The organism is Alloalcanivorax xenomutans (genome assembly GCF_900217905.1).
Classification (GTDB): Bacteria; Pseudomonadota; Gammaproteobacteria; order Pseudomonadales; family Alcanivoracaceae; genus Alloalcanivorax; species Alloalcanivorax xenomutans.
Genome location: NZ_OBMO01000024.1, coordinates 1 through 54,459, shown reverse-complemented (window position 1 = coordinate 54,459; position 54,459 = coordinate 1). Strand labels below are relative to the sequence as shown.

At 60.3% G+C, this 54,459-nt stretch carries 61 protein-coding genes (1 of these 61 only partly in view); 39 read left to right on the top strand and 22 right to left on the bottom strand.

The window, feature by feature from the left end:
- Positions 1-568: the 5' portion of an MFS transporter gene (locus tag CRO06_RS17315; protein ID WP_244902854.1), read on the bottom strand. It extends 515 nt beyond the left edge of the window; 568 of the gene's 1,083 nt are visible here — the first part of the coding sequence; its start codon is at positions 566-568; the stop codon falls past the left edge of the window.
- 202 nt (positions 569-770) lie between these two features.
- The gene (locus CRO06_RS17310; RefSeq protein ID WP_218839896.1) at positions 771-1,202 is read right to left on the bottom strand and encodes a PadR family transcriptional regulator; all 432 of its coding nucleotides are present in this window, start codon (positions 1,200-1,202) and stop codon (positions 771-773) included.
- Positions 1,203-1,402: 200 nt separating this feature from the next.
- On the opposite strand from CRO06_RS17310, the gene CRO06_RS17305 reads away from it, so the two are divergent.
- Positions 1,403-3,229, top strand: a complete 1,827-nt coding sequence (locus CRO06_RS17305) for a hypothetical protein (protein WP_097058983.1) — start codon at positions 1,403-1,405, stop codon at positions 3,227-3,229.
- Between the two features lie 51 nt (positions 3,230-3,280).
- Here CRO06_RS17305 and CRO06_RS17300 read toward each other — a convergent pair whose 3' ends face one another.
- Positions 3,281-3,724: a winged helix-turn-helix transcriptional regulator gene (locus CRO06_RS17300; protein WP_097058982.1), complete on the bottom strand. Its 444-nt coding sequence runs from the start codon at positions 3,722-3,724 to the stop codon at positions 3,281-3,283.
- 99 nt (positions 3,725-3,823) lie between these two features.
- Here CRO06_RS17300 and CRO06_RS17295 point away from each other — a divergent pair, with 99 nt between their 5' ends.
- Positions 3,824-5,047, top strand: a complete 1,224-nt coding sequence (locus CRO06_RS17295; protein ID WP_097058981.1) for an MFS transporter — start codon at positions 3,824-3,826, stop codon at positions 5,045-5,047.
- 115 nt (positions 5,048-5,162) lie between these two features.
- On the opposite strand, the gene CRO06_RS17290 is transcribed toward CRO06_RS17295, so the two are convergent.
- On the bottom strand, positions 5,163-7,190 hold the full coding sequence (locus tag CRO06_RS17290) for a carboxylesterase/lipase family protein (RefSeq protein ID WP_097058980.1): 2,028 nt from the start codon (positions 7,188-7,190) through the stop codon (positions 5,163-5,165).
- Between the two features lie 36 nt (positions 7,191-7,226).
- On the bottom strand, positions 7,227-9,227 hold the full coding sequence (locus CRO06_RS17285; RefSeq protein ID WP_097058979.1) for a carboxylesterase/lipase family protein: 2,001 nt from the start codon (positions 9,225-9,227) through the stop codon (positions 7,227-7,229).
- Positions 9,228-9,502: 275 nt separating this feature from the next.
- On the opposite strand from CRO06_RS17285, the gene CRO06_RS17280 reads away from it, so the two are divergent.
- Together CRO06_RS17280 and CRO06_RS20300 are read left to right on the top strand one after the other, a co-directional pair.
- Positions 9,503-10,321 carry a helix-turn-helix domain-containing protein gene (locus CRO06_RS17280; protein WP_097058978.1) on the top strand — a complete coding sequence of 273 codons (819 nt, stop codon included), beginning with the start codon at positions 9,503-9,505 and terminating at the stop codon, positions 10,319-10,321.
- 240 nt (positions 10,322-10,561) lie between these two features.
- Entirely contained in the window at positions 10,562-12,682 is a 2,121-nt protein-coding gene (locus tag CRO06_RS20300; protein WP_097058977.1) for a phosphatase PAP2 family protein, read from the top strand.
- Positions 12,683-12,753: 71 nt separating this feature from the next.
- Here the strand turns inward: CRO06_RS20300 and CRO06_RS17270 are convergent, their stop codons facing one another.
- The gene (locus CRO06_RS17270) at positions 12,754-13,995 is read right to left on the bottom strand and encodes an NAD(P)/FAD-dependent oxidoreductase (RefSeq protein WP_097058976.1); all 1,242 of its coding nucleotides are present in this window, start codon (positions 13,993-13,995) and stop codon (positions 12,754-12,756) included.
- A 207-nt stretch (positions 13,996-14,202) separates the two neighbouring features.
- Here CRO06_RS17270 and CRO06_RS17265 point away from each other — a divergent pair, with 207 nt between their 5' ends.
- Complete coding sequence (locus tag CRO06_RS17265) at positions 14,203-14,778, top strand: hypothetical protein (RefSeq protein ID WP_097058975.1); 576 nt, start codon at positions 14,203-14,205, stop codon at positions 14,776-14,778.
- Positions 14,779-14,825: 47 nt separating this feature from the next.
- Here the strand turns inward: CRO06_RS17265 and CRO06_RS17260 are convergent, their stop codons facing one another.
- Positions 14,826-15,413, bottom strand: a complete 588-nt coding sequence (locus tag CRO06_RS17260) for a TetR/AcrR family transcriptional regulator (protein ID WP_179746634.1) — start codon at positions 15,411-15,413, stop codon at positions 14,826-14,828.
- Positions 15,414-15,548: 135 nt separating this feature from the next.
- On the opposite strand from CRO06_RS17260, the gene CRO06_RS17255 reads away from it, so the two are divergent.
- Together CRO06_RS17255 and CRO06_RS17250 are read left to right on the top strand one after the other, a co-directional pair.
- On the top strand, positions 15,549-15,944 hold the full coding sequence (locus tag CRO06_RS17255; protein WP_097058973.1) for a RidA family protein: 396 nt from the start codon (positions 15,549-15,551) through the stop codon (positions 15,942-15,944).
- A 60-nt stretch (positions 15,945-16,004) separates the two neighbouring features.
- Positions 16,005-16,355, top strand: a complete 351-nt coding sequence (locus tag CRO06_RS17250) for a VOC family protein (RefSeq protein WP_097058972.1) — start codon at positions 16,005-16,007, stop codon at positions 16,353-16,355.
- Between the two features lie 12 nt (positions 16,356-16,367).
- On the opposite strand, the gene CRO06_RS17245 is transcribed toward CRO06_RS17250, so the two are convergent.
- Together CRO06_RS17245 and CRO06_RS17240 are read right to left on the bottom strand one after the other, a co-directional pair.
- Entirely contained in the window at positions 16,368-18,185 is a 1,818-nt protein-coding gene (locus tag CRO06_RS17245; protein ID WP_097058971.1) for a hypothetical protein, read from the bottom strand.
- 224 nt (positions 18,186-18,409) lie between these two features.
- Positions 18,410-18,856: a putative quinol monooxygenase gene (locus CRO06_RS17240; RefSeq protein WP_097058970.1), complete on the bottom strand. Its 447-nt coding sequence runs from the start codon at positions 18,854-18,856 to the stop codon at positions 18,410-18,412.
- Between the two features lie 126 nt (positions 18,857-18,982).
- Between CRO06_RS17240 and CRO06_RS17235 the strand changes: the two genes are divergently transcribed.
- From CRO06_RS17235 to CRO06_RS17225, 3 genes are all read left to right on the top strand, one after another.
- Positions 18,983-19,852, top strand: a complete 870-nt coding sequence (locus tag CRO06_RS17235) for an AraC family transcriptional regulator (protein WP_097058969.1) — start codon at positions 18,983-18,985, stop codon at positions 19,850-19,852.
- Between the two features lie 172 nt (positions 19,853-20,024).
- A complete protein-coding gene (locus CRO06_RS17230; protein WP_244902855.1) occupies positions 20,025-20,918 on the top strand; it encodes an acyl-CoA desaturase in 894 nt (297 codons plus the stop codon).
- A 59-nt stretch (positions 20,919-20,977) separates the two neighbouring features.
- Positions 20,978-21,388 carry a VOC family protein gene (locus CRO06_RS17225; protein WP_097058968.1) on the top strand — a complete coding sequence of 137 codons (411 nt, stop codon included), beginning with the start codon at positions 20,978-20,980 and terminating at the stop codon, positions 21,386-21,388.
- Here CRO06_RS17225 and CRO06_RS17220 read toward each other — a convergent pair.
- Positions 21,385-21,747, bottom strand: coding sequence for a helix-turn-helix domain-containing protein (locus CRO06_RS17220; protein ID WP_097058967.1), 363 nt, complete (start codon positions 21,745-21,747; stop codon positions 21,385-21,387). The two genes, CRO06_RS17225 and CRO06_RS17220, sit on opposite strands and share 4 nt — an antisense overlap.
- A gap of 263 nt (positions 21,748-22,010) precedes the next feature.
- Here CRO06_RS17220 and CRO06_RS17215 point away from each other — a divergent pair, with 263 nt between their 5' ends.
- Both CRO06_RS17215 and CRO06_RS17210 read left to right on the top strand, forming a co-directional pair.
- Complete coding sequence (locus CRO06_RS17215) at positions 22,011-22,268, top strand: hypothetical protein (RefSeq protein WP_097058966.1); 258 nt, start codon at positions 22,011-22,013, stop codon at positions 22,266-22,268.
- 110 nt (positions 22,269-22,378) lie between these two features.
- Positions 22,379-22,720 (top strand): hypothetical protein, encoded by a 342-nt coding sequence (locus tag CRO06_RS17210; RefSeq protein WP_097058965.1) that lies wholly within the window; start codon positions 22,379-22,381, stop codon positions 22,718-22,720.
- Positions 22,721-22,752: 32 nt separating this feature from the next.
- On the opposite strand, the gene CRO06_RS17205 is transcribed toward CRO06_RS17210, so the two are convergent.
- A complete protein-coding gene (locus CRO06_RS17205) occupies positions 22,753-23,757 on the bottom strand; it encodes an AraC family transcriptional regulator (protein ID WP_097058964.1) in 1,005 nt (334 codons plus the stop codon).
- An 85-nt stretch (positions 23,758-23,842) separates the two neighbouring features.
- On the opposite strand from CRO06_RS17205, the gene CRO06_RS17200 reads away from it, so the two are divergent.
- The 10 genes from CRO06_RS17200 (at position 23,843) to CRO06_RS17155 (ending at position 30,613) form a co-directional block, all read left to right on the top strand.
- Positions 23,843-25,045 carry an MFS transporter gene (locus tag CRO06_RS17200; RefSeq protein WP_097058963.1) on the top strand — a complete coding sequence of 401 codons (1,203 nt, stop codon included), beginning with the start codon at positions 23,843-23,845 and terminating at the stop codon, positions 25,043-25,045.
- A gap of 52 nt (positions 25,046-25,097) precedes the next feature.
- Positions 25,098-25,298, top strand: coding sequence for a DUF2695 domain-containing protein (locus tag CRO06_RS20245; protein ID WP_051414422.1), 201 nt, complete (start codon positions 25,098-25,100; stop codon positions 25,296-25,298).
- A 76-nt stretch (positions 25,299-25,374) separates the two neighbouring features.
- Positions 25,375-26,034 carry an alpha/beta hydrolase gene (locus tag CRO06_RS17190; protein ID WP_097058962.1) on the top strand — a complete coding sequence of 220 codons (660 nt, stop codon included), beginning with the start codon at positions 25,375-25,377 and terminating at the stop codon, positions 26,032-26,034.
- Between the two features lie 197 nt (positions 26,035-26,231).
- Positions 26,232-27,008: a nucleotidyltransferase domain-containing protein gene (locus CRO06_RS17185; RefSeq protein WP_097058961.1), complete on the top strand. Its 777-nt coding sequence runs from the start codon at positions 26,232-26,234 to the stop codon at positions 27,006-27,008.
- A 46-nt stretch (positions 27,009-27,054) separates the two neighbouring features.
- Positions 27,055-27,687, top strand: coding sequence for an immunity protein Imm33 domain-containing protein (locus tag CRO06_RS17180; RefSeq protein ID WP_022995411.1), 633 nt, complete (start codon positions 27,055-27,057; stop codon positions 27,685-27,687).
- On the top strand, positions 27,684-28,079 hold the full coding sequence (locus tag CRO06_RS20100) for a hypothetical protein (protein ID WP_179746632.1): 396 nt from the start codon (positions 27,684-27,686) through the stop codon (positions 28,077-28,079). Before CRO06_RS17180 ends, CRO06_RS20100 begins: the two co-directional genes overlap by 4 nt.
- A 38-nt stretch (positions 28,080-28,117) precedes the next feature.
- Positions 28,118-28,747 (top strand): SDR family oxidoreductase, encoded by a 630-nt coding sequence (locus tag CRO06_RS17170; protein ID WP_097058959.1) that lies wholly within the window; start codon positions 28,118-28,120, stop codon positions 28,745-28,747.
- 22 nt (positions 28,748-28,769) lie between these two features.
- Positions 28,770-29,402 (top strand): LysE family translocator, encoded by a 633-nt coding sequence (locus CRO06_RS17165; protein ID WP_097058958.1) that lies wholly within the window; start codon positions 28,770-28,772, stop codon positions 29,400-29,402.
- A gap of 21 nt (positions 29,403-29,423) precedes the next feature.
- Complete coding sequence (locus tag CRO06_RS17160) at positions 29,424-30,041, top strand: glutathione S-transferase family protein (RefSeq protein WP_097058957.1); 618 nt, start codon at positions 29,424-29,426, stop codon at positions 30,039-30,041.
- Positions 30,042-30,136: 95 nt separating this feature from the next.
- Complete coding sequence (locus CRO06_RS17155) at positions 30,137-30,613, top strand: anthrone oxygenase family protein (RefSeq protein WP_063141816.1); 477 nt, start codon at positions 30,137-30,139, stop codon at positions 30,611-30,613.
- Positions 30,614-30,629: 16 nt separating this feature from the next.
- Here the strand turns inward: CRO06_RS17155 and CRO06_RS17150 are convergent, their stop codons facing one another.
- From CRO06_RS17150 to CRO06_RS17135, 4 genes are all read right to left on the bottom strand, one after another.
- Complete coding sequence (locus CRO06_RS17150; RefSeq protein ID WP_022995417.1) at positions 30,630-31,007, bottom strand: DUF427 domain-containing protein; 378 nt, start codon at positions 31,005-31,007, stop codon at positions 30,630-30,632.
- A 27-nt stretch (positions 31,008-31,034) separates the two neighbouring features.
- Positions 31,035-31,415, bottom strand: coding sequence for a ribbon-helix-helix domain-containing protein (locus CRO06_RS17145; protein WP_022995418.1), 381 nt, complete (start codon positions 31,413-31,415; stop codon positions 31,035-31,037).
- Positions 31,416-31,471: 56 nt separating this feature from the next.
- Complete coding sequence (locus CRO06_RS17140) at positions 31,472-32,041, bottom strand: DJ-1/PfpI family protein (protein WP_055099065.1); 570 nt, start codon at positions 32,039-32,041, stop codon at positions 31,472-31,474.
- 66 nt (positions 32,042-32,107) lie between these two features.
- Positions 32,108-33,271: an aromatic ring-hydroxylating oxygenase subunit alpha gene (locus CRO06_RS17135; protein ID WP_097058997.1), complete on the bottom strand. Its 1,164-nt coding sequence runs from the start codon at positions 33,269-33,271 to the stop codon at positions 32,108-32,110.
- A 236-nt stretch (positions 33,272-33,507) separates the two neighbouring features.
- Here CRO06_RS17135 and CRO06_RS17130 point away from each other — a divergent pair, with 236 nt between their 5' ends.
- The 3 genes from CRO06_RS17130 (at position 33,508) to CRO06_RS17120 (ending at position 35,431) form a co-directional block, all read left to right on the top strand.
- Complete coding sequence (locus tag CRO06_RS17130) at positions 33,508-33,903, top strand: hypothetical protein (protein ID WP_097058956.1); 396 nt, start codon at positions 33,508-33,510, stop codon at positions 33,901-33,903.
- 118 nt (positions 33,904-34,021) lie between these two features.
- A complete protein-coding gene (locus CRO06_RS17125; RefSeq protein WP_097058955.1) occupies positions 34,022-35,002 on the top strand; it encodes an aldo/keto reductase in 981 nt (326 codons plus the stop codon).
- Between the two features lie 171 nt (positions 35,003-35,173).
- On the top strand, positions 35,174-35,431 hold the full coding sequence (locus CRO06_RS17120; protein ID WP_143247751.1) for a hypothetical protein: 258 nt from the start codon (positions 35,174-35,176) through the stop codon (positions 35,429-35,431).
- A 1-nt stretch (position 35,432) separates the two neighbouring features.
- Here CRO06_RS17120 and CRO06_RS17115 read toward each other — a convergent pair whose 3' ends face one another.
- On the bottom strand, positions 35,433-36,224 hold the full coding sequence (locus CRO06_RS17115; protein ID WP_055099069.1) for a sulfite exporter TauE/SafE family protein: 792 nt from the start codon (positions 36,222-36,224) through the stop codon (positions 35,433-35,435).
- Between the two features lie 146 nt (positions 36,225-36,370).
- Between CRO06_RS17115 and CRO06_RS17110 the strand changes: the two genes are divergently transcribed.
- Entirely contained in the window at positions 36,371-37,156 is a 786-nt protein-coding gene (locus CRO06_RS17110) for an AraC family transcriptional regulator (protein WP_097058953.1), read from the top strand.
- A 10-nt stretch (positions 37,157-37,166) separates the two neighbouring features.
- On the opposite strand, the gene CRO06_RS17105 is transcribed toward CRO06_RS17110, so the two are convergent.
- Positions 37,167-37,859, bottom strand: a complete 693-nt coding sequence (locus CRO06_RS17105; RefSeq protein ID WP_035451126.1) for a DJ-1/PfpI family protein — start codon at positions 37,857-37,859, stop codon at positions 37,167-37,169.
- A gap of 79 nt (positions 37,860-37,938) precedes the next feature.
- On the opposite strand from CRO06_RS17105, the gene CRO06_RS17100 reads away from it, so the two are divergent.
- The 9 genes from CRO06_RS17100 to CRO06_RS17060 all read left to right on the top strand — a co-directional run bounded on the left by CRO06_RS17100 (position 37,939) and on the right by CRO06_RS17060 (position 44,145).
- A complete protein-coding gene (locus tag CRO06_RS17100) occupies positions 37,939-38,895 on the top strand; it encodes a GlxA family transcriptional regulator (protein WP_097058952.1) in 957 nt (318 codons plus the stop codon).
- 216 nt (positions 38,896-39,111) lie between these two features.
- Positions 39,112-40,107: a copper-containing nitrite reductase gene (gene nirK, locus CRO06_RS17095; protein ID WP_233917004.1), complete on the top strand. Its 996-nt coding sequence runs from the start codon at positions 39,112-39,114 to the stop codon at positions 40,105-40,107.
- A 3-nt stretch (positions 40,108-40,110) separates the two neighbouring features.
- On the top strand, positions 40,111-40,869 hold the full coding sequence (locus CRO06_RS17090) for a formylglycine-generating enzyme family protein (RefSeq protein ID WP_063141804.1): 759 nt from the start codon (positions 40,111-40,113) through the stop codon (positions 40,867-40,869).
- Positions 40,866-41,525, top strand: coding sequence for an SCO family protein (locus tag CRO06_RS17085; RefSeq protein WP_097058951.1), 660 nt, complete (start codon positions 40,866-40,868; stop codon positions 41,523-41,525). The genes CRO06_RS17090 and CRO06_RS17085 overlap by 4 nt, the downstream gene beginning before the upstream one ends.
- Positions 41,525-41,980 carry an azurin gene (gene azu / locus CRO06_RS17080; RefSeq protein ID WP_026949350.1) on the top strand — a complete coding sequence of 152 codons (456 nt, stop codon included), beginning with the start codon at positions 41,525-41,527 and terminating at the stop codon, positions 41,978-41,980. Before CRO06_RS17085 ends, azu begins: the two co-directional genes overlap by 1 nt.
- Positions 41,981-42,158: 178 nt before the next feature.
- Positions 42,159-42,524 carry a hypothetical protein gene (locus CRO06_RS17075; protein ID WP_055099074.1) on the top strand — a complete coding sequence of 122 codons (366 nt, stop codon included), beginning with the start codon at positions 42,159-42,161 and terminating at the stop codon, positions 42,522-42,524.
- A gap of 1 nt (position 42,525) precedes the next feature.
- Positions 42,526-42,846, top strand: coding sequence for a hypothetical protein (locus tag CRO06_RS17070; protein WP_022995433.1), 321 nt, complete (start codon positions 42,526-42,528; stop codon positions 42,844-42,846).
- Positions 42,847-43,083: 237 nt separating this feature from the next.
- On the top strand, positions 43,084-43,677 hold the full coding sequence (locus tag CRO06_RS17065; protein ID WP_244902852.1) for a transglutaminase-like domain-containing protein: 594 nt from the start codon (positions 43,084-43,086) through the stop codon (positions 43,675-43,677).
- 21 nt (positions 43,678-43,698) lie between these two features.
- Positions 43,699-44,145: a hypothetical protein gene (locus tag CRO06_RS17060; RefSeq protein WP_097058950.1), complete on the top strand. Its 447-nt coding sequence runs from the start codon at positions 43,699-43,701 to the stop codon at positions 44,143-44,145.
- A gap of 21 nt (positions 44,146-44,166) precedes the next feature.
- Here CRO06_RS17060 and CRO06_RS17055 read toward each other — a convergent pair whose 3' ends face one another.
- The gene (locus tag CRO06_RS17055; RefSeq protein WP_097058949.1) at positions 44,167-44,562 is read right to left on the bottom strand and encodes a hypothetical protein; all 396 of its coding nucleotides are present in this window, start codon (positions 44,560-44,562) and stop codon (positions 44,167-44,169) included.
- 214 nt (positions 44,563-44,776) lie between these two features.
- Between CRO06_RS17055 and CRO06_RS17050 the strand changes: the two genes are divergently transcribed.
- Positions 44,777-45,424: a DUF2238 domain-containing protein gene (locus tag CRO06_RS17050; protein WP_097058948.1), complete on the top strand. Its 648-nt coding sequence runs from the start codon at positions 44,777-44,779 to the stop codon at positions 45,422-45,424.
- On the opposite strand, the gene CRO06_RS17045 is transcribed toward CRO06_RS17050, so the two are convergent.
- Positions 45,421-47,787: a membrane-bound PQQ-dependent dehydrogenase, glucose/quinate/shikimate family gene (locus CRO06_RS17045; protein ID WP_097058947.1), complete on the bottom strand. Its 2,367-nt coding sequence runs from the start codon at positions 47,785-47,787 to the stop codon at positions 45,421-45,423. The genes CRO06_RS17050 and CRO06_RS17045 overlap by 4 nt on opposite strands.
- A gap of 132 nt (positions 47,788-47,919) precedes the next feature.
- On the opposite strand from CRO06_RS17045, the gene CRO06_RS17040 reads away from it, so the two are divergent.
- A complete protein-coding gene (locus CRO06_RS17040) occupies positions 47,920-48,417 on the top strand; it encodes a VOC family protein (RefSeq protein WP_097058946.1) in 498 nt (165 codons plus the stop codon).
- 30 nt (positions 48,418-48,447) lie between these two features.
- On the opposite strand, the gene CRO06_RS17035 is transcribed toward CRO06_RS17040, so the two are convergent.
- From CRO06_RS17035 to CRO06_RS17025, 3 genes are all read right to left on the bottom strand, one after another.
- Complete coding sequence (locus CRO06_RS17035; protein WP_097058945.1) at positions 48,448-50,010, bottom strand: MFS transporter; 1,563 nt, start codon at positions 50,008-50,010, stop codon at positions 48,448-48,450.
- Between the two features lie 217 nt (positions 50,011-50,227).
- Positions 50,228-50,575 (bottom strand): GFA family protein, encoded by a 348-nt coding sequence (locus tag CRO06_RS17030; RefSeq protein WP_022995445.1) that lies wholly within the window; start codon positions 50,573-50,575, stop codon positions 50,228-50,230.
- Positions 50,576-50,732: 157 nt separating this feature from the next.
- Positions 50,733-51,662 (bottom strand): LysR family transcriptional regulator, encoded by a 930-nt coding sequence (locus tag CRO06_RS17025; protein ID WP_097058944.1) that lies wholly within the window; start codon positions 51,660-51,662, stop codon positions 50,733-50,735.
- Positions 51,663-51,842: 180 nt separating this feature from the next.
- Between CRO06_RS17025 and CRO06_RS17020 the strand changes: the two genes are divergently transcribed.
- Together CRO06_RS17020 and CRO06_RS17015 are read left to right on the top strand one after the other, a co-directional pair.
- The gene (locus tag CRO06_RS17020) at positions 51,843-53,027 is read left to right on the top strand and encodes an acyl-CoA dehydrogenase (RefSeq protein ID WP_022995447.1); all 1,185 of its coding nucleotides are present in this window, start codon (positions 51,843-51,845) and stop codon (positions 53,025-53,027) included.
- A gap of 9 nt (positions 53,028-53,036) precedes the next feature.
- Positions 53,037-54,269 carry a CaiB/BaiF CoA transferase family protein gene (locus CRO06_RS17015; protein WP_022995448.1) on the top strand — a complete coding sequence of 411 codons (1,233 nt, stop codon included), beginning with the start codon at positions 53,037-53,039 and terminating at the stop codon, positions 54,267-54,269.
- Positions 54,270-54,459 lie beyond the last annotated feature (190 nt).

Genomic DNA, 54,459 nt, shown 5'->3' with positions numbered 1-54,459 from the left:
TCAAAACCCAGGTGATGGCGAAGACCAGCGCCAGCAATGGCATGGCAAAACGGTTCGTTGTTGGCCTGGGGAGTGCAGGGTCGCTGTAATGGCTGTGGCCTTGAAAGCGCGCGGGCAGCAACAGGCAATTCAGAGGTAAACCGACAAACAAGTGCGCGGCAGCCCAGGTAAAGCAAGCCACCCGCCAGCCGAACTCGACATCCAGCCAACCAGTGACCGGCCAACATACCGTGCTGGCGAAACCCGCCATCAAAGTGATGCCAGTGATAGGGCCGCGCGCCTTTTGCCCGTAAAGACTGGTCAGGGTGGCGAAGGCGGCTTCGTACAGCCCGATCGCCATGCCAATGCCAATGATCGCCCAGGCGAGCCAGAGCGTGGCGGGGCCCTGGGCCAGACCCAGGGCGAATAGCCCCGCGGCGAACAGTACATTGGATGTGGCAAGCAGGCTTCGCCCACCGTGGCGATCAATACGATGGCCCGCCGTGGGGCCAAGAAACGCAGTCAGGATTAGAGCCATCGAGAAGGCACCAAAAACCGTTCCTGTGGAAATCCCCAGTTCTGTTGCCATGGGCTCCGCCAGGATGGCGGGCAGATAGTAGGTGGAACCCCAAGCCAGGGTTTGCGTTATCCCCAACACCAGAACGACTCGTCGCTGCCCGTTCATGGCTGGACTCTCCGAGGCATTGGAACCGTTGATGCAACGATGCATTGATCATGGAGGTCTCCATGGTCAATGCATCGATCATCGATGTATATGAGCAAAAAAAAGGTCATACCTTTTGCCGTCCTTTTTTTTCTGTGTTTTCCTTTGCGGTGCTTTCCGCCGCCAGCTTGCTGGCGACGATGCAGTCGGTGGCATCCAGCCAGGCATCAACCGCCACCTGAAAGGCTTCCCGGCCCTTGTCCGTCAACTCGTACACTTTGCGGGAGCGGCCTTGCACCACCTGTGCCGAAGAGGACAAGAAGCCACCCGCTTCGAACTCATTGAGCATTGGGTATACGGTGCCCTCGGAGGGGCTGCAGCAACCATTGGTGCTTTTCTCTACCGCCTGCATTACTTCGTAACCATGCATGGGTTTGCGGTGCAGCACGCTGAGCACGAAGAACTTGGACAACGACATCTTGATCGTGCCGTGCCAGTAGCTGGGGTCGCCGTAGTCCGGTGCTTGCCGAACCCGGGACGATCTGGTTGCTGAATTCATGACTACGGACTTTATACCTCGATGATCGATGTGTAAAGAGGAGGGCAGCCCTCATCAGCGTTCGGGTGGGCTGTCTCCTCGGCGTCCGAGCGGGTATCCGCACGAGGGTAACGTCCTTGTAGGGTAGGATAATGACCAATCGGAGAGTTCGCAGGTGATATTGGCCGCGATAGGGATGTTTGCCATTGCCGGGGTTGTTTATGCGCAGAGTGACGTTGTTGTTTTTTGTGTTGCCGTTTCTTGCGGTGTTATCGGCAGGGTGCTCAGAGAAAACCCTCGAAGAGCAAAGACGGGAACTGGAAGAACAGAAGGCGGAGTATCAGGCACGGATCGAAGCCCTGGCCGATCAGGACGTCAAACAAGCATTGGCGTCGATGGCCGATGTCATGTTCTGGATACGGGAAGGGGACCTGGAGCGCCGGGAGCCGCCAGAGGAGGTGCAATATAGCACCTCGCCCTACGCGATCCTGGATGATTATAAAGACACGAAGGACATGGCCGATCAGTTGGCCGCCGGCGTGCTGCTGACCCATGATCCGCGCTACCGCCCCGAGGAGGCGCGACTCGAGCTCCCGTTCGCGTATCCCTTTGACCTCAAGGTCAACTGGGAGCAGGTGGTGTTGGCGGATGGCACCGAACTGCCGGTGGTGGAGCGGGACCCGTTCACCGATCAAAGCAATCTGATTCCGGTGGCGTTGTGGAATACCTCATATAAGCGTTTCACCACCCAGGTGAAAAAACACGAAAACCTGCCCATTGGTCAGGTGCCGCCACCACCGTCACCGATAGCACGGGCACGTGGCGAGATGATCCTGACCGTGCCGGAAACACTGCCGGAAGTCGATTTCTCAGTCTCCGACGTGGGTGACCATCAGGAGGTGTCCGGGTGGCGCATCACCTTGGAAGAAGTCGAAGGGCATCGGGTTCGGTTGCTGTTCAAGGTGCCCGAAGATATGGCGCTTGCCGAGGCGGAGGACAGGTTCAATCAGATTGAAGTGGAGGCCAGTGACAGCACTGGCCGTTTGTTGTCGAGCAGCAACACAGGGAAAGGGCCGGCCGGCGGCGATACCCTGATCATCGAGATGCTGGACCAGCTGATCGACGCGGCGGAATCCGGCGAACTGAAGGACAAGGAGGCCATGGAGCAGCGCATGCAGGCGCAGCGGAAGGCCATGTTTGAGGGTGTGGATAGGCAGTTGTTTGTGGAGGTGGCGTTCAGTGGCACGGTGAAGCAGGTGAAAGTGCTGCTACCAGGGCTTTCCGGTGAGACAACGCTGACCGTGCCGCTGGATCTGACATCGGTACAGTTTGATGTGCCGGACAACCAGGCCGAGCCACGTTCCTTTGGTGTGCGGGCCCGGGTGTATGATCACACCGCCAGCGATTGGGAACTGGACCAGCCGCTGGAAGCCGACCCCGCCTTACTGGATGAACTGATCCAGGTGGAATTCAAAAAGGGGGTGAACCCGGGGCTATCGGATCCGATAGCCGACAAACTGTACTTTCATTTTCCGGAGCAAATGAGCAACCGCCTGGTGTCCGACTTTGATCGCTTCGATCATGTCGAGGAACTGGTTTTCCTGGATAAAGATGGCGAACCGGTTTACCGGTTTGATCCGGAGGATCGGAAGGGCCCGGTGAGATTCACCGTCAATCGGATCGAGTATCATCCGGATCGCTTCGAGCGGCCCCCAGTGCGCGCCCGTGGAGAACTGGATGTTTTGCTGCTGCCAGACATCAAGGTACGCTGGGTTGCCATCGATGATTTACCCGAAGGCTATGAAATGCATGGGAAACAGGTGCTTTTTGGTCCGGCGGCGGCGGATAATCATATCCCTGATTTGGTGCTTGCCCGGGACGCGCAGGGCCGTTATCTGAAAAAAATCGCCGAAGTTCGTCATTCATTCGACGAGGGGTGGCCCCGGCGCGCTTACCACTTCTATGATGAGCCGGTGGGTTTTCTGTTTATCGAAAAAGGCCCGGGCTCCCACGCCAGCTATTCGTTCGATATTCCCCTTCAGGATTGAATCCTGCCGGGCGGGGAGGAGACGGTGCCTGCTCCTCGCCTGTGCTTCTCTTTACGTCAGCTTCCTCACTTCCGACTGATCCGGGGGCAGCATATGGCCATCCTCATCCCGAGGGGTCATGAAGGGCACCGGCTTGCCGGTGTTCTTGTCGATCAGTAACGAATGGCGTTCGCCGCGGGCAAACAGGTGATGCTCACCCCATTGACGTAGCGCGACAACGACGGGAAACAGGCTTTCTCCCTTGGCGGTCAGCACATACTCCTGATAGGCGGTGCCGTCGGAAGCCGGCCGGGTGTCCAGCACACCCGCATCCACCAGGCGGCGCAGGCGGTCGGTGAGAATATTGCGGGCCATGCCGAGATTACGCTGGAAGTCCCGGAAGCGACATACGCCGTCGAAGGCATCCCGCAGGATCAGCAGGCACCAGCGATCGCCGATCACATCGACGGCGCGGGCCACCGGGCAGGTACTGTCAGAACTGGGGCGGCGGGGCATGGCGTCTCCGGTGATATCAGGTAGCGGACATTGTGGTTGCATTTTAAAACTGGAATGCATAGCATCCAACCAGTTTCTATTTGCAACTGGTTGGATGCTATGACGACGTCCCCCGTTTCCTGTTCATCAACGGCGCGTGCTGTATTACCGCGTGCTCTGGTTCTGTTGTTCGCCGCCGCCAGCGGCTTGAGTGTGGCCAATGTCTATTACGCACAACCGTTACTGGATGCGCTGGCGCTGGATTTCGGTATCAGTCATGCGGCCGTGGGTGGCGTGGTTACCGCTACCCAGGTGGGATGCGCCCTGGCTCTGTTACTACTGGTACCGTTGGGGGATCGGCTGGATCGTCGCCGGTTGATGGCGGGGCAGTTGCTGGCGCTGGTGGCAGCGTTGATCGCGGTGGCCCTGGCGCGCTCAACGCCGGTGTTGCTGGCGGGCATGCTTGCCGTGGGTTTACTGGGTACCGCCATGACCCAGGGGCTGATCGCCTACGCCGCCAGTGCCGCGGCGCCCCATGAACAGGGCCGGGTGGTGGGCGCGGCCCAGGGCGGTGTGTTCGTGGGGTTGTTACTGGCCCGGGTTTTTGCCGGCGGTGTCAGCGATGTGGCCGGGTGGCGCGGCGTCTATTTCTGCTCGGCGGCAATGATGTTGGCACTGGCCTGGCCGTTGTGGCGAAGGTTACCGGTTCTGGTGGTGCTTTCGGATAGCATGAGCTACCCGCGTTTATTGCGTTCCATGCTCACGCTTCTGAGAACAGAGCGGGTATTGCAAGTGCGCGGTGTATTGGCGTTGCTGATGTTCGCCGCTTTCAATATTTTCTGGAGTGCACTGGTGCTGCCGTTGAGCGCTCCTCCCTATGAGTTCTCGCACTCCCTGATCGGCGCCTTCGGGCTGGTGGGGGCGGCCGGAGCCCTGGCTGCCGCCCGTGCCGGCTACTGGGCCGACCGGGGTTACGGTCAATACACCAGTGCCGCCGCTTTGGTATTACTGTTGTTATCGTGGATTCCGCTATCGTTGATGGCATGGTCGCTGTGGGCGCTGTTGATTGGCATCGTGTTGCTGGATCTCGGTGGCCAGGCGCTGCACGTTACCAACCAGAGCATGATTTTTCGCACGCACCCGGAAGCGCACAGTCGCCTGGTGGGTCTTTATATGCTGTTCTACTCGGTGGGCAGCGGTCTTGGTGCCATCAGTACCACGGTGGCTTACGCGTACTCAGGCTGGGTGGGCGTCTGTGCCCTGGGAGCGGTGGTGAGTTTGTTGGCGTTGGTGTTCTGGGCACTGACCCGAAAGCTAAAGCCCGGGGTGGGGTTTGAGGCTTGAGCGGAATGATGTTAGTGGCTTGAGAACAGGAGGTCTGGTCTTCTCTTTGAGCCCAAGACAAGACCAGACCTCACTTTGCGCCAATTTTCGATTGGCTCTCAGTTTCTGTTTAGGGTTACTCCAACCCCATGGCCTCCGCAACGCCGGTTTCCACCGAGGCTTCGGTATCCTGCCTGATTTCCAGGAAGCTGCCGTTGTCCTCGGTGTAGGCGGGCCACTGCAGATGGGCCGGGCTGGGATCGCCGGTTTTGGCGAAGTTGGTCCACATGGTCATCATCAGCTCCACCACGGTTTCATCGTCCTGGCCGTAGCTCATGGAAGCGAAGACATCCGCTACGTCGCCGTCCGTGCCGTCGATGCCGTTTCCGTTCAGATCACCGATTGCCGGTTTCTCGCCGTCCACCGTGTTGACCAGCCCAAGTTGATAGTTCTGCACCAGACCGGCCGGATGGTTGAACAGGTAGGGTAATTCGCACCCGTGGCAGCTCATGATGTCCCGGCTCAGCCAACCCGATGGGACCCGGCTGAACTTATAAACGTACTGGTCGGACTGATAATGCGAGGAACGCTGGCTCAGCCATACAGGCAGGGCCGCGCGCAAATGGGGATAGTCACCGGCGGTGACACCGGCCATCAGGGGGACGTCGCTGGGCATGCCGTCGATGACGTTTTGATAGTAGGTCTTGGGCTGATAGTAGTAATCCACATTGGGCCGGTAGGTTTGGCGTGGGATGCCGTGTTGCGCGTCGGCATCGGTGAACGCGGTCCAAGGTAACTGCCGGGCTTGCTCCAGGGTATCGACGCCGGCCCGGTCGAACAGGGCGGTGCCCACGAGTTCGGATTCTGCCAGTGAATCCCCTGGCGCGCCTCCCGTTTCCAGAGGCGCGAAGCCGCTCATCACGATGGCCTTGTGAAACAAACCAGCGGCCTGGGGGGAATTCATCAGTGAATAGGTTTTTCCGCCGCCGCCGGATTGACCGAATAGAGTGACGTTGCCGGCGTCTCCGCCAAAGGCGGCGATATTGTCCCGCACCCACTCTAGTGCCATTACCAGATCCATCTGCCCATAGTTGCCGGAGCCTCCGTAGCCGCTTTCCTCGCTGAGTTCGGGGTGGGCGATATAGCCGAACGGTCCCAGGCGATGGTTGACCGTTACCAGTACTACTCCCTTGCTGGTGAGGCTGTCCGGGTTGTTGTACTGCCTGGAGTTGGCGGAAAGAATGGCGAAGGCACCGCCGTGGAACCAGACCATTACCGGCAGGTTGTCGGCGTTTTTCGGAGCGGAGATGTTGAGGTACAAGGAATCCTCGCTCATGCCGCCTTCATTGACGCTTTCCAGAGCCGTGGCCTGGGCGGATTGGTCGGCCCAGGCCACGGCGTCGCGGATGCCTTCCCAGGGTTCGGGCTTCACCGGCGGCCGCCAGCGCAGTTCGCCGAGGGGTGGTTTAGCGTAGGGGATGCCGAGAAATTGCCAGGTGTTCTCGTTTGCTTCGAAGCCACGCAGGTCACCGCCGGTGGTGGCGACGACGATCCGCCGGCTGATGGAGCGGGTGAAATGCTCCACTGCTTCGTCAAGGTAGCGGACACGTCGTGAGCGTGGATCGGTATCCGAGAAGGCTTGGTTGTTTTCCAGATCGGTGAGGATCGATTGCAGAGCCTCCCGGAACTGGTCGGGCGACTGGTTAAAATTGATGATCTCCGCGTTGTCGGAAACCTGTGAGCGAATCATATCGGTGATTTGAATGCCATTGTTCAAATCGCCATCCTGGTCCAGTGACTGCAGCAGAATGAGTTTGTTGCTCACGCGTTCGTCTTCAGCGGAGGTGGCGTCCTCGGTGATGTTCAGCGGGGTGAGCTGGGGCGCCCCTTCCGCGCTGCCCAGTTTCAATTCACCAATGGAGAAAGTGATCTGCTCTCCGCTTTGATAGTGGAACTGACCGGCCTGGTCGGTGATACCCGCCACGGTTTCGGTCCCGACGTAATCGATCCCGGCCACCGGGCTGTCGATAAAGGTACCTGTCTGGGTATCAGGGCTGGAGGGGCCGCCGTGATTGTCGCTATCGCTGCCGCAGCCCGCGAGGATCAGGGGCGCCACGGCAATGAGATGTATCCGCCGTGAGCCTTGCCTTTGTTCTTTTTGCATGGTGATCTCCTTGATTCCAGTCACCGTTATCTGCCTTCAGTCACTCAGCACACTGCCGAGGCCGGTCTTCGCTTCGCTGTTGGCGCCTATTTCCACATAGCTTTCACTGGCCGCGTCATAAAGCGGATAGTCGATGTCACCCTCAATGCTCGGATCGCCGGTTTTTGCGAAGTTGGTCCAGATGGTGAGCATGCGATCGATTACCGCCTGGTCGGTCTGATCGAAACCGGCGGAGGCAAGAATATCGGCGGGATCGCCTTGGGATCCGGACACGCCGTTGCCGTTGAGATCATCAATGACCAACGAATTGCCGGTTGCCGGATCGATGACCAGGCCCAGCAGGTAGTGGGTGATGACGCTCTCTGGCATGTTGAACACATAGGCCAGTTCGGCGGCGTGGTAGGCTTCCACGCCCCGGGCTTTCCAGCCAGCGGGCTGGTGAGTGAAATAGGTGGCGTAGTGATTGGCCGAACACAGTGGCGCCATCCAGGGAAACACCTCAATGGCGGTATTGGTGGGGTCCGGGGTATCGTTGGCGTTGATACTGAACATAAACGGCACGTCGTTCTGATTGCCGGATTCGAAAGCGACGCGTTCGGCGTAGGGTAGATAGTGGTTGTCAATGTTGGTGTAGGGTGCCAGCGTCGCCGCGGCAGCCGCTACTTCCTGCCAGCTCTTCTGGCGCATCTCAGCCAGAGACGAAGCGTCCAGTTCAGTTTGCAGTTGGCTACCGACGGCCTCGGCGGCCGCCAGGGTACGGGTATCCGGATAGAGCGTGCCACTCTGGCTGATCGCCCGATGGAACAGGCCGGCGGCGCGGGGAGAGGCCATCAACGACAGCACTTTGCGGCCGCCACCGGATTCTCCGAATATGGTGACGTTACCGGGATCTCCACCAAAGGCTTCAATGTTGTCACGCACCCACTCCAAGGCCGCGATCAGGTCCATTTGTCCGTAGTTGCCTGAGCCGTTATAACCGCTCTCCGCACTCAACTCGGGGTGTGCGATATAGCCGAACGGCCCCAGCCGGTGGTTAACCGAGACCTGTACCACGCCTTTGCTCGCCACTGCCTGCGGGTTATTGAACGGCTTGGTGTTACTGGTCAACGCGGTGAAGCCTCCGCCATGAAACCAGACCATCACCGGCAGGCCATCGGCGTTCTTCGGTGCCGTCACATTGAGATAAAGCGAATCTTCACTCATGCCGCCCTCACCGAACCGTTCCAGGGCGGTGTTTTGCGCGGCCTGATCGCTCCAGGCAACGGCGTGGCGGATGCCGGACCACGGCTCGGGATCCACCGGCGGGCGCCAGCGCAGTTCGCCCAATGGCGGTTTCGCATAGGGGATGCCAAGAAACTGCCAGGTATTTTCATCGGCTTGGAAGCCACTGAGCTGACCGCCGTTGGTTTCAACCAACCGGCGGGGGGAGACGGCACGTTGGAAGTTCTCCTCCGCATCATCGGGCGTGGTCAGCCGACGGGCTCTGGAATCGGTATCGGAGAAGGCGCCGGCACTTTCCAGATCATCCACTACACTTTGCAGGGCGGCGTTGAAATCGGGGGTGGGCTGATCCAAAGTCAGGCTGCCGGCCTGCTCGGAAACCCGTTCCCGGATCCGTGGTGTAATCTGAATACCATTATGAAGGCTGCCGTCGGCATCCAGGGTTTGCAGCAGCACCAGGGTATTGATCATCGCCGGCGTCTCCGCCGGTGTGGCAGCGGGCGATAGATTGGCGACGGTGAGTGCTTTTGCTCCGGAGGTGCTTCCCAGGGTCAGATCGCCGAGGGCGAAGGTGAGTGTCTCATCCCCGGTATAGTGGAATTGACCCAACTCGCCGGTAGTTCGCCATGGCGCGTCACCCTGCCGGTAGCTGACGCCGGATATTGGAAGGGCGCCGAACAGACCGGAAAGTGGCTCTCTGTCGGAATCCGATGACGATGAGCCACCGCACCCGGACATCAAGAGCAATAACGAGGATAGAAAGGCGATCACGGCGGTGGAGTACCGCTGACGCCGGTGGGGGACCTGCTTGAGCATGGTACAGTTCTCCTGACCCTTGTTGTTGTGATTTGGGCGAGCCGTCGTGATTTGGATGGAAATGCAATTATTTGATTTTTGGGCGCGCTCGCCGCGTCTGTTCTGATTGAGCTGACAAACACCAGGATGGATTAAAGCGGGTCGTCAAGAATTGAACGGTTTTGCCCTGTTACCGCAAAAACGTACAAGTCTCCAGGATCGTGCTTTCGGCTATGATGGAGTGAGCGGGGCAGCAGCTGGCCGTGGAAGACTAGGCCGCGCGGAGGAGAGATTCCATGGCGGTGAAACACTCGGAACGGGACAGTTCGGGGTTCGGTATCCTGTCCCACGAGGTGAAGGATAACGTCTACATGATGGGTCGGTCCGGCTTTATCTATACCGCGCCGTGGATCGATACCCGTGACACCCGGCCGCCGTCGGCGGCGGTCCTTCTTTCCGTTGGCGAGGGCCGGTTTACCGTGTCCGCTGGCGGACAGGAATGGCGCGGCCGCGCCATCCTGGTGCCTCCATTCGTTCCCCGCAGTTTGTTGGCGGCCAATGTGCCCCTGGTTTGTTTCCACGTGATGCCGGCTTCCCCCCATTATGATGCCCTCAATGGGTTGGCCAAGGGGCGGATATCGCTGCTGGGTCGGGGGCAGTTCGGCCATCTGGAACAAGAGTTGGAAGCGCTGTTCCGGGGCGGATTACCGGCCTGCGAAGCTGAAGAGGTCTATCAAGAGGTGTTGCGGGTGCCCTTCCGGCACATGCCGGTACCGCCTCGGGTGGATCCCAGGGCGGGACGTCTTCGTACACTCCTGGAAGCTCAGCCAGAAGTTTCTCTGGCTCAACTGGCCGAACAATTGGGCGTATCCTATTTTTGGGCGTCGCGGGTGATCAGTGACGTATTCGGTATGTCTCTGCGTGACTACAAGGCGTGGAGAAAGCTGCAACGGGTATTTGAGCTGCTCCATTCGGACCGAAGCATCACCGAGATCGCCCATGCCGCCGGTTTCACTGATTCCGCGCATTTGTCACGTACCTACCAACGCTGGTTCGGGCAGCCGCCTTCATACAGCCGCAATCGGCGTTATGTGCGTATCTTACGCTGCTGGTAGCTGAGTTGGTATCGGGAATAACAGTATGGACCATTTCGAAAGAGCGGCGCTGAACCTGGCGTTGTCTTCTGACATCTTCAAGTGCTGATCATTCAGAGCAGTATGTAACGGAAAGGTCATGTTTGATGACTAGGATGGAGCGCTTTGAAAAAGGCGGTGACGTTTGTATAGGCGATCACCGTCTTCCTTTCTTGTGACAAGAAACTCAATCCGATTCCATCTTCGATAAGTGAGCCGTCCATGACTTTCCATTCGTTGCCAGGAGAGCGTTCCAGTTCTCTGATTCTGGCTGCCGTGGCTGCACTGGCCTTGTCCGGCTGCGGTGGCAGCTCAAGCGATAGTGACTCCCCTTCCGATATCGATAAGCCTAATAAGCCCGCGGGTACCGGCAGTGAACTGACGGTGGCAGCACCGTCGGTCACTTACCCCCTGCCTGCCAGCCGGTACGCCGAAAACAATGCGGATGACACTTTACGTTGGGTCATTGGTGACAACCCTGTTGCCAGGCTTCTCAGCGGTATCAATGACATTTGGAAGGGAACGTCGGACAGCTATCAGAGCGCGGCGTCAGGCAGCGGTCCGGACAGCTATCTGGCGAATCCGATCATCAATGCCGAGGTCTGGGCCGCCAACATGCGGTATGTCATCAATGTGACTCATGAGCGCTCCGACGAGCAGGCGATCCTGGCGTTTCTTGACGATAGCCGAAGCAAGAACTACAGCGTGATCGATGGCTACGGGCCGCTCACCGAGACTTATGTGGAGAACTCCGGGGCTTATGTGGATATCCCCGTTCCGACCATCACCCAGGTGCTGGAGGACGAGCACTATCAGCCGGGCTCCAATGACAACATCGTCTTTGCCGGGGATCAGAGCTCCACGCTGGGAGAAGTCGTCACTTTGGTGGATGCTTTCCGTCAGCGCTCGCCGGCATCCACTAACGCGTCCAAGTACATCTTCTCCACGCCGCGTCCCTGGCGGATGACCGACAATGGCGAGATCGATTTCCTGGGTACCGTCAAGGATTACACCTGCGTGGACAGCGCCGGCAATAGTGAGGTGCGAACGGTGGACAGCTATACCACCAGTGTGAAAGTGGTGCCGGGTCTGATGTGCGCCCGCCGTGCTCACAGTAGCGGTGATCATGACAAAGGGCTGTACACCGAGGACACCGAGAACCGTCGCAAGGATGGTGGCTATCCCAGTGGTCATACCAACGCCGGTTATCTTGCCGCCATGGCCTATGCCTATGCGCTGCCGCAGCGCTATTCAGAGATGTTGACCCGGGCTTCGCAACTGGGTGAGAGCCGGATCATGGCGGGCATGCATTCTCCGCTTGATGTGATCGGAGGGCGTGTGCAATCCATGATCGTCGCCAGCTACGCGCTCAATCAGCCAGCTATCCTGGATCAGGCGACCGCAGCGTACCAGCGTACCCAGCAGTTCTTCGGTGACCTGGCCGAGGCCGAGGGGATGGATTTGTACCAATACGCCCATCGTCCGGTAACCGACCAGGCGGGACTTATTGACGGAGCCAATGTTCGCACCGAAGTCTACGACAACAATTTGTATGACGATCACGAGGCCAACAAGGAAGCGTACCGCTTCCGCATGACCTACGGTTTGCCGCGGGACCCGGGTAAGGCCGGCCAGGACCCGATCGTACCGGAAGGCGCGGAAGCCCTGTTGGCCACGCGCTTGCCGTACCTTACCGACGAGCAGCGCAGGGCGGTGCTTTATACCACCTCCATTGACTCCGGGTACCCAGTCCTGGATGCCACCAATGGCTGGGGCCGCCTGGATCTGGTGACCGCCGCGGATGGCTATGGCGCCTTCCTCGGCGATGTCTCCGTGACCATGGATGCCGGTCTTGGTGGGTTCAACGCACGGGACGCCTGGCGGAACGATATTTCCGGTGCGGGCCGTCTGCGCAAGGATGGTGATGGCTATCTGGCGCTGACCGGCGAAAACACCTACTCCGGCGGAACCCTGGTGGAGGATGGCACTCTGGCGGCGCTCTCCCCGTCCGCGTTCGGCGTCGGCGATGTGTATGTGGAGGAAGGCATGGTCTTGGTGGACGTGGATGGGGCTTTGGCCATCAGTGGTAATCTGACAGTGGACGGTGGCGGGCTGACGTTACGAATGGATGACGATGAAAGTCAGCTTACTGTGGGGAAAACCATTTATGTTGATGGCGGAAATCTGGTGCTGGATTTCCAGGCGCTCGCCCCGCAAAGCGGTGAGACGTTTACGTTGTTGAGTGGCGCGGCCGTGGCGGGAACGTTCGACGCCGTTGATGCCGGCGATGTCGCGGTGGAGTTGGTCTATACTCCCACCAGTGTGGTTGCCACCATCCAGTAAACCACAAGGAGATAAGGGCCCGTCGTCGACGGGCTCTTTCATTGTCAGGCCGCCTCGCTGCTATCCGGAGATCAAAACCGGTCTACCCGATAAGGCCCCATGTCCACATCGGTGGGCTCGCCGTCCATCATTTGTCCGAGTAACTTCCCTGTGATGGGGCCCAGAGTGAACCCCTGATGGCCGTGGCCGAAGGCCAGCCATAGTCCGGATAAACCAGGCGCCGGGCCGATAATCGGCTTCATGTCCGGGGTACAGGGGCGCGCGCCCATCCAGGGTTGAGGGTCGAGGCGTTGGCCCAGAGGAAACAACTGGCGGGCGGTGGCTTCGGCGGCGGCCAGCTGTTGGTAGTGGGGTGTGGCGTCGTGGCGGGCCAGCTCGGCACCGGTGGTGAGACGTATACCGGCGCGCATGGGGGCGAGCAGGTAGCCGATCTCGGCGTCCATCACCCAGTGCCGCAGGCGGGCTCCGCCACGGGCGCCGTAATGCATGTGATAGCCGCGTTTGACGAACAAGGGCACGGAAAGACCTTGTTGTGACAGCCAGTGTTTGGACCAGGGCCCCAATGCCAGTACGACCTGTTGGGCCGATCGAATCTCGTCGCCGATCTCCGCCCGCCAGGCGTTGCCGTCATGGCCCAGTTTTCGCAGTGCGCCCTGAATAAACTGTCCGCCTTTCTCCTGAAACGCTTTGGCGTAGGCGGCGACCAGAGCGCCCGGATCCGTGACGGTCCAGGGCTGGCTCCAGTGAATGGCACCGGCGATGCCGGCGGCGAGATCCGGTTCCATCTCGGCCAGCGCCGCGCTGTTCAGAACGCGATGGGTAACGCCATAGTGTTGCGCATCGGCTTGTGCCAGCCGGCATTCTTGCTCCAAAGCCTCGGTGCTGCGAAACACTTCGAGGTATCCTTCACGGCGAATCAGCGCTTCGGCGCCGGCCGCATTGATCATCGGCGCATGAGCGTCCAAAGCATGGCGGATGAGAGCGGCGTACTCGGGCACGATGCGGGCGTAGCGCTCGGGCTCGGAGTTACGCCAATACTGAAACAGCGGGCCGGCCGCCTGAACCATACCAGAGGGTTGGTAGCGGATGTCGATTTGCCGGTTGGGCAACACCCGCATCAGCGTGGCCAGGTCCCGAGGGAAACGGTAGGGGCGAACGGCTTCGCGTTGGATGATACCGGCGTTGCCGAAGGAGGTTTCCCGGCCTGGCTCGTTACGGTCGACCAGGGTTACCCGGTGACCGCGTTCAAGCAGATGCCAGGCGGCGGATACACCGACCATGCCGGCTCCCAGTACCAGAATGTCGCGCGACATTATTACTTCTCCCTCTCTGCCGGCGTCTGTCCGCCGGGTTGTCCTGTCTCGCCTTTCCCTCACCGTATCCGTGTGGGATGGGATACTGGGAGCGTGCGTTTGATCGGCGCAAAAGGCAAGATGATGGGTTCATGGCATCTTTCTGGATCTGCACGGGTAACCCCGGGGCAGACTCCGGGGTGCTGGATCAAAAGAGAGAACACCGTAATGAGTGACAACTGCACCCACATCGTGCCGGTTCATAAAGGGGACTACCCCGACGATCATGCCAGGGTGAAGGAGATCCTTTACTGGTTCCAGAAAAGAGGCATGGTGGAAAATGCGTTGTCCGACTGCACCCTGGGTGACCCGGGCTACCGGTTTCTGCCGGAGATATCACGGATCTTCGATGAAGAACCACGACCGGACAGTTCGGAACATACGCTGCTGACCCATGGTCTGGAGCTGCATCATGGCAGCCGCCGGGTTTTCCATCCCATGGAGGGTGCCGACCTCCATTTTGCTTGCCCGGAGTGTAATCACGACATGGGCTGGGACGCGGCGGATGGCATCAGCGCCTGGTACGAAAGAGAAGACGATTATCCGCAATGCCGGAATTGCGCGAAGACATTTCATATTACTGAATATCGGACCGATCACGGCGGCAAGGAACCGCCCTGGGCATTCAGTAATGTGGCCATCACCCTTTGGAACGCCTTTGGCGAGGCGTTTGCTCCCTGGTTCCTGGACGAAATGAAGACGCTCTACGGAACCGATATTCTGGTGGTGGAAGTTCGTATTTAGATGTTGTGGAAGGGCGGCCACGCAGCCTGTCCTTTCAATACCGGACGTTATCGTCGCAATCCCGTTGCCAGCTCCAGAAACGCGTCGACCGCTTTTTTCAGGACCGCCCGCGGATCGTCAGCGGCGGCGATCCACAGCGCCGCATTCAGAGCGGCGCCGTTGAGGAGGCGGGCGGCGGCTTCGGCATCCACCGGTTTCAAGGTGCCGTCATCGATCAGCTCGCGCACAATGGATTCCGTGCGGCGCAGGCAGGCGGTCTGGTTGGGCCATTGCGAGGGGTCGCCCAGTACCGCCGGTCCATCCAACAGCATGATGCGTTGGATTTCCGGCTCCAGTGCCATCTCGATATAGGCGACGCTTTCCTGTAACAGCCCTTCCCATGGATTGGCGGCGTGTTCCTGGGCGATGCGCATGCGCTCAAGCATTTCGCCGTCGATCTGGTCGATCACTGCTTGCAGCAATCCCTTCTTGTCACCGAAGTTATGGTAAAGCGCCCCCCTGGTGAGGCCGACGGCGGCGGTCAGATCATCCATGGAGGAGGCGGAATAGCCTTTACTGGAAAACGCTTCCCGGGCCGCTCGAATCAACTTGGCCCGGGTTTCCTCCACCATCTGTGCGCGTCGTTTGGCTGCCACGGTTCACTCCTGTCTATCTCATGTCCCATGAACATACGCTTCGTATGCTTGATGGCATGCGGGGCGTATGTTTAGAATGCCGTTTACATACGAGGCGTATCTTAGCACCGAGTAACCTTGAATAGGAGTAGAACCATGGCCAAACGCGATGCGGTTTTCCCTGCCGGCCGGCAGGCCCTGTATGATATCAACCGCTATTCGGCGGCGATCCGCTCGGGTGACTTTCTGTTTGTCTCCGGGCAGGTGGGCAGCCGCGAGGACGGCTCCCCGGAGCCGGATTTCAAACGGCAGGTTCAGCTCGCCTTCGATAACCTGGCCGCGGTGCTGGATGCCGCCGGCTGCGGCTTCGACGACATCGTTGATGTCACCACTTTCCATACGAATCCGGAAGCACAGTGGGAAGCGATCAGTGAGGTTCGATTGAAGGCGATCGGAGAGCCGCCTTACCCGAACTGGACCGCGGTGGGTGTGAATTGGCTGGCGGGTTTTGATTTTGAAATCAAGGTCATCGCGCGCCTTCCCCGGGGTTAGTGAGCGATTCGTGGGGAGCCAGGCTATCATCCGGCTGGTAACGCGCAGTTGAGGTGGACTATGGAAGTCAAACGCATAATGGCCAACATCGAGACATCGGATCCCGAGAAGGCCGCGTTCTTTTATGGCGAACTACTGGGTCTTGACCTGTTGATGGATCATGGCTGGCTGCGGACCCATGGCTCGGCCGAGACCATGCGGGTTCAGGTCAGTTTTGCCTCGGAGGGCGGTTCGGGGACCCCGGTGCCTGATCTCTCCATCGAGGTTGATGATGTCGAGGCGGCGCTGGCGCGCTTCAAGGCAGCGGAGATCCCGGTGGAGTATGGCCCTGTCAGCGAACCCTGGGGAGTGCGGCGGTTCTATGTCCGTGATCCTTTTGGGAAGCTGATCAACATTCTCCAACATGAGTGATGGCGGGGCCGGCTACTCCAGTGGGGCCGGCTCCTCCAAATCCAGATTCACCTGATACTCCACGACCTTCTTGTCGCCTCGATACCAGATCTCAAACACCTCCGGCAGGCCGTTGTAGTAGGTGACGTCAACACCGGGGCCTTCGGTTCTTGGATAGTGAAGGTCCGTGACCTTGCTCAGATAGCGCTGGTCGGCGCTCTTGGCGAAAAACAGATAGGTCTTCTCGAAGCGGTCGTTGGTGCTTTCGGGCTTAAAGTCGGCATGGTCGATAACGATCATATTATCCACAATGCGAACGCCATCGGGCAGGCTGTTCTTCTTGTAGCCTTTCTTGGTCAGATTCGGCGTGGTCACCACGGGCACGGTGGCGGAGAGGCGCACCGGTTTTTCCGGAAAGCGATCCGGGTTGTACTCGATGCGGCTAACCATGAACTGGTAATAATCCGGGTTGTCGGTGGGTACGTCGATGGGAGCGCCATCGGCATTGAAAAAGACAATCTGCCCGGGTGCCGGGTTGTCATAGCGATCGAACGCATCAACGAAGCGATCGCTTTGTACTCGCGGGTAGTAGAGCTTTACCTTGGCGCTGTACTTCCGGTCCGCCGACACTTCATTTTGCCGGATACCGATCTCTTTCTTCATCTCCTCAGCGGTGAGATCGACCTTTTCCTTAATCGAGTAATTATAGACCGGGTGGAAAGTGGGGATGCGCTCCAGCTGATCCAGATCCACGCTCCGCGCCGGCTGACGCCTGGCCAGGTTGCGGATGGGCAAGTCGAGCTTCCGCTTGAAAGGGGCTTGCTTCGCGTCCCTGACAGGCAGGGTGATGCGGGCGATTTTCACGGAACCGCTGAAGAAGAAATGCTTGTGGAATCTGCCCCCATGCTTGTCATTCAATTCGCTCTGCATGTCATCGAAACGCTGATCTATCTGAGCCTCCGTCAGCGTGCCGTCAAGAGCCTGATCTATCAGATCATCGACGATAAGGTCGGAAACTTCATAGAGTTCAGGGCGTCCGGCGCGAGTACCGGTGCGAGAGAGGTAGCGCCCGGTTTTGTCGAGCGCTTCGCCGATCATGTCCTTGCTGTCCAACGTCAGGGGGGCTCCGTCGGCGGAGGACACTTCGACGGCGTAAGAGAAGTCATTGGCTTCCACCAGGGTCACCGTATATCCGTCTTTGGATTGGGGCTGGTCGATGTTTGACGGGTTGAAATCAAACTGGACGAGTTTTTGGGGAAGCCGAGCCGAGAACTCTCCGACCAATGACACGGGAGCCGGATCGTCGGGATCAAGGGACTTGCGATAGCAAAACGCGTTCCGGGCGCCGCTGTATTCTATTTCGGCATTGCGTGAAATACCCGAAACATGGCTGGGTAACGCCGTGGTCTCGCCATTGTCCAGACGGATGGCGCTCCAGGTCAACTGGTGCTGGAAAGGGTAAGTGAACGGTTGACGTGGCCAAATACAGCTTCTGTCCCGGTAGGTGGTGCCGGCGATCTGGTTGGCCAGGAACACTTCCGTCAATTCATCAATGCTGGAATAGTCGTCCAGACGGGTGAGTTTGGCGCGCGTATAAGCGGTATTTCGTGGCGGTACCTGGAAGTCCAGTTCCATCCCATCGGTAAACATGGCGTCGTATACCAGATTGGCGAGGGACTTCTGGACGGCCTTGTCCTTAACGGATTCCAATCGGGTGAGCCTGGCGTCCTTCTTTTCCAGCATCGCATCCGTCAGCGCCTGAATGTCCGGGGATTCGTCACTGGGGATCAGCAGGAAAGTGAAAATGGCGGCTACTGTTGAAATAGAAAGTACGATGAGGGCTTTCTTCATGATGGGATCGGGACTCCTGTCAAACCGGCTCCTGTGTACTGTTCCGTCCCCCCTGGTCGATGCCCGTGAACCACGGAAGATGGAGGAACGGGAAGCGCATGGCGCGGCATTGTCGCATAAACGGGAAGCGGACGCAGGCCAGCTGAAGTGAAGTTCGGTCAGGCGGGGGAGAGTACGCCGCCGCAAGCACGCGGCCGTCGGCGGCGGTTTTTTGGCGGCAGGCCTTAACCTCGGGCAAACACTTCCTTGCCCATTAGTACATCCAACCTGTGGACATGGGCGGGGTAGGCGAGTATCGCATTCATCCGCTCGACATCCCGAAAGATATCGCCGCCGCCCCCTTCCACGTGCGCCCGCCGACCGGCCAGATCCGGAAACACCTCGAAGATGCCGAATGTGGTTTTCGAATATCGTACCGCGTACCAGGGGCCGGTGGCGGGCTCCTCCCGCACACAGCCGAGAATATCTTCAAGCATGCGGATAACCTGATCTTCCTTGCCGGGTAGGGCCTCGATGTGAATATAGAAGGCCTTCGGCCCTTCCTCGCCATCCTGCCCCGAAACACGGACACCACGATGAGGGTGTTCACCATGCGACTGCGCGGTTTCGGGGGTGGGTCCAGGTGCGGTAGGGGTTGTAGTGGGGACTGATCTTGTTTCGTCTGTCATCATTCACCTCCATTGCGGAGGCTTCACGATAGAACGGTGCGGTTCCCCGATGATGCCTGAACCTCGCGCTCTTTTGCCTGATTGTCCATTTCGCTTTACGTGGTCGAAGCCGGTGGGCAAGAATAAATCATGTCTGATGCTCTGCGTGACGCGGTCCTGCGTTATACCCAAAAGTACGCCGCTACGGATGGTGTCGCCGCCACTCCGGTGCCTGGCTTGTTCCTGGTGTGTGGTACCTCGCCTGGTGAACTGGAACACGCTATCGCCAGCCCGCTGGTGTGTTTGGTGCTGCAAGGGCGTAAACGAGTCACCATCGGCGACAGGGATTTCACCTTCGCCGCCGGCGACTCGATGATCGTTACCGCCAATGTGCCAACCGTGAGCCGGATTAGTGAGGCGGCCATCACCGCCCCGTATCTGGCGATCGCCCTGGACCTGGACCCGGCGGTGATTACCGATCTGGATGTGGCCATGAGCACGGAAAGTTCGTCCCAGGAGCTTGTGGGTATGAACATCGACGAAGAATTCGGGGATGCGCTGTTCCGACTGATACGGCTATTGGAGCGGCCACGGTCGCTGGCCGTTCTGCACAAGCAACTGATCAGAGAGATACATTACTGGTTGCTGCTTGGTGGCCAGGGGCGGGCGATCCGCCGCCTGGGTTTGCCGGACAGCCAGGTGCGGCGCATTGCCCGTGCCGTGGCCATACTGCGGAGGGAGTATACGCGGCCGTTGCCGGTTGAACGCCTGGCGGCGGCGGCGGGTATGAGCCGGTCTGCTTTCCATAAGCATTTTCGCACGGTCACCTCGCTGTCACCGTTGCAGTTCCAGAAGCAGTTGCGACTGATCGAAGCCCGGCGATTGATGTTATCGAAGGGAAAGACCTCGAGCAGGGTGGCATTCGAGGTCGGCTACGCCAGTGTGTCTCAATTTACCCGGGAGTACGCGCGCATGTACGGGCGTCCGCCGGTCCGGGACCGTAACACCTCGGTAACCTAGGCTGATAAGCACCGGTGTTCACCCCATCGGCACGGCGTTTGTGGCGGCAACGGGATCCGATTAGGATGAAAATCCAAGCCTTCCACGGCCACGCTCAGAGTGCAGTATGGATACTCACACTCATACACCGAGAATCCTGGCGTCTCCGGGCACGAGTCCAGTCTTGGGCCGGGTGTATTGGGCGCCGGTCAAGTCGCTGTGGTATCTGGCGCATGTGTCGATAGCGATTGTCGCCGGTTATCTGACGTTTTCGCTGTCGTCTTTCCTTGTCTTTATCGGCTCCACGGCGATCACCTTGTGCCTTGGGCATTCCTTGGGGATGCACCGCCGGCTGATCCATAACGCCTATGAATGTCCGCTCTGGTTGGAATACATCTTCGTGCATTTAGGCGTACTGGTTGGCATGGCCGGCCCGCTGGGGATGATGCATCAGCATGATCTGCGTGATTGGGCGCAACGACAGACGGACTGCCACCCTTATCTACGGCATGGACCAGGGTTCTGGAAAGATGGCTGGTGGCAACTCCATTGCGATCTGGTGCTGGAACAGCCGCCGGAGTTCCGGGCGGAGCCGCGCGTTGCTGGTGACCGGGTCCTCATCTTCATGGAACGCACCTGGATGTGGCAGCAGCTTCCCTGGGCGGTATTGCTGTTCTGGCTGGGGGGATTGCCCTGGGTGGTCTGGGGGATCTCCGCGCGGATCGCCGTTTCGGTGACCGGGCATTGGTTGGTTGGGTATTTCGCCCATAACCGTGGAGAGCGGGACTGGCACGTTGATGGGGCGGCGGTTCAGGGATTCAACATTCCCGCCGCGGCTTATCTGACCATGGGCGAGAGCTGGCACAACAATCATCATGCTTATCCCGGCTCGGCATTGCTGGGCTTGCATGAGAATCAACCGGACCCGGGGTGGTGGGTGTTGACGCGCCTGCATGATCTCGGGCTGGTGTGGTCGATCCGGTTGCCGGAGAACCTGCCTCAACGGTCGGAGCTCAAGGCGTTGCCGGGGGCTGAGGGCAAGGAAACATCCCACCGGACGTTCAGGGGGGGGCGTTGGTCGCCCTGATGCCTGAGAGGCCGGATGCGTTGAAACGGCGTGGCGCGCGCCGGGCAGGAGTGGCAGCCATGAAAGTAGTGGTCAATATCGATGTGCCGGAACTCGGTCGGGCGATCGAGTTTTACTGCGCGGCTCTGGGACTCAGGCACAGCCGTACCCTGGATAACGACGTGGCGGAACTGACCGGGGCATCCTCGGTGATCTATCTTTTGCAAAAGCCTTCCGGCTCAAAGGCGGCGGAGACATTGCTGGAGCCGCGCTGTTATGCCAGACACTGGACGCCGGTCCACATCGACTTCGTGGTCGATGATATTGAGCAGGCCGCCGGCCGGGCCCTTCGCGCCGGGGCGGTTCGCGAAAGTGAAGGTACTGAATGGCGGGCCTCGAAGTGCATTACGTTCTCGGATCCCTTCGGGCACGGGTTCTGTCTCATTGAATTCGCCGGAGAGACATACAGCGATACCGCCGCTCCGGACTAGGTCGAGTCGGCCTCGCCGCCGCCGTTGGCGCCCCGGCGTTGGGCCAACTGGTTGCGAGCGAAGGACAACACTTCCCTGAGTACCGGTTCCGGGGCTTCCTTGGCGATGGCAACCAGAGCCTCGCGCATCTGACTTTCCGTTTCCACCGAAGGAAACAGAAAGAACTCCTGTAACTCCACGCCCAGTACCTCGGCCATCGTCACCAGAGTGTCGAGGGAAGGAAAGTATTTGCCTGTTTCCAGCCGCGAGATGTGGCGGCCATCCACACCAACCCCTTCCGCGAGATCATTCTGGGTCAGATGCCGGGCTCGGCGTAACGTGCTGATGCGCTGGCCGATGAGTTGTTTGGGGTTCTTCATGGTTGCTCCTCTCCTGCCGGGCAGTTCAGCAGATAGCGGAGCCTTCAAGAACGACGTTATATGGTGTTTATTGTAATTTTTATGATGTTGAATGTCCTATTTATCCATGTAGAATGTAGATAAATGAAAAAATATAGGCATATAGCGCCTATTTGGGTGCTTTTTGAAGGCTGTTCCCGTGCGCCGGTTACCCGCCCTCGGCTGACGCTTGGTGGACCTGCCGGTCAGAGCGACCGGGACACGGGGGGATAGGGCATGTTGAAATGGAAATGGCCGTGAGTAATGGTGGGATGGCATTGGCGGCGTTCTTGATCGGCGTCGTGTTGGTGGTATCGGGCTATATTCTGCTCTGGAGCATGGAATGGCTGGAGGACCTTTACCTGATACGTCGGGAAAGCCGCTCTCAAACGCCATTGGCGGGAAGGGACGACGCACCAACTGTCCCGCCGGAAGACACCGCCGTGGTTGAGGGCGGGAGCGAAGTCGCGGATAAAGCGGAAAGCAAGGTCACCGATGGATGACATGAATCAGAGAGCCTTTCATGGGCTGTGGGAACGGACACTAGCAGCTTCCTCCATGTGGAACTGAGAGGCTGGTTTTATTTTCATGACCCAATTGGAAAGGTGACGTTATGGGCCTGTGGTGGCGTCCAGGCAAGGTGGTACTCCGGGAAAGCCGTGATCAGAGCGGCTACCGCTATCTTGCCGCTGAATTTCAGGACAACGGCGACCTGGTCTTCGTGGGACAGGATCTGGGAGCCGGGGTGAATGAGGCCTTCGGTTGCCTGGAATACGAATGGCTGTGGACCATAAAAGCTGTGGACGTGCCCAAGCTGAGGGCGGCGCTGCAAAGCCGGCGCCCGGTTCTGGCGGCGCTCAAGCGGCGTTTCAGTGGCGAGGAGGCGATGCGTCTGTACGCGTTTCTCAGTGCCAGTGGTGTGCCGTTTGAAACCTATAGCCGGATCGGCGACTGAGGCCCAGGCCGCGCTGGTATCGCGATCCTCTTTCAATAATCCTTGGACCGGAACGCGCTGGCGGCTCGATAACCGCCGGGGGAATGGCCGGTGGCGCGTTTGAAGGCGCGGCTGAAAGCGGCTTGGGAACCGTATCCGAGTCGCTGCGCGACATCCTCCACCGGCAGACGTTCACGAGCCAGCCACTGACTGGCAAGGCGCATACGCAGTTCGGTGACGTAGCGCAGCGGCGTGATGCCGGTCACCGCAAGGAAGCGTTCGGCGAACACCGAGCGGGATACGCCCATCTCCCGCGCCATGGATTCCACCGTCCAATGCCGGCCAGGTTCCCGATGCAGTGCGGCGATCACTCCGCCCAGGCGTGGGTCGCGCAATGCTTCCACCCAGCCGCTGGCATCTCCGCAGCCGCATTCCACCCAGCTTCGTATGATGGCGGCGGCGACCACTTCCGCCAGCCGGGTGAGGATGCTGGCGAAGCCCGCCCGCTGCCCGCAGACCTCCTGTTCCATGGCTTCCAGAATGGGGAGCAATTCCGACTGCCGGTCCGCTTGAGGGTCCACCCGCATGACCGCTGGCATCAGTGATACCAGGGGATGCAGGGAACCCAAATCCAGCTCCATGCAGCCACTGAAGATCAAGGTGTCCTGGCTGCGGCAGGTGTCCGGGTCGCAGGACTGCACGTCATTGACGGCATCGCAGAGGGCAGCGGCGTCAAAGCCGGTGATATGGCGGCACGGCAGCGCCGGTTCGGAGAGCAGGGCGTGGGGGGCATCGCGGGGCATCAACACCGCGGCGCCGTGGTTCAATTCATTCAAAACACCGTCTTCGCCACGCAAATAGGCTTGCCCCCGCGCCACGAAGTGGAAATGGGCCCGGGGCGTGCCACCCTCGCCAAAGCGCACGCCGAACGGTGGCGTCAGCCTCAAACGATGGTAGCGCAGGCCTCGCAGTCGCATTCCCGCTAGCAATTCGCTGATCAGATCAGCGTTGGAGGAACGGGACAGATCAGATTGAGGTTCGGACGATTGATCAAGCATGAGCGACTATATGGCATGGATCGTCTGGTTTGTCCACTCTATTCTGGCCCCCTTCGTGATGCCATCTGAGAAAGAAGGGAGACCCATGAACAAGTCTGATACTGCGCGGGAGAACACGAGCGCTCCGGTGACCGCCGCCTGGGGAGCGGTGATTTCCCTGACCCTGGGAGTGTTCGGGCTGGTCACCGCCGAATTCCTGCCCGCCAGTCTGCTGACGCCGATGGCGGCGGACCTGGCGGTCAGTGAAGGTCTGGCGGGCCAGGCGGTGTCCATCACCGCGGTGCTGGCGATGATAACCGGTCTGTTTATCGCTTCGGTCACCCGGCGGATTGATCGGCGCCATGTGTTGGTCGGCTTTTCCGTGCTGCTGGTGGTGTCGAATCTGCTGGTGGCCTATGCGCCTAATCTGATTGTGCTGCTACTGGGACGGGTGTTTCTTGGTATCGGTATCGGTGGCTTCTGGGCCATGTCCGCGGCCACGGTAATGCGGCTGGTGCCGGAAGTGCTGGTGCCACGGGCGTTGTCGCTGTTGTTCAGCGGCGTGTCGGCGGCTACGGTGTTCGCGGCGCCACTGGGCAGCTATCTGGGTGATCAGATCGGCTGGCGGAATGTGTTTCTGCTGGCCTCCTTGCTGGGGATCCTGGCGTTGCTGGTGCAGCTCGCCACCCTGCCACGCATGGCGCCCAATGGTCACACCCGTCTGCGTACCATGTTCGAGGTGATGATGCGGCCGCGCATGGGGTTCGGCATGTTGGCCTCCTTGTTGGTGTTCACCGGCCACTTTGCCTTGTTTACCTACGTCCGCCCCTTCCTGGAAAACGTCACCGGGGTGGCGGTGTCCGGCATTTCAGCCATTTTGCTCGGTTTCGGCGTGGCCAATTTCATTGGGACTTTCCTGGGCGGCGCGCTGGTGGAACGTAACATGCGACTGACACTGGCGGTGATGCCGCTGGTGATGGGCGTGGCCGGTCTGAGTCTGGCCATGCTCACCGGTACGCCAGTGAGCGATGCCATTCTGGTGGCGTTGTGGGGCATGGCTTTCGGTGCCGTCCCGGTGGCCTGGTCCACCTGGATCACCCGTACCGTGCCTGACGAGGCGGAAAGCGGTGGTGGGCTGATGGTGGTGGCGATTCAGTTCGCCATCGCATTGGGGGCCGCCGCCGGCGGCGCGGTGTTCAACGTCAGTGGCGCCACTGGTGTGTTCGCCATAAGTGGTCTGGTATTGATCTTCGCCGGGCTGCTGGTGTCCGTGGGGCTGCGTACTGAACCGTTGCCGGCGAAAGCCTGATTCCCGGAGTCAGCGGCGGGCCGGCCGGGATGACAGGGGCGGCCCGCCGGATGTGATAATTGCAGAGGATGCCCCGCCTTGTGATCATTTCCTGACCCGGACACGAGTGTTTCTGAATCAACAGGGCCTGGCACCGGAGCTTGTGGTGCCCTGGCTGAATGAACACGGCGGCTATTGTGTTTGTGAAGTGCCGGGCAATGTCCACGATGAGGTGGGCGACCTCATCGGCTGGCACTTGGGCGAGGAGTACTGAGGGTAAGGCGGAGTGCACGGATGATCGTGTTAGACTCCCGCCATTATCAGTCTGTCAGCCGGAATTCCCTGTTCTAATGAGCGCATCTGCTTCCCGACGTGAAACCCGTTATCTGCAAGGCCCGGCGGGGCGTCTTCGCCTGACGCTTGATCATCCCGATGAGCTGCCCCGTGGTGTGGTGCTGGTGGGCCATCCGCAGCCGTTGCTGGGCGGTTCCCCCCGCCATCCGGTGCCGCATGCCCTGGCGAGGGTTCTGCGCGACGCCGGCTGGCTGGTGGTAAGACCGAGTTTTCGTGGTGTTGATGACTCGGAAGGGGAGCACGGTGCCGGTGAAGGGGAAGAGCAGGATACCCTCTTGATGATCACGGCCTTGCGTGAGGAGTATCCGCGGCTTCCCTTGGCGCTGGTGGGCTTTTCCTTCGGCGCCTATGTGTTTGCGCGGGCCGCCACCAGACTGGAGCCCCGGCAGCCGGTGGATGGGCTGGTGTTGATGGGATTGCCGGTGGGACAGGTCCCGGATGGCCGCTATTACCAGCCGCAGCCCATCCCCGATAATGCACTTTTGCTGCATGGCGAAAACGACGAACGGGCGCCGTTGACGGACCTGCTGCAATGGGTCCGCCCGCAACAACGGCCGGTGGTGGTGTTCGCCGGTACCGACCATTTCTTCAAGGGCTGTCTGCCTCGCGCCGCCGCCATGGTGGTCGAACACCTTGCCGCGATTGCCGTCCGCTGATCCCGCCGATCCATCAAGGAACGTAAAAAGTAGCCGAAACGGCATACGGGTACACTCAGGATGGTCGCGGTCACGAGCATACTGGTGAACCCGCTTGCCCGGCGCTGACAGGGTTGCATGTCATGCTCCATTGTTGTGATGGTGGTGGTAAGGGCGAACCGGCGATGACCAACCGGAGGAAGAGGTAAAACCGGACTATGATTGATGAGGCAGTAAGAGAAGAAATCATGCGCCGCATTCGCGACGCGGAGCAGGAGCACGGGGTCCGTGTGCTTTATGCCGTGGAATCCGGCAGCCGGGCCTGGGGGGTTGCCTCCCCGAACAGTGACTATGATGTGCGCTTTATCTATGTGCACCCCCACGACTGGTATCTCAGTGTGGATCTGGAAGACAAGCGCGATGTCATCGAGTACGAAATCGTCGACGACATCGACATCAATGGCTGGGATCTGCGTAAGGCATTGAAACTGTTCTGGAAGTCCAACCCGTCCTTTGTCGAGTGGATGCAGTCCCCCATTGTCTATGTGGACGATCGTACCTTCTCCGAAGGCGTCCGCTCGCTGATGCCGGGTATATACTCGGTGGCGAAGGGCGTGCACCACTACCACAGCATGGCCAAGACCAACTATAAGGGATACCTGAAAGCCCAGTTGGTGCCGTTGAAAAAGTACTTTTACGTGCTCAGGCCGCTGCTTGCGATCCGCTGGCTTGAGACCCATGGCGAGCCCGCCCCCATCGAGTTCGAGCGCCTGCGTGAAACTCTCACGGACGCGCCGGGGGTAAACGATGAGATCAGCAAGCTGTTGGAACGCAAGAAGCGCAGTCAGGAAAAGGAATTCGTGCCGGTGATCCCGACCTTGAACCGGTTTATCGAGAAGGAGCTCTCGCGCCTGGCCAGTTATCAGGAAGACCCCGCCGAACGAACCGAGGACCTGACCGCCTTGAGCCGGTTTTTCCGCTCCTTCCTGAAGTAGCGGATCCACTAAGGAACCATGGGATGACATCAAGGGGCGGAATCTGATGGACAACAGTTGGAGGCTGGGTGATGCCCAGGCGCTGGCGGATCACTATCCCTACACTTTCTACAAGCCGTCGCCGGAAGCCATTGCCCGGCTTCGCATCGGCGATCTGGCCAAGCTGATTTTCGAGTTCGACAGTGACGACCCTCAGGCGCCAGGGGCGGAGCGGATGTGGGTGTTGATCACCGACATCCATGATAATCATCGTTTCAGCGGGAGCCTGGAGAATATCCCTCTCTATATAAAAGACCTGCGAGCCCATGATCCGGTGCGGTTCGAGGCTCGTCACATCATGGGGGTGCAGATTCCTGATCCTGTTTCCAGCCTTGCCGACAAATATCTGCCACGCTGTTTCGTCACCAGAAAAGTGTTGAGCGATGGTGAACCGGTGGGCTTGCTCTACCGGGAGACGCCGGAATCCGAGGATGACAGCGGTTGGCGCATTCTTGCCGGCAACGAGGATCCTGCCTATCTGGATGATCCGGATAATACCGCCTACGTATCCCTAGGCGCGGTGCTGACCGAGGACGACAGCATTATCGGGCTGCTCGACCGGGAAGTGGGTGCGGAATTCGTGCGGGACGGCAACGGCGCCTTTATTGAGCAATCCGAGCCTCCGGTGTCGACGGCGTGAGCTCATTGGTGGCCCGCTATTGTTTGGGAGAAGGGGAGCCGCCCCGCTATCTCGCCGCCATGCACACGGAGGTGTCGTCGGGGGAACTGGTTTTCGCTGGCGGCGGTGAGCCGCGTCATACTCTGAAGTTCTCTGATCAATCCGCATTGTACCGCCATCTACGGCAACTGTTGGCGAGCCGCCTGCCTGTGGCCGCCGGCGGTATGATGCCGGGACCAGTGGATGAGGTTGCGGCCTTGATCGCCGTGGGCTGCTTGGAAGGCCCTTATGTGGAGCTCGCCTGGTCAGGGCCGGGCCAATGGATTCTCCGAGAGCACATCGAAGGCGCTGAGGTCTGGCGCAAGGTTGCGGATTCCGCGGACTGGGTTAATGTGAAACTCCCGTTGAATTGAGAACGCGGAGGGCCGAAGTTCCCGCGAGGAGTAGAGCAATGACGATTCTGGTGGTGGGTGCCAATGGGCAGATCGGACGGCAATTCTGCCAATTGGCGCAAGATGCGGCGGTCCCGTTCCGGGCCATGGTGCGAAGTACGGAACAGCAAGCCTGGTTCCGGGAACGGGGCATGGATACCGTGCTGGCGGATCTGGAAGGGGATCTTGACCATGCCTTCGACGGCTGTGATCAGGTGTTGTTCACCGCCGGCTCCGGGCCGCATACCGGGGCGGACAAGACACTGCTGATCGACCTGCACGGCGCCATGCGCGTGGCCGATCTGGCCAAAAGCAAGGGGCTGTCCCGCTATATCATGGTGAGCGCCCTGCGCGCCGACGATCCGCTGCGGGCGCCGGAGAAGTTACGGCCCTACATGGCGGCGAAAAAAGCGGCGGACGATTACCTGAAGAACCGGGACGTGCCCTACGTTATTCTCAAGCCGGGCCGTCTCACCGACGACGCGGCCACCGGCAGGGTGGCGACCAGCGTGGAGGAGGCCGGCGACAACGTGGTGTCCCGCGCCAATGTGGCGGTGGCCTTGCTGTATCTGGTACGGACCCGGTCTCTGGTGAACCGGGAATTTGGTCTGCTGGACGGGACAAAGACGCCGGAGGAAGCGCTGGTGTAAGGCGCGACCGGGGGACTGAAACATGGTGCCACTGCAGGATCTGATTATTTTCGCCGGTGCGGCGTTGCTGATGGTGCTGACACCGGGCCCCAACATGATCTATCTGATCTCCCGCTCGATTTGTCAGGGGCGGCGGGCTGGTGTGATTTCCCTGCTTGGCGTGATTGCTGGTTTTCTGGTGCATATGCTGGCGGCGGCGCTGGGGCTGACCGCCCTGTTCCTGGCGGTGCCGTTGGCTTATGAACTGTTGAGGTGGGCCGGTGCCGCGTATTTGCTGTGGCTGGCCTGGCAGGCGGTGAGGCCGGGTGCCCGTTCGCCGTTCGAGCCCCGTGATCTGCCGGCGGATTCCGATGGCAGGCTGTTCCTCATGGGGTTTCTGACCAATGTGTTGAACCCGAAAATAGCGGTCTTCTATTTGTCCATTTTCCCTCAGTTCATAGCCGTGGCGCACGGCTCGGTGTTCCTGCAAAGTATCACGCTGGGGCTGACGCAGATTCTGGTCAGTTTTTCCGTCAACCTTGCCATCGCGCTGTCCGCCGCTGGTATTTCCGGCTGGTTCGCCCGTAACCCGCTGTGGCTGGCGTTGCAGCGCTATCTGATGGGCGGCGTGCTGGCGGGTCTGGCGATCCGGCTGTCACTGGAAGAACGTAAATAACGGGAAGGCAAGGAGGACGCCATGATTCTGTACGATGACCCGATATCCGGCAACGGTTACAAGATCCGTTTGCTGCTGGCGTTACTGGGGATTCCCTACCAATACGTGCCCGTGGACATCCTGCGCGGCGAATCCCGTACTCCGGAGTTCCTGGCGAGGAACCCCAACGGGCGCATTCCAGTATTGCAATTGGATGACGGCACTTTCCTGCCGGAGTCCAACGCGGCACTGTTTTATCTTTCGCAGGGTACCGATTACTGGCCCGGGGATAAGGTGGAGCAGGCGCAAGTGATGCAATGGCTGTTCTTCGAGCAGTACAGCCATGAACCGAACATCGCCACCGCCCGCTTCTGGCTGGCGATCAAGGGGCTTGATGAGACGCCGTTCAATCGCCAACTGCTGGAACAGAAACACAAGGCCGGTAATGAGGCGTTGGCGGTGATGGACCGGCACTTGAGCACGCGCACCTTCATGGTTGGTGAACGCTATTCAATTGCCGACATCGCTCTCTATGCCTACACGCACGAGGCTCATGAAGGTGGCTTCGATCTGTCCCTGTATCCGCAAGTTCAGGCCTGGCTGGATCGGGTAAGCGGGCAACCGGGACACGTGACCATCGAGCAGGTTTCAAAGGCGTAGGGCGGGGTATGCCGATTCGATGATGTGGCTTTAATGTCGAAACGGCGAGGATCAACTCGACAACCATAAAACGGGGTCACCACCGAGGGCCTGCCATGAGCGTATTGATTCTCTTCCTGCTGTGCATTGGCGCGGGCATCATCGCCGGCGTCTTCTTCGCGTTCTCTTCCTTCATCATGAAAGCGCTGGCCGGGCAACCACCGGAGCACGGCGCCGATGCCATGCGGCGTATCAATGTCACCGTGCTCAATCCCGGGTTTCTGGGGATCTTCATGGGCTCGGCAATCCTCTCCGTTGCCGCCATCGTGGCGGCCTTCGTGCCCTGGCACGCCGGGCGGTCGCTGTGGATGATCGCCGCCGGGGTCTGTTATCTGCTGGGTACGTTTCTGGTCACCATGTTGTTCAACGTCCCCCGCAATGAGCGCCTGGCGCGAATGACGGATGGTTCGCAGGAGGCCCACCGTTACTGGGCTCTGTACTTGCGTGAGTGGACGTTCTGGAACCATGTGCGGGCTCTGGCGGCGGCTTTGTCGGCCGCCACCGCGGCGATGGCGCTGTGGTTGATGCCCTGACCCTTGGGCGCGAGCCTCAGGCTTCGGGTAGAACCCGGATGTCCTCCACCCGATCCGGATAGAACGCCAGGTATTCCTTGATTTGCGCTACCGCGGGGAAAGGCTTCGGATAACTCCACACGGCGTTCTCTCCTTGCTCTCCGGGCAGACTGAAGTAGCTCGCCTCGCCTTTGTACGGACAGTAGGTTTTCAGTGGTGTCGGCGTCAGCAACGACAGGTCGGTATCGGCGCGGGGAATGTAATACACATCCGGCAGGTCGGCCTCGCTCACCGTCAGTGTCGCGCGGCTGTCGGCGACGATGGCTCCGTCGGCGATCACCACCACGCGCCCTGGTGTGGGATGGATGTCAATCGGATGATCGGGGCCGGGTTGTTTGATCGGGCGGTCGTTCATGAGCATGACTCCCGCAAGACGAACGGGTTAATGGGTGGTTTTGACTGCCCTGCCGCGAGGTGCGCCGCTGACGGGCTCGCGCGCCAGAATGCCTTCCGCGTCCAGGGAGGCGATGGCCACCCGGTTGTCGGCGGGGATGTCGCCACTCAACTGCAGGGCCAGGTAGCGCATGGCGCAGACACGCAGGAAGGACGTGAAATTTCCGAGATCATGGCCGGCGTCGATGGACTCATGATAGAGCCGGGTGATCATCTGCGGCAGGTTCATGCCGTCCCGTTCCGCTACCTCCTCAAGCACGCGCCAGAAGGCGTTTTCAATGCGCACACTGGTGACCATGCCGTCGATGCGGAGGGAATGGGTACGGCTGACCCAGAGTTGCGGGTCGGCGTTGATGAACAGCTTGCACATGATGAGGTCCTTCGGGTGGCCCCGAACCCGTGGCCGGGGCACCCGCACTGGCCCGGTTATTGGTCGAGCAGCTTGAAGAACTGGGCCAGCCAGGCCGGGTGGGCCGGCCAGGCCGGTGCTGTTACCAGATTACCATCGGTTACCGCATCGTCAACGTCGATGCCGGCATAGGTACCTCCGGCCAATTCCACCTCCGGCTGACAAGCCGGGTAGGCGGAGCAGGTGCGGCCTTCCAGCACCCCGGCGGCGGCGAGTAATTGCGCGCCATGGCAGATGGCGGCCACCGGCTTGTCGGTGTCAAAAAAGTGCCGTACCAGATTTTGCACTTCGGTGTTCAGGCGCAGGTATTCCGGCGCCCGGCCACCGGGCACCACAAGCGCGTCGTAACGGGCGGGATCGACACCGTCGAAGTCGGCGTTCAGGGCAAAACGGTGCCCCGGCTTCTCGGTGTAGGTCTGATCCCCTTCGAAATCGTGGATGGCGGTGGCCACGGTATCGCCCGCCTTCTTGTCCGGGCACACCGCATGGACGGTATGTCCGACAGCTTGCAGCGCCTGGAACGGCACCATGGTTTCGTAGTCCTCGGTGAAGTCACCGGTAATCATCAGAATCGTCTTGGCGCCCATGTCGGCCTCCCGCTGTTGTTGGTATGGACTGGGGAAAAGTTAGCAGGGGCCGATGGCTGAGAGGTATTACACCGTTACTACGTGGGGCTGGCGCTGTTCGAGAAGCTGTTGCAACTGCCGGTGAAAGCGCGGGGCGCTGTATTCGAAGGTACCGAACGTCAGCGCTTCATTGGCGCCGCTGGCGAGCCCGCTCTGGATCGACTCCGCCAGATCGTAGTCTTCCGCCAGGGTGCGGCGGTACAAATCCACGTTGGCCTGCCAGTAGCTCCGTGCTTTTTCGCTGTCCGGGGCTTGTGGCAGAAGCGTGGTCTCATGGACCCGGGTGAGGCCGGGAGCCAGGGGTTCGAGGGTACTGAACTGGGTGTGGTCCGGTTGCACCAGGAAGGTGGTGTTGGGAAAGAAATAGTAGATGATGTTGCCGTAGTCCCGTGGCTGGAACCGGTCGCGAGGTGGCGGCGAGGCTGGATCGAAATTGGCCTTGAGCAGGTACAGACGGCGGTTCAGATCGAACTCGTCGACGATCTGAAGGTTGTCGGTGAACATGTGGGCGATGGTGTTGCGGTGGGCAATTTTGAAGTGATACGCCTCGAAGGCGCCGTCCACCAGCAATTTCCAGTTTGCCTTCACCAGGTAGGAACGGGAGGCGAAGCCCTGGGGCTGTGCCAGGTCCTGGGTCTCCAGCTCCGTCATTAAGGGATCGAGGTGTGTGTCGATATCCTGATCGGCCTGATCCGGATCCAGAATCAGCCAGATCATGCCGGCGCGTTCGCTCACCGCCAGCCGGCGCAGGCCCGAGCGTGATCGGTCCAGGCAGGGAAAACCGAAATCCTGCGGCAGCCCCTTGAGGTCGCCGTCCGGTTTGTAGGTCCAGGCGTGATAAGGGCAAACGAAAGCCCGCGCACCATGACCGCGCCCGGCGGGCACCACGCGCGCGCCACGATGACGGCAAACGTTGAGGAAGGCTCGCACCGTACCGTCGGGTTGGCGTACCAGCAACAACGGGGTGTCATAGCAATCCAGGGACAACCAGTCACCAGCCGCCGCCAGCTCGGATGCGGCTGCCACTGGAATCGGGCGGCGAAGAAACAGGTCTCTCTCCTGTTCGAAATGGGGCTCGGACAGATAGCGGGAAACCGGGACCGAACTGGCCTGCTCATTGCCTTCGGGACGCTCTCCGGTCAGGGCGGCGAGCGCGCGGTCATACAGGTCGCACCGGGCACTTTGTTTCATGATTGTTCTTTTGATGAATTTTTCGGTAACAATTTGACTGAGAATGCCGTAGCCCTCCCGCGGAGTCAATCATTCCCATGAACCCCGTCACAGCCAGGCCATGAGTACCCGGGGATACTTGAAGCGGGCTGGCAAATTGATGGGGAGTCGGCCCGTTGTCTACGAATAGACTCCAAGGAAGTCCATACACGACTATCTATACATAACTATCTATACACAAAAAGGAGTGCTTCGATATGGATATTGAAGAAGCCCGGCGGGTTGTCTCAGCCCTGGCCAATGGTGTGCATCCGGTAACCGGTGAAGTTCTGCCGGAAGAGCATTTGTACAATGAACCTGCCGTTATTCGTTCCCTGTTTACGCTGCTGAAAGCTGTGCGGATGCCCAAGCGGGCGCCGCTGAGTCTGGAGGATCGGCAAAAGGAGAACATTAAACTCGGCCGCCCCAGAAATGCCGGGCTGCCGTGGACAGAGACGTTGCGGCAAGAGCTGGCGAGTCAGTTTGGTGATGGCGCGAGCATCGCGGATCTGACCGGCCGATTCGAGCGCACCCGAGGCGCCATTTTGTCCGAATTGCTCCGCCAAGGGCTGATTGAATCGGATCAGCGGCAAGCGGAGATGGAGGCCCGCTAGCGCCAGCGGAGGTGTCTGCTTCCGCGTTTGGGTATACAGTGCGAAAATCGCATTGGCCACGGCCATTTGTCTCTTTCGGAGGACAGCGAATGGCCGTGGCAAAACGGGGAGAGCGGAGATGAAATACACTCGACTGGGCCGTACCGGTCTGAAGGTTTCCCGCCTTTGCCTGGGGTGCATGACCTACGGCATCCCTGACCGTGGCAAACACGCCTGGACGCTGAATGAAGAGCAAAGCCGTCCGCTGATCCGCCAGGCCCTGGAAGCGGGGATCAATTTTCTCGATACCGCCAATGCCTATTCCGACGGCACCTCGGAGGAAATCGTAGGCCGCGCCATTCGTGACTTCGCCCGCCGTGACGAGATCGTGCTGGCCACCAAGGTATTTATGCCGATGTCCGGCGATGCCAATGGCGGCGGCTTGTCCCGTAAGGCGATCATGCGGGAAATCGACAACAGCCTGAGACGCCTGGGTACCGATTATGTGGATTTGTATCAGATCCATCGCTGGGATTATCACACCCCCATCGAGGAAACCCTGGAAGCGCTGCACGATGTGGTGAAAGCCGGCAAGGCTCGCTATATCGGCGCGTCGTCCATGTACGTCTGGCAGTTCGCCAAGGCGGTGTTTACCTCGCGTCAGAACGGCTGGACTGAGTTCGTCAGCATGCAGAACCATTTAAACCTTCTGTACCGGGAGGAAGAGCGGGAGATGCTGCCGTTCTGCGCCGATCAGGGCATCGGTGTGCTGCCGTGGAGCCCGCTGGCACGAGGGCGTTTGGCGCGGGAGCCGGATCAGGACAGCGATCGGCAGCGTACCGACGAATTTGGCAAGGGGCTGTACGTGCAAATGGCGGAAGCGGACCGTCGCGTGATCGAGGCAGTGGGCGAGGTGGCCATCGCCCGCGGCGTACCGCGTGCGCAGGTGGCGTTGGCCTGGCTGCTGCATCAGTCTCCGGTGACCGCGCCGATTGTCGGTGCCAGTAAACCGGCGCAACTGGACGATGCGATCAATGCCTTGTCCCTGGAGCTGTCCGGGGAAGAGATCGCCGCCTTGGAGCAGGCGTACATTCCTCATGATGTGGTGGGATTCAGCTGAGCCTCCGGTAGAAAGGGCTGATCCTTGCCCGTTCATTAAGGAAGGAGGAAAAATGAGATTGGAGAGTCCGATTCTGGATGCCGGAAGGGAAGCCACGCCGGAGGCCATCGAAGAGGTGGTGCGCCGGCTACCGGAAAGCGACGACCCTTTGTCATTGTAAGCGTGGATAGTTTGTCCTACATCCAGGCGGTATGGGCCGAGTCCGGATTTCTGGTGGAGCATCAGGAGGGAGACCTGAGCCGGCACTACCTTTCCGAACGTGATGATCTGAGCGTGTTCGAGTTGATCGATTTGCTCAAAGCCTATGCGCGAAAGGACCCGGATTGGGCGCGCGGCGTCGCCTTCGAGCACATGGTGTTGCCGGAGCCGACGCCGCGGCAGGGCTTCCTGGCGCGGATATTCAGCCGGCTGTTTGGGCGTTCCCATTGAGTCATGGCCACAGACTGACGATCAGCATCAGCAGTAGAAGCAGCAGGTAGGCCCGGGCGTGCAGCCGGTCATTAATCACCGGGATACAGTGTTTCGCGAACAGCATTCCAGCGACGCCGGCGATCACCAGAACACCGAAAATCCTGGTGTTAACGTATCCCAGATATTCCGCGCCAAGCGACTGGTCTTGTCCGAGCCAGGCGTACATCACCGTGCCAACGATAGCCACTGGCATCGATAACGGGTTGGCGGCGCTGACGCAGTACTTCATGTCATAGCCATGCCGGCGTAGCAGTGGAACGGTCATGACACTGCCGCCAACACCCAGTAGTGTGGCGATAGCGCCGATCAGCGCACCGCCCGCCCAGCGGGTTGCCGGGCCTATGCTGCGGGGCGCGGATTTACCCAGGAACCCCTTGCGCAGCAGACCATCCAGCAGCGTTCCCGCCAGATAAAGACTGAACAGTATGCGCAATAGTGAATCTCCGAGAAGATCAGCCAGACCAGCACCCAGCGCGGCGCCCACGCCTATGGGAACAAGGAGCGGGGTGAGGGCTTCGCTATGCAGATGCCCCCGACGCCAATTGGTGTAAGTGGCATAGCCGGCGTTCAGGATCATCACCGCCGTGGACGTGGCCACGGCCACGCGCATACCATTGCCTTCGCCAACGCCGGTGGCGTTGACGAAATGATAGACGAAGGGGACCACCACGAAGCCGCCGCCGAAGCCGAACAGCAAAGTGGTGATGCCGGTGGCGAAGCCCGCCATGGCAATGACGATAAAGTAGTCCATGATAGCTGGGCTCCGTTGCGCCCGGATTATTTTGGAGGTGGCCAGCATACGTCGCCGGCGTTGAGCGGGTATCATCGATCCGGCCAACCCTGATCGTGTTTCGGCCAGGGTGAGGCAGGATGGGTACAGGGGCTCGGAAGAAGGCGATGCGAAACATCCCTATCGACGACATTGACGATACGCCGCGTCCTATGGTGGCGATCCACACTGATTATGCCGATGGACAGGTGTTGCCCTGGCACCGTCATCGCCGGGTGCAATTGCTCTACGGCGCTACGGGTGTGATGCACGTTGCCACGCGGGCGGGGAACTGGGTGGTGCCGCCCGGACAGGCGGTCTGGATTCCGGCCGAGGAAGCGCATCAGGTGCGCATGCTCGGGGTGAGCACGCACAGCCTTTATCTGGAACCCGACGCGGTGATCAGGCCACCGCCTGTGTGCCAGGTGGTGAAAGTATCGCCGTTGTTACGTCAGCTGTTGGCGGAAGCAGTAAAGCTACCTTTGCTGTATGACCTTGACGGTCGTGACGGTATCTTGGCGGATCTGGTATTTCATGAGCTGGCGCGGCTGTCGTCTTTGCCGTTCCATATCCCGCTGCCCGGAGACGAGCGCTTGCAGAAGGTCTGCCGCGCGTTCCTGGATGAGCCGGATATTCACGCTCGTATCGACCACTGGCTGCCGCATCTGGCCATGAGCGAACGCACCTTCAGCCGCCTGTTCAAACAGCAAACAGGCCTGTCGTTTCTGCGTTGGAAGCAACAGGCCTGCGTGGTGCTGGCGCTGGAGCGTTTGACGGCGGGGGAATCGATCACCCGCATTGCCCTTGAATACGGCTACGACAGCCCGGCGTCGTTCTCCACCATGTTCCGGCGGCGGTTCGGCCAGCCGCCATCCCATTACCGTCCCGACCGCCCAGGGCATCGTCCGGACTGAGGCGGTTGCCTCACTTGTCTTGCGACAGACGCCGGGCCGCCCGGCGGGTGGCTTCCCAGCGTGCCGGCATGGCCGCGGCCATGGCGTCATTCACTTTATTCAGTATTGGTGCCGGTGCTGTTTCCGGACGACCCGCGTTGAAGGGGGGCTGTGGCGCGTATTCCAGCCCGAGCTGAATCGATTGGGCGACATCGGCGCCGGCCAGTTCCTCGATTACGGTAAGCGCGAAATCAATACCCGCGGTCACCCCGCCGCCGGTGATCAGATTGCCGTCGCGTACCACCCGCTCCGGATCGGCGATGGCGCCGAGCTCACCGAGCATGTCCCGCCAGGCCCAATGGCAGGCGGCCCGCTTGCCGCTCAGCAGTCCGGCGGCGCCGAGAATCAGGGAGCCGGTGCACACCGAGGTCAGATAGCGGGCACTGGCGGCCAACCGTCTGAGTTCCGACAGATAGGCTTGATCCTCCATCACCGCCATGCAGCCCAGGCCGCCGGGTACACACAGCACATCACAGTGGGGGATATCGGTGAGTGCCGCCAGCTCGGCGAATACCAGGCCGTCGGCGTGGACCGGATCACCGTGCAGAGAGGCAACCTGGATCCGGGCACCCGGCAGCCGTGCGAAGAACATATGCGGGCCGGTGAAATCAAGATGAGTAACATCATCGTAAACGGCGAACACGATATTCAAAGTTTGCGTCATGGTGGGTCTCCTGCTTGACGCCCCCAGATTAGGGGAGCAAGGTGATGGCGCCAATGACCAGTTTCCCTCGATTTGCGCCATGCACCGAATTGCCTTTTATGTCTTTCCCGATTTCCAGTTGCTGGACCTCAGCGGTCCGCTGGCGGCCTTTCAGAGGCTGGACCAGCTGGCCCCCGAGCAGGCCTACGATTTGCGCGTGCTTTCCCGTCAGGGAGGTGGCGTGCGCAGCACCGCTGGTATCACCATAGACACCCTCAAACCCGGTCGCGCTATGGTCGATACGCTGATCGTGGTTGGCGGCCGGGGTGCCCACCGGTTGGCCGAGCAGCGTGAAGAGCGGGAGGCTGTCCGGCGTCTGGCGCGGCGGGCCAACCGGGTGGCCAGTGTCTGCACCGGCGCGGTGATTCTGGCTGCGGTGGGGCTGCTGGATGGGCGCCGTGTGACCACGCACTGGCGTTATGCCGCTCAACTGCAACGGCGCTATCCGGCATTGAAGGTGGAAGGCGACCGCATCTATATCCGTGACGGCCATATCTGGACTTCCGCCGGCATCACCGCTGGTATCGATCTGGCGCTGGCCATGATCGAGCAGGATCTGGGACTGGAATTGTCGCGAGCCGCCGCCCGGGAGCTGGTGGTACAGCAACGGCGCTCCGGTGATCAGTCCCAGTTTTCCGAGGCGCTGTCGCTGGAGCCTGAATCCGATCGTGTTCGCATGGCGCTGGATTTTGCCCGCGCCCATCTGCATGAACCGCTGCCGGTGGAACGCTTGGCCGAGGCGGCCTGTTTGGGAACGCGCCAGTTCAGCCGTTTGTTCCGTGCCGAAACCGGAGAGACCCCGGCGCGGGCGGTGGAACGGCTGCGGGTGGAAGCGGCCCGGCACCGGGTGGAAGCCGGCCATGAGCCCATCGAGCGGATTGCCATTATGTATGGGTTCAATGATCCGGAACGCATGCGTCGCGCCTTCGTTCGTCGTTTTGGACATCCCCCACAAGCGTTGCGGCGTCAGGCACGCGGGGATACCCGGCGTTATTGATCCAGATCACTGATCAATCCGGTTTGTCATCGCCAGCTGTTGGGCCGGTTCGCCCATTGATACCGGTCAAAACATAAAGATTCATTTCAAATGCATATTTAATCCAGACCGCGACGGAGAGCCCGATAGCCAAAGTGAGGGTCGGCCATGAAGTCTGGATTAACATCACATACCGTACTGAAGCAGCTCGCCGGGGGGATCGCTCTGGCACTTCTCTTGAGTGGATGCACAACCGGCAAGACGGTGTCCGAAGCGCCGCTTCCGGTGGAGCAAGCGCAACTAACGGCGCCACCTATGGTGCCACCACCGATTTCCCGAAAAGGGCCCGCCAAGGTGGTGGTGGACCTGGAAATGGTGGAACAGGAAATGCGCCTTTCCGATGGCGTTACTTACGAGTTCTGGACTTTCGGTGGCACGGTGCCCGGCAGCTTCATCCGGATCCGGGAAGGCGACACCGTGGAGTTCCACCTCAAGAACCGCCATGACTCTCATGTGGCGCACAATATTGATCTGCACGCGGTCACTGGAACCGGTGGCGGCGCGGAGGCCACCTTCACCCTGCCGGGCCACAAAACGCAGTTCACCTTCAAAGCCCTGAATCCCGGCCTGTACGTCTATCACTGCGCCATGGCGCCGGTGGGAATGCATATCGCCAACGGCATGTACGGCCTGATTCTGGTGGAGCCGGAAGAGGGATTGCCACCGGTGGATCGTGAGTACTACGTCATGCAAGGCGACTTCTACACCGAGGGCGACCACGGGGAACCGGGGCTGCAACCGTTCAGCCTGGAAAAGGCGGTGGACGAGCATCCCACCTACGTGGTCTTCAATGGCAGCGAAGGGGCGCTGACCGGGGAAGGGGCGCTGACCGCCAACGCCGGCGACAAGGTTCGTCTGTTCGTCGGCAACGGGGGCCCCAACCTGGTGTCCAGCTTCCACGTAATTGGTGAGATCTTCGATCGCGTCTTTTACGAAGGGGGCAGCAAGTATCAGGAAAATGTGCAAACCACGCTGATTCCGGCCGGCGGGGCCGCCATGGTCGAGTTCACCACCGATGTCCCGGGCAACTTCATCCTGGTTGATCACAGTATCTTCCGTACTTTCAACAAAGGTGCATTGGGCATTCTCAGCGTGGACGGAACGATGAAACCGGAGATCTACACTGGCCAGCAGTTCAGTGGGGAATACCCTGAAGCCGAAGGTGGGAGATAGAGAATGAAAGGGAAGGGGAGCTGGATTCCATTGCTGTGTTTACTCACCACGGCGGCGCTGGCGAACGAGTACGTTCCGTTGTCCGGCGGCCCCTTCCACTCCAGCTTGCGGTTTGGTGACAACGGCGGGGAGGTCGTTGTCGAAGGCTATCAACTGATGTCACGGCCGGTACGCGAAGCGGAGTTTTTGGCTTTTGTCCAAGCGCATCCACAATGGCGTCGGGACCGGATTCCCGGACTGTTCGCTGACGCCGGCTACCTGTCTCACTGGGACAGGCCGCTGGCTCCGCGCCCCGGCACTCTGAATTTCCCGGTGACACGGGTGAGCTGGTTCGCGGCGGATGCCTACTGCCGTGCCCAGGGCGCGCGGTTGCCGACCTGGCTGGAGTGGGAATTCGCCGCCGCCGCCGATGCCCGCCAGACGGATGCTCGTGATGATGCCGATCGTCGCCGCCGGATCCTGACTTTGGGTACCCCCGGCGCTTACCGCGCCGCTGGAGAGAGCGTGCCAAATGTGTATGGCGTGCACGATCTGCATGGGCTGGTTTGGGAATGGCCCTGGGACCACGCCAGCATGATGGCCGCTGCCGATAGCCGCAACGTCGATACCGAAAATCCGCTGCGGTATTGCGGTGGCAGTGCGCTGGCCTTCAGCGATCGCCGCGACTATGCGGTGATCAAACGAGTGGCCTTGCTGTCGGCCCTGTCCGCGCGCACCACCTTGTCCAATCTCGGCTTTCGTTGTGCCAAGGAGCTACCATGAAAGCGAATCGTGAAAAAAATATCCAATCCCGTCCTGCCGTGTGCAGGCCCTGGGACTGCCTGAGTGTGCTACTGCCCTTGCTGGTGTTGGTGATGCTGATGCCTCAGGCGGTACGTGGCGAGCAAAGTCCGCCCGGCGACTCCGTCTACGCGCTGTCCGCCACGGTGCAGAATGAAAAAGGGGAGACGCTGCGGTGGCAGGATCTGCGTGGCCAGCCCCGTCTGGTTTCGATGGTTTATACCCGCTGCCGCATGAGCTGTCCGCTGATCATTCACCAGGGAATGAGTGTGCAACAGCGGCTTCTGGAAGAGGGTTCGGCGGTTCCCCGTCTACTGATCATTTCCATGGACCCAGACCATGACACTCCCGACGTACTGGCGGAAACCATGGCCCGATATCGGCTGACGCCCGGACGGGCCACTTTCCTGCGGCCCCGGGATCATCAGGAGCGAACCATAGCCGCGCTGCTGGATATCCGGTTCCGTCAACGTGACGACGGCGGCTTCGATCACACCAATGCCTGGCTGTTGCTGGACGCCGACGGCCGCATCGTGGCGCGCACCGAGAAAATGGCCGGCGCCCCGGACCCGGCTTTCGTCCGTGAGGTCGAGGCGGTCATGGCAGCCTATCACTCCCAAGCCCAAGGAGATCACTGATGAACATTGCTTCTTACGCCTCTGTCGGTTTACTGATCTGGGGATGCTCCTCGCTGGCGCAGGCCGCCGACAACTGCCATGTTGCCTTGCGTGGCGACGACAATATGCGCTTTGATCAAACCCAGCTTACGGTATCCTCCCAGTGCGAAGCCGTGACCATTGAACTGGTGCACAGCGGCAAGCTCGGCGCGAACGTCATGGGACACAATGTGGTGGTGACGCTGACCGGAGACTTCAAGGACGTGGCCAAGGCTGGAATGAAGGCCGGGCCTGGGAACGGCTATGTTCCGGTCAACGATGGCCGAGTCATCGGCGCCAGTGACATGATTGGTGGTGGTCAATCCACCTCGCTGACGATTCCGGGGAGTCGTCTGCAAGCGGGGGAAGACTATACTTTCTTCTGCAGCTTTCCCGGCCATTGGACGATGATGAAAGGGACGCTGGTGGTGAACTAACGGTCACCCTGGAATTAAGGCCGGATACTGATACCCTGAAACGTCATGCCGGACTCGGTCCGGCATCTTCCTCGACGAAGCCATGCGTCTTACAGAAGGAGATCCCGGGTGCCGCCCGGGATGACGGAGGTTTTCAGAGGTTCCCCAAGCAAACAGGCGGTGAAAGAGGTGATCAGGGATGAAAACGCTCTTCGAGAAAATACTGGACGGGGCCGGCTTGTTGACGCTGTTCGGGGTCGGCTTGTTGTTTCTGGCGGCCGGGTATTTGTTGGCGACCCTCGCTCTGATGGGGGGTATAAAAGTCCTGATAGGATTCCTGATCCTGGCGGCGTTGGTTGGATTGATGGAAGCAGGCGTGGCCGCGATTCTCATGCTTCCATATCGATTGTGGGTCCGTATCTTCGGTAACAGGACCGAGCCGGCTGCCCCCGCTTCCGACGAAGGTAAGGCCCAAGGCCGCAGGGTGGGGCTGTATGCCTTATGCCTGCTGGTTTTGGGTGCCATGCTTGGCGTGGGCCAGCACGTTGTCGAAAAGGTCAACTGACATGGCGGGAAATAAGAACGCGTATGTGGAAGCCAATAACCTGATGTCGGCTGTCGAACGCCAGTTAATCAGGGAAGATAACGTCGTGGAGGCGAAATGGACCTTGGCAAAAGCAGTGTCCGACTGTCGGGGTGCATTAACAGATGAGGAATACGCGGCTGTGTTGGAGCGGTCATGCCGCCTCATGAGCCTGCACTGTGGCAACCATGAAGAGCTGGAAGCATTGGAAGCAATACTGGACTGGCTTTCCGATGCCGATATCATCACCGAAGAGCAGTATGCCCGTATCGTCCGGGAGACCGATTGTGGCCGTTGGCTATAGTGTTGAACCCTCCACCGAAGCACTGACGCTATGGGGGCGCGATAGCGCTTTTAATGTTCAGAAAGTGCTCTGGTTGCTGGATGAGCGCGCCCACCGTGATGGATTGGTATCAGCGACTGGCCGACCGGGAACCCTATCGTCGGAGGATTCAGGTGTGTTTCGAACCGCTTCGCGGTAAATTGACCTACTGATGTAATTCCGTGCTAAACGACGCACTCCGTATTGGCAAAGACTCCCATGAAAGAACGTGATGAAGAAGGTATGGACGCCTATCTGGCGGCGACGGATGTGGTGGATTGGCATCACCCTGATGTCCGTGCCCTGGCCCGGGAGTTGGCGGCGGAGCAGGATTCCGATGAGGCGGTGGCCCATCGCTGTTTTCTCTGGGTGAGGGATGAGATTCGGCACTCCATGGATTATCGGCTCTCTCCGGTTCCTTGTACGGCCTCGGAGGTACTGCGTGAGCGCAGTGGTTTCTGTTACGCCAAAAGTCACTTGCTTGCCGCGCTGCTCAGAGCGAACGGCATTCCAACGGCATTTTGCTACCAACGGCTCAGCCGGGATGATAATGGTGAGCCGTATTGTCTGCACGGGCTGAACGCGGTCCGTTTACCCGGCCAGGCTTGGTATCGGATTGACGCCCGTGGTAACCGGGTGGACATTGACGCTCGTTTTGAGCCGCCAATCGAGCATTTGGCGTACGCGGCGACGCTGCCGGGGGAGAAGGACATTCCCGGCCGGTTCGCCGAACCTTTACCGGAAGTGGTCTCCGCGTTGAACGCCTATGAGGATGCGGGGGCATTGCATTTGAATCTGCCGGATCGGGAATAGTCCATGTTGAGAAGGGAGTGTATGGCGCGGCGCGTGATGATGTTGACCGTGCTGGCATTGCTGCAGGGCTGTGTCGGCGGTTGGGTGATCAGCAATCCGCAAACCGATTATGCGGTGGATTCCGTCGCTCTGCGCGGAAAGGGGTATCTGGCCTCGTCCATGGAGGCCAGCAATTGGCATCTTGATGAGGTGCTGCGCGTTTGGGGAGCGCCGGATCGGCGCCGCGACGAGGGGCGGAGAACAGTCCTGTATTATCGCTCCGGACTCGCCTGGTCCGGTGTCGTGCCATGGGTATTGATCCCGATCCCATTGGTGGTCCCGGTTGGAACCAACCAGGCGGTGTTGGTGTTCGAGGACGAGCGACTGGTTTCCGCCAGCGCGGAGGATCGCGATGGCGCTGGCGGGCTTTGCGGACTTTTCATGAATGACTCGGATTCTTCCCTGACTCCCATGTGCGTCTCCTTGTGACGACGCCGGCCTTCGTCTGGGTCACCGGTCGGTGACCGGTGCCCCCCTGTCATCTCCGGGAACCAGCCCCTGACGTTGCAGTTCACTCCTGACCATCGGTGGGCAACGGGAGAAACACAGTGCCAGAGCCTCCACTGACAGTCCGGACAGGAAAGCATCCCGCAATTGTCGGCTCTGTTCCGGTGTCCAGGGGCGGTTCAGGTAATAAGGTCCCTTGATCACCGGCGCCGTTGCCCGGTTGTCCCTGAGGGTCACGGCGGAGCCGCGCCGGTAGCGAATGTCCTGGATACAGGTGAACAGTGCGCGGGTTATATCCGGGTGAATATAAGGGGAATGCTGGGGAAAAGGGCGACCGGTTACCGGATCGACGCCTTCGGCCAGATCCCGCAATACTTCCAATGCGTGTCGGATTTCCATATCCGTGAACTCCCAATAAAGTACGAGGGTGTGCCTGAGAGTAATAAAAATGTCATAGGGTGGCTATCAGCCAGAACGGAATTCCTTGGGGAAAAGGCTTACAGGACAAAGCGGCGATTTCCTATAGACTTTTGGGTGGCGCGCGAGTCGTTTGGTGAATAACGGCGGGCTCAAGGTGGCCCGGCTTGTGTCTGTTCTGATCTGGAATCATGGAATGTCCAATCGTCACATCTTTGTCTGGTTACTGTGCGGTTTTCTTTTTTTTGTCGGTTGGATGGCCTGTGAGCCTCATGAACGGTCCGCCTGGGTGTTGGAAAACGCCCTGGTTTTTCTCACCCTGCCGGTGCTGGTGTTTACTCGTCGCTGGTTCGTTTTCTCCAACGAGGCTTATCTGCTGATTTTTGCTTTTCTGTCGCTGCATGAACTGGGCTCCCACTACACCTATTCCCTGGTGCCCTACGAGTCGGCACTGGGGAAACTGTTTGGTTTCAGCCTTAATCAATGGATGGGGTGGGAGCGCAACCAGTTCGACCGGCTGGTGCATCTCGCTTATGGGCTGTTGTTAACGATACCGCTGTTCGACTTCTGCCGGCGCGTGGTCGGCCTGGCGCGAGCCTGGGCTTATGTCTTTTCCTGCGCGATTATTATGGCGACATCGATGTTGTACGAACTGATCGAGTGGATTGCCGCGGTCTGGTTTGGTGGCGATCTGGGGCAGGCGTTCCTGGGGACTCAGGGCGACATCTGGGACGCGCAGAAGGATATGGCGCTGGCGTCGATAGGAGCCGTGCTGGCGGTGGCATTGCACGTGCTCCTTCAACGGCGAAGCGCCGGCGCGGATACCGGCGCTCCATCGCGTTAGCGGGTGGCTCCGTTCTGCTTGTCCGGCAGAGCGAAGGCAACAATGTAGTCGCCCCGGTCCGGAGATTGCCGGGAGCCGCCGGCGGAGATAACCAGGTACTGTTTGCCGCTGGCCGGGGAGATGTAGGTCATTGGCGTGCCCTGGGAGCCCACCGGGAGACGATGTTTCCACACGGTTTCCCCGCTGGCCACGTCCATGGCCCGAATGTTGTAGTCCAGAGTGCCGGCATAGAACACCAGGCCGGAAGCGGTGGACATGGGGCCGCCCACCGTCGGCATGCCCACGGGAATTGGTAAATGCATTTTCAGTCCCAGGGGGCCGGTATCCTCCACGGTTCCTAATGGGATCTGCCAGACCACTTCGCGCCGATTCAAATCGATGGCGCTGAGGGTACCGTAAGGCGGCTTCTGGCAAGGCACGCCCAGCGGCGACATGAACACATACTTGGAGGCGCCATAGGGCGTACCGTGTTGAGGAGATAAACCGGTATGAGAGGCCGAGGCGTCTTCCTTGTCCGCTTCCTCGCGCGGTACCAGCAATACCCGCTGAGGGGAACGGGTGTCATTGACGATCAGATAGCCGCCGGGTTTGTAGATGGTGTTGCTGCCCCAGTTCATACCGCCGAAATAGCCCGGCCATTGCAGGCTGGGAGTCAGTCCTGGCGGAGTGAAATCGCCTTCGTAACGCAGTTTGCGAAACTGGATCCGGCAGTACAATTGATCGAACGGGGTAGCGCCCCACATGGCGGCTTCCGACAACTTTTCCGCGCCGATGGCGGGCATGCCCACGGAATAGGGTTGTGTTGGCGAGGTCCAGTCGCCATCCACCGCGCCCTGTGGAACCGGGCGCTCTTCCACTTCGGCAATGGGTGTGCCGGTACGCCGGTCGAGCATGAAAATCTGACCGCGTTTGGTGGTTTGAATCAGCGCTGGCACGGTATTGCCATTACCGTCATCCACATCGAACAAAGCGGGTTGGGAGGGCACGTCGTAGTCCCAGATATCGTGATGCACGGTCTGGAATTTCCAGCGCTCCCTGCCGGTATGAAGATCCAGGGCAACGATGGAGGATGAATAGTCTTCATCCGCATCGGTGCGGTGACCGCCATAGAAATCCGGGGTGGCATTGCCGGTGGGCAGATAGATCAATCCCAGTTCCTCATCCACCGCCGGCGTGGACCAGACATTCGGTGTGCCGCGGGTGTAGGTCTCGCCCTCCCGAGGCAGGCCGGTGAGTGCTGGATTGGCCAGGTCCCAGGCCCAGGCCAGTTCCCCGCTGTCGGCGCGAAAGGCGCGGATCACACCGGAGGGCTCGCCGGTCATCATATTATCGAACACCCAGCCGCCGATAATGATCAGTCCCCGCGCCACCGTGGGCGCCGAGGTCTGGAAATAAAAGCCGGGCTTCACCTCTCCCATGCCCTGTTTCAGGTCGACGGTGCCGCCATCGCCAAAGGAAGGGCAGAGCGCGCCGGTTTGCGCGTCCAGCTCGATCAGGCGGGCATCGATGGTGGACAGCACGATGCGGCCGGCGCAGGTCTCTTCGTTGTTGGAAGCCTGGTAATAACCCAGGCCCCGGCAACGTTGCCACAACGGTGAGGACGCTTCGGGGTCGAAGCTCCATTTCTGTTCACCACTGTCCGCGTCCAGGGCGAACACTTTGTTATGCACGGTGCAAACATAAAGCGTATCGCCGACCTGGATCGGTGTGTTCTGGTCCTCGCCGCCGGCTCCGGGGGGGTTGGCATTGGGAATATCACCGGTGCGAAAGGTCCAGGCTACTTCCAACTGGTCCACGTTATCGGGTGTGATCTGATCCTGCGGCGCATAGCGGGTGCCATCCTGCTGGCGCCCGTAGTGATGCCATTCCCGAGCCTGATCCGTCACTGTCAAGGAGGGCGGTTCGGTCTTGCTGGCGATGATGGGGCCGGGATAGAAAGCATGAAAAATCGTCGCCGCCAGACCAAGCAGAATCACCGCCGCCACCGGATAGGCGGTGCCGCCACTGATCGGTTTGCCCCGCCGTAAAGCCGGCGCCAGCAGCGCCAGAAGGAACAACAGCACCGCCGGTGCGAACAGGCGGGACACCTGGGGCCAGAAATCCAGACCCACTTCCCACCAGGCCCACAACGCGGTGCCCATGAAAACGACAGCGTATAGCCAGAACCCCAGAACATGGCGGGCCATCACCAGACCGCCGGAGATCACCAGGCCGATACCGGCGAGGCTGAAGTACCAGGAACCGCCCAGCAGGATCAGGTAAATACCGCCGCCGAGCAGGCCGATGCCGGCCACCACCATAAGCAGGCCCACCAGAACGGTAACAGTGGATACCCAGGACGATGTTTTTTCTTCGTCGTTCATCAACCCCGCCTCCCATCCGGATGTCTGCTTCGAGGTTGCCACAGTGCGGACCGGCGGACCACTGTCGACATGTCGAACCGTACCGTCGGCAAGCGATTAACCAGAGTCCAATCCAGACACGAGGAGCCAACGATGGGCAACCAACTGACGATCACCCCCTGTCTCTGGTTCGACGGCCAGGCCGAACAGGCAGCGCGCTTCTACGTCGAGGTGTTTCCCGATTCACGTATCACCACCATCAGTCATTACGGTGAGGCGGGCAAGGAGATCCATGGCCAGCATCCCGGTGATGTCATGGTGGTGGCCTTCGAGTTGCAAGGAAACCCTTTCGTGGCTTTGAACGGCGGGCCACTGTTTACTTTTAATGAAGCGGTATCGTTTCAGGTTCCATGCCGGAGCCCGGAGGAACTGGATCATTATTGGGAGGCCTTGTCCGAGGGGGGCGATCCGAGCGCGCAGCAGTGCGGCTGGCTGAAGGACCGTTTCGGCCTGTCCTGGCAGGTATTTCCTGAGTGGCTGCCGAAGGCGCTGGAAGAGACCGGCTCCACTGCCGCGGCGCGGGTCACCGAGGCGATGATGGCGATGAAGAAACTGGACTGGCAGGCGCTGGAGCGGGCGCGCCGGGGGTGATGCCGGGCTCGGAGGGAGCCCGGCGTTGGGTCACGGGGTTTCGGTTTGCGTGGTGTCATCCGGGGCGGCCGGTATGGCCTGACGGCGAGCCAGCAGCCAGCCCACCATAATCGCGGTGATGGCAACGATCGCCGCGCCGATCAGGGCATTGGTGTGCAGGGCCTGGGTAAAGCCCTCACGCGCCCCCGACAGCACCAGATCGGACACGTCCGGCGGCAGCTGACTGGCGGCATCCAGAGCGCCGCCCAGAGTGTCACCGGCGGCCAGCGCCAGATCCGCCGGCAGATCCGGCGGCAGGACTCCGGCCATGTGCGCGCGGTAAACTGCGGCGCCGGCACTGCCGATCACCGCGATACCCAGGGCCATGCCCAGTTCCGTGGCGGTCTCCGATGTCGCCGAGGCGGTGCCAGTCTTGTTGGGTGGAGCGGCGCTGACCACCATGTCGGTGCCCAGGATCATCATCGGCATGACTCCGACTCCCATGATCACCATGCCGGCCACCAGCCAGGCCATGTTGTCCATGCCGGTGACCATGGCCATGGAAAGAAAGCCGAACACCGACAACAGCAGACCGACACTGACCAGCACGCCTCGACTCATATAGCGGGTCAGGCGTGGCACCAGCAGCGACACGATGGTCTGGATCACCGCCGGCGGCAGCATCACCAGACCGGCATGTAACGGCGACAGCCCCAACACGCCCTGCAGATACTGGAACACCATCAGCCAGGCACCGGACAGCGCCAGCACGGTGAGCAGCATGGCCACCACCGAGGTGCTGAAAGTACGGTTGCGGAACAGCGCCAGATCGAACATCGGCTCCGCCAAACGGCGTTGCCGGCGCACGAACAGCATGCCGATCACCAGGCCCGCGGCGATGGACAGCAAGGGCGCCCAGGATACGCCGTTGCGGGCCATGTCCTTCAAGCCATAGATCATCGCGATCACCATGGCCACCGACAGCAGGGCGCTGAGAAAATCCTGGCGCCCGGCCTGCTCGTCGCGGAACTCCGGTAACAACAGCGGACCGCACACCAGCAGCAGCGCCATCACCGGGACACCCAGCAGAAACACCGAACCCCACCAGAAAAACTCCAGCAGGGCGCCGCCCACCAGTGGGCCAATGGCGCTGCCGACGATAAAGCCGGTCATCCACACCGTAATCGCCACGGTGCGCTCATGCTCCTGATGGAACATGTTGCGCAGCAGCGACAGAGTGGAGGGCATCAAGGTCGCGCCGGCGATGCCCAGCAGCGCGCGGGCGGCGATCAGCATTTCCGCGCTGGTGGCGAACGCCGCCAACGCCGAAGCGGCACCGAAAGCGGTGGCGCCGGCCAGCAGCAGTTTACGCCGACCGATGCGGTCACCCAACGTGCCCATGGTCACCAGGAAGCCGGCGATCATGAAACCGTAGATGTCGAGAATCCACAGCAACTGATCACTGGTGGGGTGCAGGTCCGCGCTCAGCTGTGGTACCGCCAGATGCAGCACGGTCATGTCCAGGGCCAGCAGCACCGTGGGCAACATCAGCACCGCCAGACCCAGCCACTCACGCCGCGTGGCGGCAGGTGGTGACGCGTTGGAAGCTTCCATATTCTCCTGTGTCACAGTCGTTATCCTTTCACTTACTACAAGATGCCGCGCGGTACGCCACCATGGGTTAGTTGGAACGGAGGTGGCGGGAACGGGCCGACGGTTTCCCGTTACCGCAACGCGACAGAGGAACCTCCATGAGGTTCGGGTATGCCCGAAGGGCAGTGTGAAGAGCGTGGGTCAGTCGCTCGGCGGGTTGGTCGGCGAACCGGACCGGTTACATGGCGCGGCCGTCGAACCGCTGCACGGGAACCGAGTCCAGGTCGACACCTTCCAGACAACGTATGTTGATCGCGGCCATCCGATTGCCTTCCGGATCCACCCCCTCACCGTAGGGGTGAATGCCGCATTTCGGGCAAAAGTGATGTTGGATCACATGCTGATTGAAGGTGTAGGTGGCGATGTCGTCCTCCGCCGTCAGCAGCCGCAGGTGATCCCGGGGAATGAACCACATCAGGGATCCCTTGCGCTGACAGATGGAGCAGTTACAGGACATGGCGCCGTCCAACTCGCCTTCGGCCTCGAAGGCGACGTTTCCGCAATGACAACTTCCTTTGTAGTTCATTGGTTTCTCCTTTTTTGAGTCGTCATTGAGTCGAACGACGTGATCGGGAATTCGACATCGTGTCCAAGGTTAACGCCGGAAAATGACATAGGGAAGACATCTCCGTGGTGATTCTTGCTGTGGGAAGCTGCCTTGGCAGCGAATTGGAGTGCTGGTATTAAACCGTCTCCGGCGACGCGGTGAGCCCGCCGCTTCCCCGGAAGTGTTCGATTTCCGCCACCAGCCAATCCCGGAACAGCAGCAACAACGGATTCTCCGCCTTCTGTTCCGGCAGAATAAAGTGGTAAGCCCAGGAACTGCGGTAGCTGTGCGGTAATGGAATGATCAGCCGTCCGGAGGCCAGTTCCTCGCGGATCAGGAACGGTGGAATCAGGGCAATCCCCATGTCCTGCATGGCGGCTTCGGCCAGCATGGTGAACAGTTCGAAACGCGGGCCGGTCATATCACGCTCCACCCGCAGACCGGCGGAATCGAACCACTCACGCCAGGCGTAGGGGCGGGTGGTTTGTTGCAGCAGGGTGAGGCCGGCGATGGTCTGTGCATCCAGCTCCCGTTCTGGGGCGATCAGACGCGGGCTGCACACCGGCATCGGTTCCTCATGCATTAACAAGGTGGCTTCGGTGCCGGGCCAGTCGCCGTCGCCGAAATAGATCGCCGCGTCGAAGCGGGTTTCGGCGAACAGAAAGGGTTTGGTGCGGTTGGTCAGATTAACGGTGACGCCGGGGTGGGCACGGCGGAAGTCCTTCAGCCGCGGCAGCAGCCAGCGGGTGCCGAAGGTGGGCACCACCGCCAGTTCCAGGGTGTTGGCGGCACCGTGGTCCCCCATCACCGCCAGTGTATCCCGTTCCAATTCATCAAGATGGACGCTGACCCGGCGGCTGTAATCGCGGCCCGCTTCGGTGAGCCGCACGCCCGGGCGTGAGCGGCGGAACAGTTTGACGCCAAGAAAGTCCTCCAGGGCCGCGATCTGGCGGCAAATGGCGCTTTGCGTCAGGGCCAGTTCCTCGGCGGCTTTGGTGAAGCTCTGATGGCGCGCGGCCGCCTCGAAGCCGATCAAAGCGGCGGTGCTGGGGATCTTGCGTCGCATACGGGTCTTCCCGGTCGGTTTCCATTTACAAGTGATAAAATAGCACAAAGGCGTGCGAGAAAGTGGCTTGTTCTGACCACCACGGCCTGTATAGCATGGCGCCAAACCCGCCCAAATAGCGCCTTCGTGCCTGACCGGGCAGTCTCTCATCCCTTCTTGAAGTGAAAAGGTGGAATAACCGTGGCCAATAATGCAGCCTTTGACTGGGCGAGCCCCCTCCTGCTGGATCAGCAACTCACCGAAGACGAGCGCATGGTGCGCGATACCGCCTACCAGTACGCGCAGGACAAACTCATGCCGCGGGTGCTCAACGCCTTCCGCAACGAGCACACCGATGTGGAAATCTTCCGTGAAATGGGCGAACTCGGGCTGCTGGGCGCCACCATTCCGGAAGCCTACGGCGGCGCGGGTCTCAACTATGTGTGCTACGGCCTGATTGCCCGTGAAGTGGAACGGGTGGATTCCGGTTACCGCTCCATGATGAGCGTGCAGTCTTCCCTGGTGATGGTGCCGATCAACGAGTTCGGCAGCGAAGAGCAAAAGCAGAAATACCTGCCGAAGCTGGCCAGCGGCGAATGGATCGGCTGTTTCGGCCTGACCGAGCCGGACCACGGTTCCGACCCGGGCAGCATGGTCACCCGCGCCAAGAAAACCGACGGCGGCTACCTGCTCTCCGGTGCCAAGATGTGGATCACCAACAGCCCCATCGCCGATGTGTTCGTGGTCTGGGCCAAGACCGAGGACGACAAGATCCGCGGCTTTATTCTGGAGAAAGGCTGGGAAGGCCTGAGCGCTCCGGCGATTCACGGCAAGGTCGGCCTGCGCGCCTCCATTACCGGTGAAATCGTCATGGACAATGTGTTCGTGCCGGAAGAAAACCTGATGCCGGGCGTGTCCGGCCTGCGTGGTCCGTTCACTTGCCTGAACTCCGCCCGTTACGGTATTTCCTGGGGGGCGTTGGGCGCCGCCGAGTTCTGCTGGCACACCGCCCGTCAGTACACCCTGGACCGCAAGCAGTTTGGCCGTCCGCTGGCCGCCAACCAGTTGATCCAGAAGAAACTGGCCGACATGCAGACCGAGATCACGCTGGGTCTGCAAGGCTGTCTGCGTCTGGGCCGTATGAAGGACGAAGGCACCGCGGCGGTGGAAATCACCTCCATCATGAAGCGCAACTCCTGTGGCAAGGCGCTGGACATCGCGCGGCTGGCCCGTGACATGATGGGCGGTAATGGCATCTCCGACGAGTTCGGTGTGGCCCGCCACCTGGTCAACCTGGAAGTGGTGAACACCTACGAAGGGACCCACGACGTGCACGCGCTGATTCTCGGCCGCGCGCAAACCGGCCTGCAAGCCTTCACCAACTAAGGGACTGTTATGAGTGGCGCGCTGTCGCACCTGCGCGTGCTCGATTTGTCCCGCGTTCTGGCCGGCCCCTGGGCCGGCCAGATCCTGGGCGATCTGGGCGCCGAGGTGATCAAGGTGGAGCGGCCCGGCAGCGGTGACGATACCCGTATCTGGGGGCCGCCCTACGCCAAGGACGCGGAGGGTCACGACAGTGACCAGTCCGCCTATTATCTGTGCACCAATCGCAACAAGAAATCGGTGGCCATCGATATCGCCCACCCGGAAGGGCAGGCGCTGATCCGTGAACTGGCCGCGCAAAGCGATGTGGTGATCGAGAACTTCAAAAAAGACGGCCTGCGCCGCTATGGTCTGGATTATGAATCCTTGTCCGAGGACAACCCCGGGCTGATTTATTGCTCCATCACCGGCTTCGGTCAGACCGGGCCTTACTCCAGCCGCCCCGGCTACGATTTTCTGATTCAGGCCATGGGCGGGTTGATGAGCATCACCGGCCATCGTGACGGTGAGCCCGGTGCCGGCCCGATGAAAGTGGGCGTGGCGCTCACCGATATCACCACCGGCCTGTATTCCACCATTGCCATTCTCGGCGCGCTGGAACATCGCAATCAGACCGGCGAAGGCCAGCACATTGATATGGCGCTGCTGGATGTGCAGGTCGCTTGTCTGGCCAACCAGACACTCAATTACCTCACCACCGGTCAAGCACCGACGCGCATGGGCAATGCTCATCCCAGCGTGGTGCCGTACCAGGATTTCCCCACCGCTGATGGCGATGTGATCCTGGCGATTGGCAACGACGGTCAGTTCGCCCGCTTCTGTGAGGTGGCCGGACACCCGGAGTGGGCCGCGGACGACCGCTACGCCACCAACCGCGCCCGCGTGGACAATCGCGACACCTTGATTCCGTTGATGCGGCAGACCACGGTAATGCGCACCACCCGGGAATGGATCGAGGTTCTGGAACAGGCCGGTGTGCCCTGCGGGCCGGTCAACAGCATCGCCGATGTGTTTCAGGATCCCCACGTCCAGGCCCGGGGCATGCAACTGGAAATGCCGCACCCGAGTCTGGGCACGGTACCGCAGGTGGCCAGCCCGCTGCGGCTGTCGGCGTCACCGGTGGAGTATCGCACCGCGCCGCCGCTTCTCGGTGAGCATACCGACGAGGTGCTGGCGCAAACCCTGGGGCTGTCCGCCGAAGCGATCCAACGGCTGCGTGCGGAGCGTATTGCCGGTCAGAACTGATTGCGGCTCGCCTCCCTCGGGGAGAGCTACGAAGCCGCTGTGGGAGCTTGCCCCGCAAGCGAATTCTTCTAATGCAGCGTAATTCGCTTGCGGGGCAAGCTTGTATGGTTACCCGGCAAGTCTTAGAAAGAAGAGACTTGTCGGGGTGGAGGGACCAGGCAAGCTTCTGACCCTAGGGTACAGACTGTGG

Excerpts from the sequence above, each read along its gene's own strand:
- CRO06_RS17170 (WP_097058959.1), top strand. The coding sequence starts at position 28,118 with ATGACGATTCTGGTGGTGGGTGCCAATGGGCAGATCGGACGGCAATTC.
- CRO06_RS17055 (WP_097058949.1), bottom strand. The coding sequence starts at position 44,562 with ATGGAAATCCGACACGCATTGGAAGTATTGCGGGATCTGGCCGAAGGC.
- CRO06_RS17305 (WP_097058983.1), top strand. The coding sequence starts at position 1,403 with ATGCGCAGAGTGACGTTGTTGTTTTTTGTGTTGCCGTTTCTTGCGGTG.
- CRO06_RS17035 (WP_097058945.1), bottom strand. The coding sequence starts at position 50,010 with ATGGAAGCTTCCAACGCGTCACCACCTGCCGCCACGCGGCGTGAGTGG.
- CRO06_RS17145 (WP_022995418.1), bottom strand. The coding sequence starts at position 31,415 with ATGTGCAAGCTGTTCATCAACGCCGACCCGCAACTCTGGGTCAGCCGT.
- CRO06_RS17180 (WP_022995411.1), top strand. The coding sequence starts at position 27,055 with ATGGACAACAGTTGGAGGCTGGGTGATGCCCAGGCGCTGGCGGATCAC.
- CRO06_RS17300 (WP_097058982.1), bottom strand. The coding sequence starts at position 3,724 with ATGCCCCGCCGCCCCAGTTCTGACAGTACCTGCCCGGTGGCCCGCGCC.
- CRO06_RS17245 (WP_097058971.1), bottom strand. The coding sequence starts at position 18,185 with ATGAAGAAAGCCCTCATCGTACTTTCTATTTCAACAGTAGCCGCCATT.
- CRO06_RS17235 (WP_097058969.1), top strand. The coding sequence starts at position 18,983 with ATGTCTGATGCTCTGCGTGACGCGGTCCTGCGTTATACCCAAAAGTAC.
- CRO06_RS17210 (WP_097058965.1), top strand. The coding sequence starts at position 22,379 with ATGGGCCTGTGGTGGCGTCCAGGCAAGGTGGTACTCCGGGAAAGCCGT.
- CRO06_RS17130 (WP_097058956.1), top strand. The coding sequence starts at position 33,508 with ATGGATATTGAAGAAGCCCGGCGGGTTGTCTCAGCCCTGGCCAATGGT.
- CRO06_RS17270 (WP_097058976.1), bottom strand. The coding sequence starts at position 13,995 with ATGTCGCGCGACATTCTGGTACTGGGAGCCGGCATGGTCGGTGTATCC.
- CRO06_RS17050 (WP_097058948.1), top strand. The coding sequence starts at position 44,777 with ATGTCCAATCGTCACATCTTTGTCTGGTTACTGTGCGGTTTTCTTTTT.
- CRO06_RS17155 (WP_063141816.1), top strand. The coding sequence starts at position 30,137 with ATGAGCGTATTGATTCTCTTCCTGCTGTGCATTGGCGCGGGCATCATC.
- CRO06_RS17225 (WP_097058968.1), top strand. The coding sequence starts at position 20,978 with ATGAAAGTAGTGGTCAATATCGATGTGCCGGAACTCGGTCGGGCGATC.
- CRO06_RS17165 (WP_097058958.1), top strand. The coding sequence starts at position 28,770 with ATGGTGCCACTGCAGGATCTGATTATTTTCGCCGGTGCGGCGTTGCTG.
- CRO06_RS17105 (WP_035451126.1), bottom strand. The coding sequence starts at position 37,859 with ATGACGCAAACTTTGAATATCGTGTTCGCCGTTTACGATGATGTTACT.
- CRO06_RS17045 (WP_097058947.1), bottom strand. The coding sequence starts at position 47,787 with ATGAACGACGAAGAAAAAACATCGTCCTGGGTATCCACTGTTACCGTT.
- CRO06_RS17220 (WP_097058967.1), bottom strand. The coding sequence starts at position 21,747 with ATGAAGAACCCCAAACAACTCATCGGCCAGCGCATCAGCACGTTACGC.
- CRO06_RS17070 (WP_022995433.1), top strand. The coding sequence starts at position 42,526 with ATGGCGGGAAATAAGAACGCGTATGTGGAAGCCAATAACCTGATGTCG.
- CRO06_RS20300 (WP_097058977.1), top strand. The coding sequence starts at position 10,562 with ATGACTTTCCATTCGTTGCCAGGAGAGCGTTCCAGTTCTCTGATTCTG.
- CRO06_RS17285 (WP_097058979.1), bottom strand. The coding sequence starts at position 9,227 with ATGCTCAAGCAGGTCCCCCACCGGCGTCAGCGGTACTCCACCGCCGTG.
- CRO06_RS17185 (WP_097058961.1), top strand. The coding sequence starts at position 26,232 with ATGATTGATGAGGCAGTAAGAGAAGAAATCATGCGCCGCATTCGCGAC.
- CRO06_RS17060 (WP_097058950.1), top strand. The coding sequence starts at position 43,699 with ATGGCGCGGCGCGTGATGATGTTGACCGTGCTGGCATTGCTGCAGGGC.
- CRO06_RS17115 (WP_055099069.1), bottom strand. The coding sequence starts at position 36,224 with ATGGACTACTTTATCGTCATTGCCATGGCGGGCTTCGCCACCGGCATC.
- CRO06_RS17200 (WP_097058963.1), top strand. The coding sequence starts at position 23,843 with ATGAACAAGTCTGATACTGCGCGGGAGAACACGAGCGCTCCGGTGACC.
- CRO06_RS17295 (WP_097058981.1), top strand. The coding sequence starts at position 3,824 with ATGACGACGTCCCCCGTTTCCTGTTCATCAACGGCGCGTGCTGTATTA.
- CRO06_RS17090 (WP_063141804.1), top strand. The coding sequence starts at position 40,111 with ATGAAAGGGAAGGGGAGCTGGATTCCATTGCTGTGTTTACTCACCACG.
- CRO06_RS17140 (WP_055099065.1), bottom strand. The coding sequence starts at position 32,041 with ATGGGCGCCAAGACGATTCTGATGATTACCGGTGACTTCACCGAGGAC.
- CRO06_RS17290 (WP_097058980.1), bottom strand. The coding sequence starts at position 7,190 with ATGCAAAAAGAACAAAGGCAAGGCTCACGGCGGATACATCTCATTGCC.
- CRO06_RS17135 (WP_097058997.1), bottom strand. The coding sequence starts at position 33,271 with ATGAAACAAAGTGCCCGGTGCGACCTGTATGACCGCGCGCTCGCCGCC.
- CRO06_RS17240 (WP_097058970.1), bottom strand. The coding sequence starts at position 18,856 with ATGATGACAGACGAAACAAGATCAGTCCCCACTACAACCCCTACCGCA.
- CRO06_RS17075 (WP_055099074.1), top strand. The coding sequence starts at position 42,159 with ATGAAAACGCTCTTCGAGAAAATACTGGACGGGGCCGGCTTGTTGACG.
- CRO06_RS17310 (WP_218839896.1), bottom strand. The coding sequence starts at position 1,202 with ATGAATTCAGCAACCAGATCGTCCCGGGTTCGGCAAGCACCGGACTAC.
- CRO06_RS17025 (WP_097058944.1), bottom strand. The coding sequence starts at position 51,662 with ATGCGACGCAAGATCCCCAGCACCGCCGCTTTGATCGGCTTCGAGGCG.
- CRO06_RS17030 (WP_022995445.1), bottom strand. The coding sequence starts at position 50,575 with ATGAACTACAAAGGAAGTTGTCATTGCGGAAACGTCGCCTTCGAGGCC.
- azu (WP_026949350.1), top strand. The coding sequence starts at position 41,525 with ATGAACATTGCTTCTTACGCCTCTGTCGGTTTACTGATCTGGGGATGC.
- CRO06_RS17015 (WP_022995448.1), top strand. The coding sequence starts at position 53,037 with ATGAGTGGCGCGCTGTCGCACCTGCGCGTGCTCGATTTGTCCCGCGTT.
- CRO06_RS17125 (WP_097058955.1), top strand. The coding sequence starts at position 34,022 with ATGAAATACACTCGACTGGGCCGTACCGGTCTGAAGGTTTCCCGCCTT.
- CRO06_RS17255 (WP_097058973.1), top strand. The coding sequence starts at position 15,549 with ATGGCCAAACGCGATGCGGTTTTCCCTGCCGGCCGGCAGGCCCTGTAT.
- CRO06_RS17265 (WP_097058975.1), top strand. The coding sequence starts at position 14,203 with ATGAGTGACAACTGCACCCACATCGTGCCGGTTCATAAAGGGGACTAC.
- CRO06_RS17085 (WP_097058951.1), top strand. The coding sequence starts at position 40,866 with ATGAAAGCGAATCGTGAAAAAAATATCCAATCCCGTCCTGCCGTGTGC.
- CRO06_RS17100 (WP_097058952.1), top strand. The coding sequence starts at position 37,939 with ATGCACCGAATTGCCTTTTATGTCTTTCCCGATTTCCAGTTGCTGGAC.
- CRO06_RS17150 (WP_022995417.1), bottom strand. The coding sequence starts at position 31,007 with ATGAACGACCGCCCGATCAAACAACCCGGCCCCGATCATCCGATTGAC.
- CRO06_RS17040 (WP_097058946.1), top strand. The coding sequence starts at position 47,920 with ATGGGCAACCAACTGACGATCACCCCCTGTCTCTGGTTCGACGGCCAG.
- CRO06_RS17250 (WP_097058972.1), top strand. The coding sequence starts at position 16,005 with ATGGAAGTCAAACGCATAATGGCCAACATCGAGACATCGGATCCCGAG.
- CRO06_RS17205 (WP_097058964.1), bottom strand. The coding sequence starts at position 23,757 with ATGCTTGATCAATCGTCCGAACCTCAATCTGATCTGTCCCGTTCCTCC.
- CRO06_RS17065 (WP_244902852.1), top strand. The coding sequence starts at position 43,084 with ATGAAAGAACGTGATGAAGAAGGTATGGACGCCTATCTGGCGGCGACG.
- CRO06_RS17280 (WP_097058978.1), top strand. The coding sequence starts at position 9,503 with ATGGCGGTGAAACACTCGGAACGGGACAGTTCGGGGTTCGGTATCCTG.
- CRO06_RS17110 (WP_097058953.1), top strand. The coding sequence starts at position 36,371 with ATGCGAAACATCCCTATCGACGACATTGACGATACGCCGCGTCCTATG.
- CRO06_RS17215 (WP_097058966.1), top strand. The coding sequence starts at position 22,011 with ATGGAAATGGCCGTGAGTAATGGTGGGATGGCATTGGCGGCGTTCTTG.
- CRO06_RS17160 (WP_097058957.1), top strand. The coding sequence starts at position 29,424 with ATGATTCTGTACGATGACCCGATATCCGGCAACGGTTACAAGATCCGT.
- CRO06_RS17190 (WP_097058962.1), top strand. The coding sequence starts at position 25,375 with ATGAGCGCATCTGCTTCCCGACGTGAAACCCGTTATCTGCAAGGCCCG.